Origin of the sequence: Dechloromonas denitrificans, assembly GCF_020510665.1 — a bacterium.
GTDB classification, from domain to species: domain Bacteria; phylum Pseudomonadota; class Gammaproteobacteria; order Burkholderiales; family Rhodocyclaceae; genus Azonexus; species Azonexus denitrificans_B.
This window is the reverse complement of record NZ_CP075187.1, coordinates 1,452,230-1,509,900: the sequence shown is the minus strand read 5'-3', so window position 1 is coordinate 1,509,900 and position 57,671 is coordinate 1,452,230. Positions and strand designations below refer to the sequence as shown.

Annotated in this window: 46 protein-coding genes, 2 tRNA genes and 1 pseudogene (1 of these 49 cut by a window edge); 26 read left to right on the top strand and 23 right to left on the bottom strand. The window is 58.4% G+C overall.

Annotated elements, in window-relative coordinates; genetic code table 11:
• Nucleotides 1-47 precede the first annotated feature (47 nt).
• Nucleotides 48-2,207 carry a P-loop NTPase fold protein gene (locus KI614_RS06960; RefSeq protein WP_226408820.1) on the top strand — a complete coding sequence of 720 codons (2,160 nt, stop codon included), beginning with the start codon at nucleotides 48-50 and terminating at the stop codon, nucleotides 2,205-2,207.
• A 430-nt stretch (nucleotides 2,208-2,637) separates the two neighbouring features.
• Here the strand turns inward: KI614_RS06960 and KI614_RS06955 are convergent, their stop codons facing one another.
• A complete protein-coding gene (locus KI614_RS06955) occupies nucleotides 2,638-3,486 on the bottom strand; it encodes a D-hexose-6-phosphate mutarotase (RefSeq protein WP_226408818.1) in 849 nt (282 codons plus the stop codon).
• Complete coding sequence (locus KI614_RS06950) at nucleotides 3,470-3,844, bottom strand: DUF3301 domain-containing protein (protein ID WP_226408816.1); 375 nt, start codon at nucleotides 3,842-3,844, stop codon at nucleotides 3,470-3,472. The genes KI614_RS06955 and KI614_RS06950 overlap by 17 nt, the downstream gene beginning before the upstream one ends.
• Between KI614_RS06950 and KI614_RS06945 the strand changes: the two genes are divergently transcribed.
• The gene (locus tag KI614_RS06945) at nucleotides 3,843-4,688 is read left to right on the top strand and encodes a 23S rRNA (adenine(2030)-N(6))-methyltransferase RlmJ (protein ID WP_203466310.1); all 846 of its coding nucleotides are present in this window, start codon (nucleotides 3,843-3,845) and stop codon (nucleotides 4,686-4,688) included. The two genes, KI614_RS06950 and KI614_RS06945, sit on opposite strands and share 2 nt — an antisense overlap.
• Before the next feature lie 62 nt (nucleotides 4,689-4,750).
• Here KI614_RS06945 and KI614_RS06940 read toward each other — a convergent pair whose 3' ends face one another.
• Together KI614_RS06940 and KI614_RS06935 are read right to left on the bottom strand one after the other, a co-directional pair.
• On the bottom strand, nucleotides 4,751-6,484 hold the full coding sequence (locus KI614_RS06940) for a cation:proton antiporter (RefSeq protein WP_226408814.1): 1,734 nt from the start codon (nucleotides 6,482-6,484) through the stop codon (nucleotides 4,751-4,753).
• Between the two features lie 61 nt (nucleotides 6,485-6,545).
• On the bottom strand, nucleotides 6,546-6,902 hold the full coding sequence (locus tag KI614_RS06935) for a nucleotide pyrophosphohydrolase (RefSeq protein WP_226408812.1): 357 nt from the start codon (nucleotides 6,900-6,902) through the stop codon (nucleotides 6,546-6,548).
• 102 nt (nucleotides 6,903-7,004) lie between these two features.
• Between KI614_RS06935 and KI614_RS06930 the strand changes: the two genes are divergently transcribed.
• Nucleotides 7,005-8,252: a dicarboxylate/amino acid:cation symporter gene (locus KI614_RS06930; RefSeq protein WP_226408810.1), complete on the top strand. Its 1,248-nt coding sequence runs from the start codon at nucleotides 7,005-7,007 to the stop codon at nucleotides 8,250-8,252.
• Here KI614_RS06930 and KI614_RS06925 read toward each other — a convergent pair.
• A complete protein-coding gene (locus tag KI614_RS06925; protein ID WP_226408808.1) occupies nucleotides 8,249-8,617 on the bottom strand; it encodes a hypothetical protein in 369 nt (122 codons plus the stop codon). The two genes, KI614_RS06930 and KI614_RS06925, sit on opposite strands and share 4 nt — an antisense overlap.
• A 59-nt stretch (nucleotides 8,618-8,676) precedes the next feature.
• Here KI614_RS06925 and dapC point away from each other — a divergent pair, with 59 nt between their 5' ends.
• Genes dapC through KI614_RS06895 form a run of 6 tightly spaced genes read left to right on the top strand, consistent with a single transcriptional unit; the run spans nucleotide 8,677 to nucleotide 14,819 of the window.
• A complete protein-coding gene (dapC, locus tag KI614_RS06920; protein WP_226408806.1) occupies nucleotides 8,677-9,867 on the top strand; it encodes a succinyldiaminopimelate transaminase in 1,191 nt (396 codons plus the stop codon).
• Nucleotides 9,868-9,881: 14 nt separating this feature from the next.
• The gene (dapD, locus tag KI614_RS06915) at nucleotides 9,882-10,700 is read left to right on the top strand and encodes a 2,3,4,5-tetrahydropyridine-2,6-dicarboxylate N-succinyltransferase (protein WP_226408804.1); all 819 of its coding nucleotides are present in this window, start codon (nucleotides 9,882-9,884) and stop codon (nucleotides 10,698-10,700) included.
• Nucleotides 10,701-10,731: 31 nt separating this feature from the next.
• The gene (locus KI614_RS06910; RefSeq protein WP_203466303.1) at nucleotides 10,732-11,901 is read left to right on the top strand and encodes a PilT/PilU family type 4a pilus ATPase; all 1,170 of its coding nucleotides are present in this window, start codon (nucleotides 10,732-10,734) and stop codon (nucleotides 11,899-11,901) included.
• A 9-nt stretch (nucleotides 11,902-11,910) separates the two neighbouring features.
• Nucleotides 11,911-13,044 (top strand): succinyl-diaminopimelate desuccinylase, encoded by a 1,134-nt coding sequence (gene dapE / locus KI614_RS06905; protein ID WP_226408801.1) that lies wholly within the window; start codon nucleotides 11,911-11,913, stop codon nucleotides 13,042-13,044.
• Nucleotides 13,041-13,940, top strand: coding sequence for a 50S ribosomal protein L3 N(5)-glutamine methyltransferase (gene prmB / locus KI614_RS06900; protein ID WP_226408799.1), 900 nt, complete (start codon nucleotides 13,041-13,043; stop codon nucleotides 13,938-13,940). Before dapE ends, prmB begins: the two co-directional genes overlap by 4 nt.
• Nucleotides 13,941-13,949: 9 nt before the next feature.
• Nucleotides 13,950-14,819: a spermidine synthase-like protein gene (locus KI614_RS06895; protein WP_226408797.1), complete on the top strand. Its 870-nt coding sequence runs from the start codon at nucleotides 13,950-13,952 to the stop codon at nucleotides 14,817-14,819.
• On the opposite strand, the gene KI614_RS06890 is transcribed toward KI614_RS06895, so the two are convergent.
• Nucleotides 14,816-16,297, bottom strand: a complete 1,482-nt coding sequence (locus tag KI614_RS06890; RefSeq protein ID WP_226408795.1) for an aminoacyl-histidine dipeptidase — start codon at nucleotides 16,295-16,297, stop codon at nucleotides 14,816-14,818. The genes KI614_RS06895 and KI614_RS06890 overlap by 4 nt on opposite strands.
• A gap of 168 nt (nucleotides 16,298-16,465) precedes the next feature.
• On the opposite strand from KI614_RS06890, the gene KI614_RS06885 reads away from it, so the two are divergent.
• On the top strand, nucleotides 16,466-17,113 hold the full coding sequence (locus KI614_RS06885; RefSeq protein WP_226408793.1) for a hypothetical protein: 648 nt from the start codon (nucleotides 16,466-16,468) through the stop codon (nucleotides 17,111-17,113).
• Between the two features lie 76 nt (nucleotides 17,114-17,189).
• On the opposite strand, the gene KI614_RS06880 is transcribed toward KI614_RS06885, so the two are convergent.
• Nucleotides 17,190-17,265 (bottom strand) — tRNA-His (locus tag KI614_RS06880).
• Between the two features lie 165 nt (nucleotides 17,266-17,430).
• Between KI614_RS06880 and tig the strand changes: the two genes are divergently transcribed.
• The 6 genes from tig to KI614_RS06850 all read left to right on the top strand — a co-directional run bounded on the left by tig (nucleotide 17,431) and on the right by KI614_RS06850 (nucleotide 24,640).
• Entirely contained in the window at nucleotides 17,431-18,735 is a 1,305-nt protein-coding gene (tig, locus tag KI614_RS06875; protein ID WP_203466297.1) for a trigger factor, read from the top strand.
• A 72-nt stretch (nucleotides 18,736-18,807) separates the two neighbouring features.
• Entirely contained in the window at nucleotides 18,808-19,437 is a 630-nt protein-coding gene (clpP, locus tag KI614_RS06870) for an ATP-dependent Clp endopeptidase proteolytic subunit ClpP (RefSeq protein WP_203466296.1), read from the top strand.
• A 15-nt stretch (nucleotides 19,438-19,452) separates the two neighbouring features.
• Nucleotides 19,453-20,715 carry an ATP-dependent Clp protease ATP-binding subunit ClpX gene (clpX, locus tag KI614_RS06865; RefSeq protein ID WP_203466295.1) on the top strand — a complete coding sequence of 421 codons (1,263 nt, stop codon included), beginning with the start codon at nucleotides 19,453-19,455 and terminating at the stop codon, nucleotides 20,713-20,715.
• 67 nt (nucleotides 20,716-20,782) lie between these two features.
• Complete coding sequence (gene lon, locus KI614_RS06860; RefSeq protein WP_226408791.1) at nucleotides 20,783-23,197, top strand: endopeptidase La; 2,415 nt, start codon at nucleotides 20,783-20,785, stop codon at nucleotides 23,195-23,197.
• A gap of 164 nt (nucleotides 23,198-23,361) precedes the next feature.
• On the top strand, nucleotides 23,362-23,634 hold the full coding sequence (locus KI614_RS06855) for an HU family DNA-binding protein (RefSeq protein WP_203466293.1): 273 nt from the start codon (nucleotides 23,362-23,364) through the stop codon (nucleotides 23,632-23,634).
• Between the two features lie 127 nt (nucleotides 23,635-23,761).
• Nucleotides 23,762-24,640 carry an HDOD domain-containing protein gene (locus KI614_RS06850; RefSeq protein ID WP_226408789.1) on the top strand — a complete coding sequence of 293 codons (879 nt, stop codon included), beginning with the start codon at nucleotides 23,762-23,764 and terminating at the stop codon, nucleotides 24,638-24,640.
• 5 nt (nucleotides 24,641-24,645) lie between these two features.
• Here the strand turns inward: KI614_RS06850 and KI614_RS06845 are convergent, their stop codons facing one another.
• Nucleotides 24,646-25,407, bottom strand: a complete 762-nt coding sequence (locus tag KI614_RS06845) for an RNA methyltransferase (protein ID WP_226408787.1) — start codon at nucleotides 25,405-25,407, stop codon at nucleotides 24,646-24,648.
• A gap of 66 nt (nucleotides 25,408-25,473) precedes the next feature.
• Here KI614_RS06845 and KI614_RS06840 point away from each other — a divergent pair, with 66 nt between their 5' ends.
• Complete coding sequence (locus KI614_RS06840; RefSeq protein WP_226408785.1) at nucleotides 25,474-26,286, top strand: inositol monophosphatase family protein; 813 nt, start codon at nucleotides 25,474-25,476, stop codon at nucleotides 26,284-26,286.
• Nucleotides 26,287-26,342: 56 nt separating this feature from the next.
• On the opposite strand, the pseudogene KI614_RS06835 reads toward KI614_RS06840, so the two are convergent.
• The 3 genes and pseudogenes from KI614_RS06835 to KI614_RS06825 all read right to left on the bottom strand — a co-directional run bounded on the left by KI614_RS06835 (nucleotide 26,343) and on the right by KI614_RS06825 (nucleotide 29,562).
• A pseudogene (locus tag KI614_RS06835) lies at nucleotides 26,343-27,572 on the bottom strand (IS3 family transposase).
• Between the two features lie 94 nt (nucleotides 27,573-27,666).
• On the bottom strand, nucleotides 27,667-28,986 hold the full coding sequence (locus tag KI614_RS06830) for an IS4 family transposase (protein ID WP_226405073.1): 1,320 nt from the start codon (nucleotides 28,984-28,986) through the stop codon (nucleotides 27,667-27,669).
• A 129-nt stretch (nucleotides 28,987-29,115) separates the two neighbouring features.
• Nucleotides 29,116-29,562 (bottom strand): c-type cytochrome, encoded by a 447-nt coding sequence (locus KI614_RS06825; protein WP_226408783.1) that lies wholly within the window; start codon nucleotides 29,560-29,562, stop codon nucleotides 29,116-29,118.
• 178 nt (nucleotides 29,563-29,740) lie between these two features.
• Between KI614_RS06825 and KI614_RS06820 the strand changes: the two genes are divergently transcribed.
• Nucleotides 29,741-30,691 carry a diguanylate cyclase domain-containing protein gene (locus KI614_RS06820; protein WP_226408781.1) on the top strand — a complete coding sequence of 317 codons (951 nt, stop codon included), beginning with the start codon at nucleotides 29,741-29,743 and terminating at the stop codon, nucleotides 30,689-30,691.
• A gap of 45 nt (nucleotides 30,692-30,736) precedes the next feature.
• Here KI614_RS06820 and KI614_RS06815 read toward each other — a convergent pair.
• From KI614_RS06815 to acs, 11 genes are all read right to left on the bottom strand, one after another.
• Nucleotides 30,737-30,827: transfer RNA gene (locus KI614_RS06815), tRNA-Ser, on the bottom strand.
• Nucleotides 30,828-31,130: 303 nt separating this feature from the next.
• Nucleotides 31,131-31,382: a DUF4212 domain-containing protein gene (locus KI614_RS06810; RefSeq protein WP_226408779.1), complete on the bottom strand. Its 252-nt coding sequence runs from the start codon at nucleotides 31,380-31,382 to the stop codon at nucleotides 31,131-31,133.
• The gene (locus KI614_RS06805; protein ID WP_226408777.1) at nucleotides 31,379-33,406 is read right to left on the bottom strand and encodes a sodium:solute symporter family protein; all 2,028 of its coding nucleotides are present in this window, start codon (nucleotides 33,404-33,406) and stop codon (nucleotides 31,379-31,381) included. Before KI614_RS06805 ends, KI614_RS06810 begins: the two co-directional genes overlap by 4 nt.
• A 19-nt stretch (nucleotides 33,407-33,425) precedes the next feature.
• Complete coding sequence (locus tag KI614_RS06800) at nucleotides 33,426-34,121, bottom strand: PolC-type DNA polymerase III (protein WP_226408775.1); 696 nt, start codon at nucleotides 34,119-34,121, stop codon at nucleotides 33,426-33,428.
• Nucleotides 34,122-34,123: 2 nt separating this feature from the next.
• Nucleotides 34,124-36,064, bottom strand: coding sequence for a DUF294 nucleotidyltransferase-like domain-containing protein (locus KI614_RS06795; protein WP_413464196.1), 1,941 nt, complete (start codon nucleotides 36,062-36,064; stop codon nucleotides 34,124-34,126).
• Nucleotides 36,065-36,108: 44 nt separating this feature from the next.
• A complete protein-coding gene (locus KI614_RS06790) occupies nucleotides 36,109-37,170 on the bottom strand; it encodes a DUF294 nucleotidyltransferase-like domain-containing protein (protein WP_226408773.1) in 1,062 nt (353 codons plus the stop codon).
• A 1-nt stretch (nucleotide 37,171) separates the two neighbouring features.
• Nucleotides 37,172-39,334, bottom strand: coding sequence for an exonuclease domain-containing protein (locus KI614_RS06785; RefSeq protein WP_226408771.1), 2,163 nt, complete (start codon nucleotides 39,332-39,334; stop codon nucleotides 37,172-37,174).
• 68 nt (nucleotides 39,335-39,402) lie between these two features.
• Nucleotides 39,403-39,774 carry a response regulator transcription factor gene (locus tag KI614_RS06780; RefSeq protein ID WP_203466283.1) on the bottom strand — a complete coding sequence of 124 codons (372 nt, stop codon included), beginning with the start codon at nucleotides 39,772-39,774 and terminating at the stop codon, nucleotides 39,403-39,405.
• A 17-nt stretch (nucleotides 39,775-39,791) separates the two neighbouring features.
• A complete protein-coding gene (locus tag KI614_RS06775; RefSeq protein ID WP_226408769.1) occupies nucleotides 39,792-42,503 on the bottom strand; it encodes a sensor histidine kinase in 2,712 nt (903 codons plus the stop codon).
• A gap of 1 nt (nucleotide 42,504) precedes the next feature.
• Nucleotides 42,505-42,699 (bottom strand): hypothetical protein, encoded by a 195-nt coding sequence (locus tag KI614_RS06770; RefSeq protein WP_226408767.1) that lies wholly within the window; start codon nucleotides 42,697-42,699, stop codon nucleotides 42,505-42,507.
• Nucleotides 42,700-42,870: 171 nt separating this feature from the next.
• Nucleotides 42,871-44,832: an acetate--CoA ligase gene (gene acs, locus KI614_RS06765; protein WP_226408765.1), complete on the bottom strand. Its 1,962-nt coding sequence runs from the start codon at nucleotides 44,830-44,832 to the stop codon at nucleotides 42,871-42,873.
• A gap of 253 nt (nucleotides 44,833-45,085) precedes the next feature.
• Between acs and KI614_RS06760 the strand changes: the two genes are divergently transcribed.
• The 8 genes from KI614_RS06760 to menC all read left to right on the top strand — a co-directional run bounded on the left by KI614_RS06760 (nucleotide 45,086) and on the right by menC (nucleotide 55,624).
• Nucleotides 45,086-45,622 (top strand): TIGR00645 family protein, encoded by a 537-nt coding sequence (locus KI614_RS06760; protein WP_226408763.1) that lies wholly within the window; start codon nucleotides 45,086-45,088, stop codon nucleotides 45,620-45,622.
• Between the two features lie 13 nt (nucleotides 45,623-45,635).
• Complete coding sequence (locus KI614_RS06755) at nucleotides 45,636-47,168, top strand: fumarate hydratase (protein ID WP_226408760.1); 1,533 nt, start codon at nucleotides 45,636-45,638, stop codon at nucleotides 47,166-47,168.
• A gap of 97 nt (nucleotides 47,169-47,265) precedes the next feature.
• Nucleotides 47,266-48,738, top strand: a complete 1,473-nt coding sequence (locus tag KI614_RS06750; protein ID WP_226408758.1) for an IS1182 family transposase — start codon at nucleotides 47,266-47,268, stop codon at nucleotides 48,736-48,738.
• Nucleotides 48,739-48,957: 219 nt separating this feature from the next.
• Nucleotides 48,958-51,465, top strand: a complete 2,508-nt coding sequence (locus KI614_RS06745; protein WP_226408756.1) for a diguanylate cyclase domain-containing protein — start codon at nucleotides 48,958-48,960, stop codon at nucleotides 51,463-51,465.
• 307 nt (nucleotides 51,466-51,772) lie between these two features.
• On the top strand, nucleotides 51,773-53,443 hold the full coding sequence (ilvB, locus tag KI614_RS06740; RefSeq protein ID WP_226408753.1) for an acetolactate synthase large subunit: 1,671 nt from the start codon (nucleotides 51,773-51,775) through the stop codon (nucleotides 53,441-53,443).
• A 1-nt stretch (nucleotide 53,444) separates the two neighbouring features.
• Nucleotides 53,445-53,756 carry an acetolactate synthase small subunit gene (gene ilvN / locus KI614_RS06735; protein ID WP_226408751.1) on the top strand — a complete coding sequence of 104 codons (312 nt, stop codon included), beginning with the start codon at nucleotides 53,445-53,447 and terminating at the stop codon, nucleotides 53,754-53,756.
• A gap of 75 nt (nucleotides 53,757-53,831) precedes the next feature.
• Nucleotides 53,832-54,659 (top strand): 1,4-dihydroxy-2-naphthoyl-CoA synthase, encoded by an 828-nt coding sequence (gene menB / locus KI614_RS06730; RefSeq protein WP_226408749.1) that lies wholly within the window; start codon nucleotides 53,832-53,834, stop codon nucleotides 54,657-54,659.
• Nucleotides 54,656-55,624: an o-succinylbenzoate synthase gene (gene menC, locus KI614_RS06725; protein WP_226408746.1), complete on the top strand. Its 969-nt coding sequence runs from the start codon at nucleotides 54,656-54,658 to the stop codon at nucleotides 55,622-55,624. Before menB ends, menC begins: the two co-directional genes overlap by 4 nt.
• A 56-nt stretch (nucleotides 55,625-55,680) precedes the next feature.
• On the opposite strand, the gene KI614_RS06720 is transcribed toward menC, so the two are convergent.
• A protein-coding gene (locus tag KI614_RS06720) for an EAL domain-containing protein (protein ID WP_319002843.1) crosses the window boundary here: on the bottom strand, nucleotides 55,681-57,671 show its 3' portion. 127 nt of this gene lie beyond the right edge of the window; the window shows 1,991 of its 2,118 coding nt (coding positions 128-2,118); the start codon falls outside the window, past its right edge — the gene reads right to left on this strand; it ends in the stop codon at nucleotides 55,681-55,683.

Genomic DNA, 57,671 nt, shown 5'->3' with positions numbered 1-57,671 from the left:
GACAATGGAATACAGTAGACCTATTAACAGGTATAGGGGCTGAAGCGATGACACAAGAAAAAAATACTGCGGACCTCCGGCTGGATCGACCTCTACGAACAGGCGAGGCGTTAGTGGGGGACCTGTTGGATCGAGGCGGTTTTGTAGCCCAAGTCTCTCAAGTTTTGCGGCGTATTTCGCCCAAAGCAGGGCTTGTGGTCTCCATTGAGGGAGCGTGGGGAAGTGGCAAAACCTCTTTGCTAGCGATGCTTGAAGAGTTGTTGAACGCTGAGCCGGGAAAACAGCGGGCGGTGGTTGTTCATTTCAATCCGTGGCTGGTTGGCGATCGCGATGCCTTGTTGCGACAGTTCTTGGCAAGTATTGCCAAAGCTGTCAAATTGACCGATCACGCAAAAGCGGGAAAGCAAGTCGCCAAAGAACTCAATACTTATTCAAAGGCGTTCGACGTCCTGAAGTTAATTCCCGGTGCAGAGCCGTGGGCCAGCATCATCAAATCGGTGGTGGAGTCTGTTGGTAATGCCAGCGAGGCGGTCTTCGAATATAAGACCCCAGACATTGAAGCGAGGAAGGTGGCTTTGGAAAACGCTCTGCGAAAGTTTCCTCAGCGCATCGTCGTTCTGCTCGACGACCTCGATCGTTTGTACCCAGCCGAGGCCTTTGAGATGGTTCGCATCATCAAGGCAGTAGGAGATTTGCCGAACGTGGGCTATGTACTCGCCTGGGATGAGAAGTACGTTAGTGCCGCGTTGGATAAGTTGAGCGTGCCGTTTGCTGCAACTTACCTAGACAAAGTGGTACAGGTGAGGTTGCCTGTGCCACCGCTGTCTTTTCCTCAACGCGTCGCCCTAATGAACAAAGCCTTGGGGCGACTGGCAAAGGAGGCACAAGATTCCCACTTTCCAGGGGATGACGAGCGCCTTGGGGCGCTATTCCATAATGGATTGAGTGAACTGATTGAGCAGCCACGGGATATCGTTAGGTTGTTCGATGTTGTTTGCTCAATTGAGCCTGGTTTACGTGGCGAAATTCATCTAGCCGATATTTTGGGTTTGGCAACCTTGATGATCAAGGCACCCGCAGTCTTCGAACTACTTAACCGAACCCCGCAGGCGTTTGTCGGAAGACGGCCAGGATCTCGAATGGAGTTCCGCGATGTCAAAGAAGTTGTTCAGGTTCATGCGGCAGAACGTGATGCAGCCATCGACAGGTATCCACATGCAAAAGCCATTCGGGATGTCGTGCACTGGCTATTTCCGCAGACAGCCAAAGCCGACGAGGCTTTCACCTTCGGGCGGATTGAGTTTGGCGAAGGGCATTTAGCTTCCCCTGATCGCTTGCTTGTGGCTTTACACCTTAGTACCCGACCGAATGACCTTAGTCTTGTGCGCATCAGGCAGTACCTCTTCAACCCTACCAAGCGCGCCGAAATTGCCGCTTCGCTTCAGCCAGATAATTGCATTGATTTCGTTGCCCAATTGGGCAACATGGCAGAGGGGCTGGGTAATGATCTGGCCATTGATGCTGAGAGTCTGGCGATAGATATTGCTCGACTTGTTGAAGGCGAGGCATTCGTTCGTCGGGCAAGGGAGCGCATCGATGTCTTTTCGATGAGAGCTGAGCGTGTTGCGGTGCAAGCGATCGGACAACTGGCCAAACGCTTGCCCGAACAGGCTTCCATGAGCTTGGCTGAACGCATTTTGAGCGACGAAATGGCTGTGTCGGTGGCAGCAAGAATCGCAATCATGAATTTTATTTCCGATGACCGCGATCAATTGGATTACCTCAACGTTGAGGCAGAGCATCGTGAATCAGCCTTGGATGCCTTTGCCAATAATGTAGAACGCGAGGCTCAGGACGGCAATCTGTTTGCTAGGGCCACACCTGACCTCATTTTGTGGGTTCTGACGCGATTAAGACCTGAACGCTGCAAACTTGCGTTTGAAGCAATTCAGCAAACCGACCCAACGTTGGACAATTTCGTCGAGGCCATGTTGAAGGGATCATTCGACAGTCACAAAGGGCAGAGCTATAGATTGCCGAAAGACCTCCAAGAGCTTGGGAATTTTGTCGCCATCGACCTATTGAAGCTGCTCGCGGCGGAACGACTGAAAGATGAGACGTTGGATTATCCCGTCAAGGCAGCTTGGCGTGCATTGCTTGAAGAGAAAAGTATTTATGGGAAGGACGGATCAGAAAGCCGCGACTAACTTCCGATGCCAAAATTCTGATGTTTTGCATCGCCGTTGCTGTTGCTCGCAATACTGCGGTACGGATGTTTACCACCATATGCCAGCCGTTGGCGCCAAGGCGCGAGAGTGACCGCCTTGGCCGAAATGCGCGTGTTGGCTTTCAGGCAAGCTTTCCAAGCGAAGCAGCCAGTCAAATAACTACTAGCAGAAAAGGCGACCATCCGCAGTTAGCCGAACACCGCCCTGCCCTTCAAACAGACATCCAATCCACTCCATCCCTCAGGCAAGGCACGCCGAGAGTTTGCGATGACAACTTCTGCCCGAAAAAACTGAGGGATACCCAGTATCTCTGGTGGGAAGAGCTACCATCCTCGGCGATCCGCCGCTACGGGTTAGACATTCCTGTCTCGCCCGTAACGGTGAAGACACAGCCGTTCAGGTCACCAGGTCAAACCACGACCAGCGTCTGGCGGCCGTACCATTCTTCGCCGGCCGGCAGGCTGACCGGCTTGCGGGCAATCGCCGCTTCGACGCAGAGCATGTGGCGCCAGCCATCCGGCGCCATGTCCTTGAGCTTGGCGCACTGATCGACCCACGGGTTCCAGACCACCACATCCGGATAGCCCTGGCTCTGGATGGCCAGACTGAGGTTGGCCGCCTGGAGCAGTTGCGGGCGCTTGACGTTGTGGTAAACGCGGTCGGTTTCGCGGTCGACGCGCAATTCCGTGCCGGTTTCACGAATCACGACGTCGCCATTTGCCGCATCGCGATAGTCATGGCCATAGAGGCCTTCGAGCGCAACGTCTTCAACCTGGGTCATGCGCAGGTAGGTGTGCAGTGCGCCGGTGAACTCGAATGCCTCGCCGCCGGTGTTTTCGACACAGAATTCCAGATCGATACGATCGGCCTCGAGCATGATGGTGATCTCGGCGCGGAAGGGGTGCGGCCAGAGGGCGCGGGTTTCTTCGTCGTCGGAAATCTCCAGCGTGACCAGCGCGAAATCGTCGGCATGACGCTGATCGTTCAGTTTCCAGGCCTTGGTGCGTAGAAAGCCATGCTTGGGCAAGTCACCCAGATTGGAAAACTGCGGGAAGCAGACAGGAATGCCGCCGCGAATCGCCACGCTGCCGTCAAACACGGCACGCTCGGAGAGAAAGATGCGCTCGCGGCCATCCTGCGTCACCCACGACAGCACCTGGCCGCCAAGCAGGCTGACCGTCACGGTAGTGCCTTGCGGGCCGTTCAGGCGAACGGCGTCGATGCCGTGGAACTGGATGGTTTCAATGGAAGTTTTCATGCGTCTCCGGTGCCTTGGGCACAACGTAAAGGTTGGGGCGAACATGCAGGATTTCGACATCGTGGCCGAGCAGCGTAACGCTACCCGAACGCCGGTTGTCACCCGTGTCGCTGTATTCAAAAAGGTAGACGCGGCGCAGCCTGAGCTGGCCGGCATCATCGCGGGCCAGGCTGGCGCGCTGGCCGACGACGGTTTCATCGAGGAATTGCAGGCCCTCTTCGGCACAAGCGCGCTGGGCCGCCTGAATGCCGATCTCGCGGGCTTTCAGGGTATCCAGCCAGAGCCAGATGCCGGATCCGGCGAGCAACAGGAAAATGGTTTCGTAAATAGGCATGGCGGCGAAGTATACTGCGCCCATGCTCAGTTACCGCCACGCCTTTCACGCCGGCAACCACGCCGACGTACTCAAACACCTGATCCTGCTGCAGATCGCCGAATACATGGGCGAGAAACCAGCACCTTTCTGGATTATCGACACCCACGCCGGCGCCGGCCGCTACACGCTGGAGTCGGCCCACGCCACCAAGCTCGCCGAATTCCGCGACGGCGTCGGCCGCCTGTGGGATAAAAAGGGATTGCCGCCTGCTGCGGTCGACTACCTAGAATTCGTCAAAATGCTCAATCCGGACGGCCAGTTGCGCCACTACCCGGGTTCGCCCTGGCTGGCCAGCCAGATGCTGCGCGAAAGCGACCGCCTGCGCCTGTTCGAACTGCACAGCACCGATATCAAGCTGCTTCAGGAATGCTTCAAGACCGGTGGCCGCAAGATCAGCGTCACGGCCGGCGACGGCTTTGCCGGCCTCAAGGCCCAGTTGCCGCCACCCTCACGTCGCGCCCTGGTCCTGATCGACCCGTCCTACGAAACCCGCGAAGACTACCAGGCCGTGGTCAAGGCCATGCAGGACAGCCTGAAACGCTTCCCGACCGGGACCTACGCCATCTGGTATCCGATGCTTTCCAAGCTCGATGCGCGCCAGTTACCGGGCAAGCTGAAGAACCTCGGTGCCAAGAACTGGCTGCACGCCACGCTCGAAGTCAAAGCTGCCGCCCGCGACGGTTTCGGCATGAACGGCAGCGGCATGTTCATCATCAACCCGCCGTGGACGCTGGAACGCAAGCTGCACGAAACCCTGCCCAAACTGACCGAACTGATGGCTCAGGGCGAAGGTGCGAAATACACGCTGGAAAGCCAGACCGACTAAGCCAGCCACTGCCCGGCACCCACCCGACTCCCTGCCCGCCTGGCGCGCAGGGAGTTTTCAATTCAGGGCTTCCCCTGCTCGGCCGAAGCATCGTAAAAACGACGCAGCGAGGCATAGCGTTCAGCGCGCACAGAGCGTACCCGACGCATCGCCTGCTCGACAGGCACCCCCAACTGAACAAGTACCTCGGCGGCAATCATCAAGCTGCCTTCGAGCACTTCGGGCACCACTTCGGTCGCCCCTGCCGACTTCAGCCGCGCCACCGCACCTTCGTCGGCCACCCGAACGACAATCGGCAGCGCCGGGAAATCCTGGCGAATCAGGCGAACGACGCGCTCGGCAGAATGCACGTCATGATAGGCGACCACGACACCACGCGAGCGCGACAAGCCAGCCGCCTTGAGCACTTCGGGGCGATCGGCACTACCAAACAGCAGTACGCCATGCGGTGGCGCTGCCTGCTTGACCGTGGCGGGATTGAGATCAAGCGCCACAAACGAGATTTCCTCGGCAGAGAGAAAGCGCGCCACGCGCTCGCCTGTTTTGCCGTAACCGCAAATAATCACGTGCTGATCCATCGAAAAGGCACCCACCGCAATATCGTGGATCGCTTTGGCCTTGTGCGCCCAGTCGCCCTTGGCCAACTGTCCGGAAAGACGCGTCGCCCATTCGATCAGGAAGGGAGCGACGAACATCGAAATCAACATGGCCGATAACGTCACCTGGAAAACGTCGTCACCGATCAGTTTGAGTTCAAAACCCAGCTGGATCAGGACCAGGCCAAATTCGCCAGCCTGCGATAACTGCGCCGCAGTCCGCAAGCAAACATCCAGCGAACTGCCGGTCGACCGCGACAACAGTAGGACCACGGCTGCCTTGCCGCCGATCAGCAGAAAAACAGCGAGTAACAGCAAGGGGATGTGCGACAGGACATACGACAGATCAAGCATCATCCCGACGGTGACAAAAAACAAACCGAGCAGGATGTCGCGAAATGGCCGGATATCGGCCTCAACCTGATGCCGATACATCGTCTCGGAAATCAGCATGCCGCCGATAAACGCGCCCAGCGCCAGCGAAAGTCCGGCCGCATGCGTTGCATAACCGAGGGCCAGAACGATCCACAAGGTCGTCAGGACAAACAACTCTTCCGAGCGACGATGCGCCACCAGATCGAGCAGCATTCTCAGCGGGCGTTTGCCAAGTCCGATCAGCACGGCCAGAACCACAATGGTTTGAGCGGCGGCAATCAGGATGGCCTGTCCCAGATCATCCTGCGGACGCGCCAGCGCCGGAAAAAGAATCAGACAGGGAACCACGGCAATGTCCTGGAACAGCAACACGCCCATGGTTTGGCGTCCGGAGCGGGAATGCAACTCGAACCGCTCGGAAAGCATGCGGGCGACAATGGCAGTCGAAGACATGGCGACGGCCATGCCGACCACCAGCCCGGATTCCCAGCGCTGGCCATAACCGAACAAGGCCACGGCCGTCGTTGCTGCCGCGGTCAGCAAAACCTGCCCACCGCCAAAACCGAGCACCATGGATTGCATGGCGCGCAATTTGCCAATGCTGAATTCCAGCCCGATCGAGAACATCAGGAAGGCCACGCCAAACTCGGCCAGCGTTTCGACCTCGGCAGTTTCCGACAACAGCTTCAGACCGTGCGGCCCCAGTGCGATCCCTATGGCCAGATAAGCCAGCAAGGAGGGAAGACGACACTTGCGGGCGACAAAGACAACCACCAGTGCTGCGCTGAGCAGCATGAGAACGACCAGGACAGTATTCGATTGCATGAGCCGAAGTATCGCATCCAGCGGCCATTCCGGCCACGCCCGCGCCGGACAGGCCGGCGAATCAGCCTAGGCGGGTATATTTTTCGCGTGAGCCGAAGGCTTTGTCGACCGGGTACTTCGCGGCGTTTTTGAGCAGCTTGGCCTGCGCCGCCTCAATGAGGTCGATGCCGCTTTTGTCGGCAATCAGCAGCAAGTAGAGAAGCACGTCGGCGCACTCATCGCTCAGTGCTTCGCGGCTGGCCGGGTCATCCGGCAAGGCATCGATTTCGACATCGCTTTTCCATTGGGTCAATTCGAGTAACTCACTCGCCTCAAGGTTGAGCGACAAAATCAGGTTGCGCAACGTATGGAACTGCCGCCAGTCGCGGGCATCGCGAAAGGCCAGCAATGCTGCGGTCAACGCATTCAAATCACTCATTTTGCAATTCCGTCGGTTCAATTGATGCCGATGATGCCAGCCTGCGCAGCCGCCGGCAATGCCGCTAAAATGCGGCGACTCCATCGTTTCGAGAACTGCACCATGCCCCGAATTTCGCTCAATGCTCAAATCCTGACCGGCTGCCTGTGCGGCATCGCCTGGGGATTGTGGCTAACGACGCAAGGCCAGGCGCCGCTCGTCGGGCAAACCTTGTATGGCGCCAAAATGGTCGGCAATCTGTTTCTCGATCTGCTGCGCATGGTGCTGGTGCCGCTGGTGTTTTCGTCGATTGTTGTCGGGGTGGCCAATTTGCGTGCCCACCAGCAAATGCATCGCGTATGGACGACGACTCTGGGCTTTTTTGCGCTGTCGATGGCGCTGGCCATCGTCCTTGGCCTGGCTGCCGCCGAAATTTTTCGCCCTGGCGAAGGCCTGCAACTGGCCATGTTCGCCGACGCAACGCGGGATTACCAGGCGCGCCAGATGCCCCTGCCCGACTACATCGCCCAGTTTCTCCGCGGCCTGTTCCAGAATCCGTTCAAGGCACTGGCCCAGGGCGACATTCTGGCGGTCGTGATCATCGCGCTGTTTCTCGGCATCGCATTGGTCATCGGCGGCGAGCGCTACAAAAACATTCGCCTCGTCATCCAGGAACTGCAGGAACTTTGCCTGTTGATCGTCGGCTGGATCATGCGCCTGGCGCCGCTCGGCATCGCTGCACTACTGCTCCAACTGGTCGCGACGCAGAACAGCGCCTTGCTCGGCAGCCTGATCCATTTCATCAGCGTGGTGATCGGCACCACGCTGTTTCACGGGATTGTCGTGCTGCCGCTGCTTCTCTGGCTGGTCACCCGGATGTCGCCGCTGCGTTTCTGGCACGGCTCGCGAGATGCCCTGGTGACCGCCTTTGCAACCAGTTCGAGCGCCGCCACACTGCCGATCACGCTGCGCTGCACCGAGCAGCACCTGCATGTCAAAAAAGACATCGCCAATTTTGTCGTTCCACTCGGTGCCACGGTCAACATGGATGGCACGGCACTTTACGAAGCCGCCGCCGCGCTTTTCGTTGCCCGGCTGGCCGGCATCGAACTCGACCTGGCGCACCAGCTGATCATCTTTTTCGTCGCCATGCTGGGCGCCATCGGGGCGCCGGGCATTCCCAGCGTCGGCATGCTGAGCATGGTGCTGGTGCTCGAATCAGTCGGCCTGCCAACCGCCGCCATCGCCATCCTGCTGCCGATCGACCGCATCCTCGATACCGTACGCACGGCGGTCAATGTCGAAGGCGACATGGTCGGCAGCCTGATCGTGCAAAAACTGACGGACAAGCCGACAACCGTAAACGCCTAGCGTCGGCCGAACTGGAATTCGAAGCGGTTGCCTCGGGCATCCGTGCCCCGGCCTTCAAACGAGCGGCAGGTACGCGCCTGCCATTCGAAGGAAATTTCCCGCCCGTCCGTGCAACGTAAAACGCCATCGCCCGATTCGCCTTCGCAACTGCCGGGCTGGGGCGATTGCCTGGGGGGATGAGCAGTCCCGTCACAGCTCAGTCCATTGCTGCCGGCCAGTACGAAACGACCGCCACCCAACGAGCCTGGATAAGCCTTGCCACGCAACGACCCGGACACGTCGCTCAAGCTGCCCTGCGCAAAATAGCCAAAGGCACAAGCCTGCAGGCTCAAGGCAGAGAACAGCAAAAGGAAGGTTTTGTTCACGAGGCAGATCCGGCTTTTTCAGGGATAATCGATATTTTTACACCCTTTCGACGCCGCCCGTGAATCCGCATCTCGCCCAACTCCAGCCCTACCCTTTCGAAAAGCTGCGCGCGCTGTTCGCCGGCGTGACCCCGAACCCGCAATACAAGGAGATCAAACTCTCCATCGGCGAACCGCAACACCTGACGCCGCCTTTCATCATGGAAGCCCTGGCCAAGGGCCTGAACGGTCTGGCCAACTACCCGACGACGCAAGGCATCCCGGCGCTGCGCCAGGCCATTGCCGCGTGGTGCGATCGCCGCTACGGATTGACGCTGAACGCCGAGACCGAGATTCTCCCGGTCAACGGCTCGCGCGAGGCACTTTTCTCCTTCGCCCAGACGGTGATCGATCCGAGCCGTGGCCACGTTCCGCTGGTCGTCAGCCCGAACCCGTTCTACCAGATCTACGAAGGTGCCGCCTACCTGTCCGGCGCTGAACCCCGTTTCCTGAACAACCTGCCGGACAATGATTTCGCTTTTGACTACAGCGAACTGTCCGAAGAAGAATGGGCCCGCGTCCAGTTGTTCTACGTCTGCTCGCCGGGTAACCCGACCGGCAAGGTACTGTCGCTGGAAGACTGGAAGACGCTGTTCGCCCTGTCCGACAAATACGGCTTCATCATCGCCTCCGACGAGTGCTACTCGGAAATCTATTTCGACGAAGCCAATCCGCCGATCGGTGGCCTGCAGGCTGCCAAGCTGCTCGGCCGCAGCAACGAACGGCTGGTCATGTTCTCCAGCCTGTCGAAGCGCTCCAACGTGCCGGGCATGCGTTCCGGTTTCGTCGCCGGTGACGAAAAAATTATCAAGAAATTCCTGCTCTATCGCACCTACCACGGCTGCGCCATGGCCCCTCCGGTGCAGACCGCTTCGGTCGCCGCCTGGAACGACGAGGCGCACGTGCTCGACAACCGCAATCAGTACCGCGAAAAATTCGCTGCCTGCACGCCGCTGATCGGCGAAGTGCTCGGCACTGCGATGCCGGATGCCAGCTTCTACCTGTGGGCAAAAACGCCGATCGCCGATACCGAGTTCGCCCGGGGTCTGCTCGAACACTATAATGTCGTGGTTCTGCCCGGCAGCTTCCTTGCCCGTGAAATCCGGGGCGTCAATCCCGGTGCCAATTTCGTTCGCATTGCGCTGGTCGCTTCACTCGATGAGTGTCTTGAAGCCGCCGGCCGTATTCGTCAATTCGCCCAACAACTGTAATCAGAGAGAAAAACATGAGCCATCCGCTGCAAAACACCATTGATGAACTCTGGGAACGCCGCACCGAGCTGTCCCCGCAATCCGATGCCGCCACCGTGGGTGCCATCGAGTCGGTCATTGCCGACCTCGACGCCGGCAAGCTGCGCGTTGCCGAAAAAATCGGCGGCGACTGGGTGACCCATCAGTGGATCAAGAAAGCCGTGCTGCTTTCTTTCCGCATCCGCGACAACCGCGTTCAGGATGGCGGCGATGTTCGCTTCTACGACAAGGTGGATACCAAGTTCCAGGGCTGGACCGAAGAGCAGTTCCGTCAGGGCGGCTTCCGCGTCGTACCGGGCACCATCGTGCGCAAGGGTTCCTACGTCGCCAAGAATGCCGTGCTGATGCCGTCCTTCGTCAACATCGGCGCCTACGTCGATGAAGCCACCATGGTCGACACCTGGGTGACCGTCGGTTCCTGCGCCCAGATCGGCAAGAACGTTCACCTCTCCGGCGGCGTCGGCATCGGTGGCGTACTTGAACCGCTACAGGCCAACCCGACTATCATCGAAGACAACTGCTTCATCGGCGCCCGTTCGGAAGTCGTCGAAGGCGTCATCATCGGTGAAAACTCGGTACTGTCGATGGGCGTGTACATCGGCCAGAGCACCCCGATTTACGATCGCGAAACCGGCGAAGTGACCTACGGCCGCGTGCCGCCGGGTTCCGTTGTGATCAGCGGCACCTTGCCGAAGGCCAATGGCGCCTACAGCCTGTACGCTGCGATCATCGTCAAGAAGGTTGATGCCCAGACGCGCTCCAAGACCAGCATCAACGAACTGCTGCGCCCGTAAGCGTTAAGCCCAGGCCCCCGGAGGTCCAGAGATGATTCTCGACAAGCTGTTTCAGCTGATGTCGGAAAAGCAGGCGTCGGATATTTTCATATCCGCCGGCACGCCGATCCACATCAAGATTCAAGGCAATACGATGCCGATCAATCAACAGGTGATGCTGCCTGACATGATTGAGAAGATCGCCTACGAGTTGATGTCGCAGGATCAGATCAAGACCTTCGAGGCAACGATGGAGATGAATCTCTCCTTCGGCGTTCCCCAGGTTGGCAATTTCCGGGTCAATGTTTTCCGCCAGCGCGGCTCGGTCAGCATTGTTGTCCGCTTCATTCTCGGCAACATTCCTGAACTGGCTTCGCTCGGCATGCCCGGCGTACTGACCGAACTGATCATGGAAAAGCGTGGCCTGATCCTGATCGTCGGTGCGACCGGTTCGGGCAAGTCAACGACCATCGCCTCGATGCTCGATTACCGCAATGCCAACCGCAACGGCCATATCCTGACCGTCGAAGATCCGATCGAATACCTGTTCAAACACAAGAAATCGATCGTCAATCAGCGTGAAATCGGCATGGATACGATGGATTGGCACACGGCGCTGAAAAACGCCATGCGTCAGGCGCCGGACTGCATCCTGATCGGCGAAATCCGCGACAAGGACACCATGCAGGCGGCCATTTCCTATGCGCAAACCGGCCACCTCTGCCTCGCCACGCTACACGCCAACAATAGCTACCACGCACTCAACCGGATCATCAGCTTCTTCCCGGCCGAGAATCGTCCGGCGCTTTTCCTCGACCTCTCGGTCGCGCTGCGTGCCATCGTTTCGCAGCGCCTGGTCAAGAAACCGGATGGCCAGCGCGTGCCGAGTGCCGAGGTGATGCTCAACACCCGCCACATCAGCGAACTGATCGAGCGCGGCGAAGTCCAGGGCATCAAGGACGCCATGGAGCAAACGCTGGCACCGGGATCGCAGACCTTCGAGCAGGATTTGTTCCGCCTTTATCACGAAGGTGTCATCACCCTCGACGAAGCTTTGGCCAATGCCGATTCGCCGACCAATCTGTCGTGGCTGATCAACAACTCCGAGATCACTTCGACCACCATCGACCAGACGATCGACACCACGCTGGAATTCGACAGCACGACGCCGAGCGGCGCTTCCTTCAAGGATTTTGCGCTCAGCCTTTCCGACTCCGACTAAAAAGACCCGATGTCCGACTCCACCCTTGAACTGCTCAAGCAGATCATGGCCTGCCCGTCCGTTACCCCGGATGACGCCGGCTGCATGACCATCATCGAAGCGCGCCTGAAGCCGCTCGGTTTTGTCATCGAATACATCAACCGCAACGGCGTGACCAATCTGTGGGCGCGACGCGGCACGAGCAAACCGCTCTTCGTCTTCGCTGGCCATACCGATGTCGTGCCGACCGGCCCGCTGGAAAAATGGACCTCGCCACCGTTCGCCCCGGAAATCCGCGACGGCATGCTCTACGGCCGTGGCGCCGCCGACATGAAATCGGCCCTGGCGGCGATGTTGACCGCGACAGAGGCATTTGTCGCGGTCCACCCGGACCACCCCGGCTCGATCGCCTTCCTGCTCACCTCCGACGAGGAAGGCGATGCCAATGACGGCACCATCGCCGTCATCGAAGCGCTCAAGGCTCGCGGCGAAACGCTCGACTACTGCATCATCGGCGAACCAACTTCGGTCGACACGCTCGGCGACATGATCAAGAACGGCCGGCGCGGCTCGCTTTCCGGCAAGCTGACGGTCAAGGGCATCCAGTGCCACATCGCCTACCCGCACCTCGGCAAGAACCCGATCCACCTCGCCGCCCCGGCCATCGCCGAACTGGCCGCGACCGAGTGGGACCAGGGCAACGAATATTTCCCGCCGACCACCTGGCAAATTTCGAATATTCACGGCGGCACCGGTGCCACCAACGTCGTGCCGGGCAGCGTCGAGGTCAAGTTCAATTTCCGCTTCGCCACGGCGAGCACGGTTGAAAGCCTGCAACAGCGCCTGACCGGGATTCTCGACAAACACGGCCTGGAATACGACATCGACTGGACGCTCGGCGCCCGCCCCTTCCTGACCGGCCGCGGCCCGCTGGCCGAGGCAGCCATCGCTGCAATTCGCCAGACCTGCGGTATCGAGACCGAACTCTCGACCACCGGCGGCACCTCGGATGGCCGTTTCATTGCCGAGATCTGCGCCCAGCTGCTCGAAATCGGCCCGGTCAATGCGACCAGCCACAAGATCGACGAATCGGTCGACATCCGCGCCCTGCCGCAACTGTCCGCCATCTACACCCACATCCTCGAACAGATTCTCGCCCAATGACCGATCCCGCCGCCCGCAGCGAACTCATCACCGTTCGCGACTACATCCGCTACGCGGTCAGCCGCTTTAATGGCGCCGGCCTGTTCTTCGGCCACGGCAGCGACAACGCCTGGGACGAAGCGGCCTATCTGACGCTGCACACACTCAACCTGCCGCTCGACCGCCTTGAACCTTTTCTCGATGCGCGCCTGCTGAGCAGCGAACGCGATGCCCTGCTCGACATTTATCGCCGCCGCTGCGAAGACCGCTTGCCGGCTGCCTACCTGACCAACGAAGCCTGGCTCGGCGAGCACCGTTTCTATGTTGACGACCGCGTCATCGTGCCGCGCTCCTTCATCGCCGAACTGCTGCTCGAACAACTGACACCATGGATCGAAGACCCGTGGGCCATCCACTCGGCACTCGATTTGTGCACCGGCTCCGGCTGCTTGGCGATCCTGACTGCCCTCGCCTTCCCTGAAGCTGAGGTTGACGCGGTCGACCTGTCGGAAGATGCCCTTTCCGTGGCTGAACGCAATGTCGCCGACTACCAGTTGCAGGGCCGGCTCAACCTGATCCACTCCGACGCCTTCAGCCAACTGGCCGGCAAGCGTTACGACCTGATCATCTCGAATCCACCCTACGTCAATGCCGAATCGGTCGACGCACTGCCACCGGAATATTTGCATGAACCAGAAATGGCGCTCGGCTCCGGCGAGGATGGCCTCGATTTCACGCACATCATCCTGCGCGAAGCGAAAAAGCACCTGACGCCGGACGGCATTCTGGTCGTCGAAATCGGCCACAACCGCGACGCCCTCGAAGCCGCCTACCCGAACCTGCCCTTCATCTGGCTCGATACCGAGGCCGGCGACGAATACGTCTTCCTGCTGCGTGCCGAAGACCTGCCGAACTAAGCTGCCGGCTTGAGCAAGCTCTATGAAATGCCCAGCCCGTTCGAAATCGAAACGGGCACGGTACTGATGCTGGAACCCAACTGGGCGCGCGCCGGCGAGTTGCGCGCCCAGTTGCTCGACGAAAGCTATCCCAAGCCCTTCGTTGTCGATAACGGCAAGTCGCGTTTCCTGTACTTCAACGTCCGCCTGATGCAGAGTGAAATGTCGCTCAAGGCGCCGAACGACCTGGCGTTGCGGTACACCCAGAAAATGATGGCATTTCTGCTTTTCCACCCACGCCCGAAACGCATCGTGCTGATCGGTCTGGGCGGTGGTTCGCTGATCAAATTCTGCTACCACCGCATGCCGGGCACGCAACTGACGGCCGTCGAACTGAACCCTGACGTGATCGCGCTGCGCGACGCCTTTTCGGTCCCGCCGGACGACGCGCGGCTGCAGATTCTTGAAGCCGATGGCGCAGAATTTATCGAAACGACGGAAAAAGGCATCGACGTGTTGCTAGTCGACGCTTTCGATAAGACCGGTTTCGCGCCCAGCCTGGCCAATCGTCAGTTTTTCGAAAATGCCTACGAGAAACTCGCCGGCAACGGCGTTCTGGTAATCAATCTGGCCGGCGAGAAGGAAACCTATGCCGGCCTGATCGGTGAGGCGATGCATGTCTTCGATGATCAGGTGATCGTCATTTCAGTACCGGAAGACGGCAACCACATGCTCTACGCCTTCAAGGAATACTGCTTCGAGCCGCGCTGGCGCTGGCTGCACAATTACGCCAAGGAACTGCGCGCCAAATTCGGCCTCGACTTCCCCGCCTTCGTCCAGAAAATGGAGCGTTCGACCAAACTCGGTCTGGCACGCCGGGAAGCGATTCACGGTCGCTAGACAGAAGGCTGCGTCGCCAGTTCGCTCAAAATCGCCTGCAGCAAATGCCAGCAACGGTCGACGGACTCAATCTCGACCGCCTCACCCGGCGCATGCGCTCCACGGATAGTCGGGCCGAAGGAAACGATATCCAGCCCCGGATACTTGGCGCCGACAATGCCGCATTCCAGTCCGGCGTGAATCACCTGAACACTTGATTCTGCCTTGTACTCGCGACGATAAACTGCCTGGCAGACAGCCAGCAGCGGCGATGCCGGATTGGGTGTCCAGCCGGGGTAATAACCGCTTTTTTCGGTCGATGTCGCGGTCAACGCAAACAAACTGGCAATTTCGTCGGCCAAGGCCAGGCTGGCCGTGTCGACCAGCGAACGAACCATGAAATTGCACTCGCCGCCCTCGGCACTCAGCGCCACCATCCCCAGATTGTTCGACGTTTCGACCACTCCCGGCACCTGCTGGCTCATCCTGCGTACACCATGCGGCGCCGCGTGCAGCGAACCCAGCCAGACAGCCTGCTCGGCCACAGGCATCACGACATCGAAACGAGCTGCCTGACGGGTCAGCGACAAGCCCGCTTCAACCCCCGACAGTTCTTCCCCCAGAACCTCTTGCAGACGAGCCAGGATGTCATCCAGGGCCATCTGCGCTTCCCGCGGCACGGCGATTAGTGCAAACGCTTCTCGCGGCAAGGCATTGCGCGCATTACCGCCCTGCAAGCCAGCCAGACGGAAAGGAATCTTGCCGGCGAGTTCGCACAATACGCGAACCAGCAACTTGATCGCATTACCGCGTTCTTCATGGATATTGACCCCGGAATGCCCACCGCGCAGGCCCCGCAAATCAATCCGGCAAGGCTCGTATCCTGCAGGCAAAGCTTCGGCCATGGCACGCCGTTCGACATTGACATCCAGGCCACCGGCACACCCCAGATAAAACTCGCCCCACACCTCGGTATCAAGATTGAGCATCAGGCTGCCCTGCAACAATTCGCTCGCCAAACCCCAGGCACCGCCCATGCCGGCTTCTTCATCGACCGTCAACAAAGCCTCGATCGGGCCATGCACCAGATCATCAGCCGCCAGAACGCCAAGAATGAGCGCCACGCCGATCCCATTGTCGGCCCCCAGGGTTGTCCCCTCCGCCTGCAACCAGCCGTCACGAATGACGGGAAGAATCGGATCACGGGAGAAATCGTGCGGCTTGTCCGCATTGTTCTGGCAAACCATATCAAGATGGGCCTGCAAGACCACGCCAGGCACCGCTTCACACCCTGCACTGGCCGCTTTGCGGATAATCAGGTTGCCAGCCTCGTCGACCGTGGCAACCAGTCCAAGGCTATTCGCCCACTGCTGAAGATACTCGCGCAACACGGCTTCATGCTTGGAGGCCCGGGGAATGGCACACAAGGTGGCAAAGTGGGACCAGACAGCAATCGGTTGCAAGCCGGAAAACACGGCAGCAGGGCTAAACGGGGACATGCAGTACTCCAAAGAAAAAACTCCCTGGCGTTTTTGGACGTTCGGGGAAATCAGGAAAAAAACGGCGGCAACGCTGACCTGCTGCACCCAATAAACAGAAAACGGTGCATTGCAGGGGATATGAAAATCAACTAACCTCCGACGACAAATGAATAAGGGAGCAAAACAATGAAACGGGCTTTGCTTACTGCAACAGCTATTACCATGTTCACAACAGGCTGCGCGACTGTAATTTCAGGCTCGACACAGACAGTCCAGATCAAGGCACCGGAAGGGGCGAAAATCGCAGTCCTTGACAACAATGGCCGGCCTGCAGCGTCAGGCGTCACTGAACTCACCGCTGATTTGCCAAGAGGTACGGGATATTGGCGGGCAGCCGGCTATCAGGTCAAGGTTTCTCAGCCGGGGTACAAAGCCAAGTCGGTCGACATCCTCCCCGCCTTCAATCCCTGGTACCTGCTGACTTTGACACCATACATCGGCATCATCGGGGGACTGATCGTCGACCCGCTGTCAGGTGCTTTTTACACCTTCGACAAAGATCGACTGGATATCACGCTTGATCCGGTCAGTAACAACGTTGAGCTTGCCAACCGGATATACGAAGCCGAACAGCAAGCCAAAACGTACCCGGTTTCACGCCATGACTACACCGCCAGGCAAGCAGCAAAGGCCGCAGGATGCCTCCCATTGGCGTCCCCGAAGGTCGACAACTACAACACCGCTTCTGAAAGACTTACGTTCCAGTGCATCGATGGCAAGAATCTAGCACTGACCTGCTCCGGCTATACCGGCTGTGTGACCGCCAGCCACTAGCGAACCGCAGCCCAAGGCTGCCAAACCGGAGGCAGAAATGAAAATGGCCCTCATTGCTGAGGGCCATTTGAATTCTTGGGGCGACTGATGGGGCTCGAACCCACGACAACCGGAATCACAATCCGGGACTCTACCAACTGAGCTACAGCCGCCGCTGCAGGAAGGCGCGCATTTTACGAAGGATTGGCGATCCTGTCTACACCTTATTTCGAATATTCTTCTATCAGCCTCAATCTGCATGCGCCTGATCGCACTTTGATCCACCGTGATAGAATTGACAGCTTTATTTTTCGGCTCTGTAGTCACAAGGAATTCTCATGGAAGCAACCACTGCACAAGCTAACGAACTCGAACGCCGCGTCGACCTCTCCATCGCTATCGCCGATGTCGAGAAAGAAATGGAACAGCGCATCAAGCGCATGAGCAAGAACATGAAGGTTCCCGGCTTCCGTCCGGGCAAGGTGCCGTTCAGCATCGCCAAGCAGCAGTACGGCGACCAGGCTCGCCACGAAATTCTTTCCGAGCACCTGGATCGCGTTTTCGGTGAAACCGTAACCGCCCAGAAAATGCGCGTTGCCGGTTACCCGCGCATCGAGCCGAAGGCTACCGAAAGCACCACCGCTCTCGAATTCACCGCCATTTTCGAGGTTTATCCGGAATTCACCCCGGGCGACCTGTCGACCGCGGAAATCGAACGTCCGGTTCTCGAAGTCGGCGCCACCGAAATCGAGCAGACGCTGGACATCCTGCGCAAGCAGCGCGTCACCTACGTTGATGCCGACCGCGCCGCCGCCAAGGAAGACCGCGTCGTGATCGATTTCCTCGGCAAGAAGGACGGTGAGCCGTTCCAGGGCGGCCAGGCAACCGACTATCCGTTCGTTCTGGGCCAGGGCCAGATGCTGCCGGACTTCGAGAACGCCGTTGAAGGCACCAAGGTTGGCGAAACCAAGACGTTCGATCTGGCTTTCCCGGAAGATTATTTTGCCAAGGACCTGGCCGGCCAGACCGTTCAGTTCGAAATCACTGTCAAGCAGGTTCAGGCGCCGACGCTGCCGGAACTCGATGCCGAGTTCGCAACCGGCATGGGCATTGCCGACGGCGATGTGGCCAAGATGAAGGCTGAAATCGAAGCCAACCTGAAGCGTGAAGTGAAGCGCCGCATCGAAGCCAAGACCAAGGATCAGGTCATGGAAGCCCTGCTCACGGCCAACCCGATCACCGTACCGACCTCCCTGGTCGACATGGAAATCCAGCGCCTGATGCAAGCAGCCCGCCAGGACATGGAACAACGCGGCATGAAGAACAAGGATTTCCCGATCCAGCCGGAATGGTTTGCTGACCAGGCCAAGCGCCGCGTCACGCTCGGCCTGATCCTGGCTGAAGTGGTCAAGTCCGAAAAGCTGCAGGCCACCCCGGAACAGGTTCGCGCCATGGTCGAAGAAACCGCCCAGAGCTACGAGCATCCGGAAGAAGTCATCCGCTGGTACTACGCCCAACCGCAGCGTCTCGGCGATGTCGAAGGCGTAGCCATCGAAAACAACGTTGTCGCCTGGGTTCTGGAAAAAGCCAAGGTTACCGACAAGGCTGCCGTTTTTGATGAACTGATGGGTCAGAAGCAGTAATCTGACTGCCTGCCGCTCCGGCGGCAGGCATCTCCCATGCACAACGCAACAAAGCAACGAACAAGGGCTGACATGAATATCGACAACGCAAGCAACTGGGATCCGCAGGCACTCGGCCTCGTCCCGATGGTGGTTGAACAGAGCGGACGCGGCGAACGTGCGTACGACATCTATTCGCGCCTGCTGAAGGAGCGCGTGATTTTCCTGGTTGGTCCGGTCAACGATGCCAGCGCCAATCTGGTTGTCGCCCAATTGCTGTTCCTTGAAGCCGAAAATCCGGACAAGGACATTTATTTCTACATCAACTCACCGGGCGGCTCGGTTACTGCCGGCATGTCGATCTACGACACCATGCAGTTCATCAAACCGGACGTCTCAACCCTGTGCATCGGCCAGGCATGTTCGATGGGCGCCTTCCTGCTCAACGCTGGCGCCAAGGGCAAGCGCTTCGCGCTCCCCAACTCGCGCGTGATGATCCATCAGCCACTCGGTGGCTTCCAGGGCCAGGCCTCGGACATTGCCATCCACGCCAAGGAAATTCTTTCCATCCGCGACCGTTTGAACCGGATCATGGCCGAACACAGCGGTCAACCGCTCGAACGGATCGAAAAGGATACCGACCGCGACAATTTCCTTTCTGCCGAAGACGCTGCAGAATATGGATTGATCGACAAAGTTTTGACCCGCCGCGAAGCGGCTTAATGATTAGAGGTTCAGATGTCTAAAGGCGGCCAGGAAAAACTGCTCTACTGCTCCTTCTGCGGCAAAAGCCAGCACGAAGTCAAAAAGCTCATCGCCGGCCCGTCGGTGTTCATCTGTGACGAGTGCATTGCACTCTGCAACGATATCATCCGTGACGAGTTGCCCGAAGAAGCCGCCAAGGCAGGTCGTTCAGACCTGCCGACGCCGCGTGAAATCTGCTCGATTCTCGACCAGTATGTGATCGGCCAGGAAGTTGCCAAGCGCATTCTTGCTGTGGCTGTATACAACCATTACAAACGCCTTCGCCACACGGCAGCCCATGCCGGCGAAGTCGAACTCTCGAAGAGCAACATCCTGCTCGTCGGCCCGACCGGCTCCGGCAAGACATTGCTCGCCCAGACACTCGCACGCCTGCTCAACGTTCCTTTCGTGATGGCCGACGCTACCACACTGACCGAAGCAGGCTACGTTGGCGAAGACGTCGAAAACATTATCCAGAAGCTGCTGCAAAAGTGCGATTACGACATCGAAAAAGCACAGCAAGGCATCGTGTACATCGACGAAATCGACAAGATTTCCCGCAAGTCCGACAACCCATCAATCACCCGCGACGTTTCGGGCGAAGGCGTTCAACAGGCGCTGCTCAAGCTGATTGAAGGCACTGTTGCCTCGATTCCGCCACAAGGTGGTCGCAAGCATCCGAACCAGGATTTCGTTCAGGTCGACACAACCAACATCCTGTTCATTTGCGGTGGCGCATTTGCCGGCCTCGAAAAAATCATTCTCAACCGCTCTGAACGCGGCGGCATCGGTTTCGGTGCCGAAGTAAAAAGCAAGGATGACAAGAAGGCTGTCGGCCAGGTTTTGCTTGATGCCGAACCGGAAGACTTGATCAAGTTCGGTCTCATCCCCGAACTGATCGGCCGCCTGCCCGTCGTCGCCACACTGCAGGAACTCGAAGAGCCGGCACTGATCCAGATTCTCACCGAACCCAAGAACGCACTGGTCAAGCAATACCAGAAGCTGTTCGGCATGGAAGACGTGGAACTCGAAATCCGCCCGGGCGCCCTTTCTGCCATCGCCAAGAAGGCGCTGCAAAGAAAGACTGGCGCACGCGGCCTGCGTTCGATCATCGAACACGCCCTGCTTGATACCATGTACGAACTTCCCGGCATGGAGAATGTCGAAAAGGTCGTCATCGATGAGAACATGATCTCCGGCGACACCCCGCCGCTGCTCATTTACGCCGATCAGCCAAAGGTTTCCGGCTCTAACTGAGCCGGGACTTGAATTGCGGTTTCCCGCCCCCACGTAGGGGGCACATACCTATTTCAAAGGCATCGTAATGTCGAACCCCAACTCGCTCACGGAAACCGTCGAACTGCCGCTGCTGCCACTGCGCGATGTCGTCGTTTTTCCGCATATGGTCATCCCTCTTTTCGTCGGCCGCCCCAAGTCGATCAAGGCCCTCGAAATGGCCATGGAAAGCGGCAAGAACATCCTGCTGGTAGCCCAGAAATCTGCCGCCAAGGATGAACCCGAACCCGAAGACCTGTACCGCATTGGCTGCTTGGCCAACATCCTGCAGATGCTCAAACTGCCGGACGGCACCGTCAAGGTGCTGGTCGAAGGCACGCAGCGCGCCCGCGTCGAAGCCATCGAAGTGCAATCTTCGGTCTTCATCGCAACGGCCGCCCCGCTGCCCCAACCCGGCGTCGAAGACCACGAAATCGAGGCGATGCGCCGCGCCGTGGTTGCCCAGTTTGACCAGTTCGTCAAACTGAACAAGAAAATCCCACCGGAAGTGTTGTCTTCCATCGCCGGGATCGAGGATGCCGGCCGCCTGGCCGACACCATCGCCGCCCACCTGCCGCTCAAGCTCGAGCAAAAGCAGGAAGTACTGGAAATGGACAGCATTCGCGAGCGCATCGACCGCCTGCTGTCGCAACTCGAATCCGAAATCGACATCCTGCAGGTTGAAAAGCGTATCCGTGGCCGCGTCAAGCGCCAGATGGAGAAGAGCCAGCGCGAGTACTACCTGAACGAACAGGTCAAGGCAATCCAGAAGGAACTCGGCGAAGGCGAAGAAGGTGCCGACCTCGAAGAACTGGACAAAAAGATCAAGGCTGCCGGCATGAGCAAGGAAGGCCTGGCCAAGGCACAGGGCGAGCTGAAAAAGCTGCGCCTGATGTCGCCAATGTCGGCCGAGGCTACCGTTGTCCGCAACTTTATCGAAACCCTGATCGGCTTGCCGTGGCGCAAGAAAACGCGCATCAGCAAGGATTTGCGCGAAGCCGAGAAGGTGCTTGATGCCGACCATTTTGGTCTGGACAAGGTCAAGGAACGCATTCTCGAATACCTCGCAGTGCAGCAGCGCGTTGACAAGGTCAAGGCCCCCATCCTCTGCCTCGTCGGCCCTCCCGGCGTCGGCAAGACCTCGCTGGGTCAGTCGATTGCCAAGGCAACGAACCGCAAGTTCGTTCGCATGGCACTCGGTGGCGTACGTGATGAGGCCGAGATTCGCGGCCACCGGCGTACCTATATCGGTTCGATGCCGGGCAAGATTCTGCAAAGCCTGACCAAGGTTGGCGTACGCAATCCGCTCTTCCTGCTCGATGAAGTGGACAAGCTCGGCCAGGATTTCCGTGGCGACCCCTCCTCCGCCCTGCTCGAAGTGCTCGACCCGGAACAGAACAACACCTTCCAGGATCATTACGTCGAGGTCGATTTTGATCTCTCCGACGTCATGTTCGTGGCAACCGCCAATACGATGAATATTCCGGCTCCGCTGCTCGACCGGATGGAAGTCATTCGCCTCTCCGGCTACACGGAAGACGAGAAGGTCAATATCGCCATGCGCTATCTGCTGCCCAAGCAGATGAAGAACAATGGTGTGAAGGTTTCTGAGTTGACCGTGGCAGACACGGCTGTCCGCGACATCGTCCGTTACTACACCCGCGAAGCCGGCGTGCGTGCCCTTGAGCGTGAAATCTCAAAGATTTGCCGCAAAGTGGTCAAGACCTTGCTGCTCAAGAAGCGGGACAGCAAAATGGTCGTGAATGCGAAGAATCTCGACAAATTTCTCGGGGTGCATCGCTACTCCTTCGGCATGGCCGAGAAGGAAAACCAGGTTGGCCAGGTTACCGGCCTGGCCTGGACCGAGGTTGGCGGCGAACTGCTCACCATCGAATGCGCCAACATGCCCGGCAAGGGCAACATCCTGCGTACCGGTTCGCTCGGCGACGTGATGAAGGAATCGGTCGAAGCAGCCCGCTCCGTCGTTCGCGCCCGCGCCCGTCGGCTGGGTATCAAGGATGAAACTTTCGAAAAGACGGATATCCATATTCACGTCCCCGAAGGCGCCACCCCGAAGGATGGCCCTTCAGCCGGCATTGCAATGACTACGGCGCTGGTCTCTTCTTACACGGGCATTCCGGTTCGCTGCGATGTTTGCATGACGGGTGAAATCACTTTGCGTGGCGAAGTACTGGCCATTGGCGGCTTGAAAGAAAAGCTTCTTGCAGCGATTCGTGGCGGCGTCAAAGTTGCCCTGATTCCGGAAGAGAACGCCAAAGATCTCACCGAGATGCCTGAAAACATCAAGAACAAGATCGAAATCATTCCTGTCAAATGGATCGATCAAGTACTTGAACGGGCGCTGGAACGGATGCCGGACGCACTCCCCGAACCGTCGGCCGAAGATGCCGCAGTGAAGGCTGCAAGCGAACCTGCCGCAGCAAAGGCTCTCCTTACTCATTGATTTACAAGGAATGCATGCTGTCACAATGGCGACAGCATGCTGCCAGCCTACATACCGAGCCGGAAATCCGGCGAAAATCCGCTTGACACAAGGATTTCGCCAGAGATATAAATCCGTCCTCACTAAAATTCTGCTGTTTAAATTCATCCACCTAGGGGACCTAAATGAACAAGACTGAACTGATCGATCAAATCGCTGCATCCGCTGACATTTCCAAGGCTGCTGCCGGCCGCGCTCTCGACGCCACCGTCGAAGCCGTCAAGGCTGCCCTGAAGGCCGGCGACACCGTCAGCCTGATTGGCTTCGGTACGTTCTACGTCGGCGAACGCGCCGCCCGCACCGGTCGCAACCCGCGCACCGGCAAGACCCTTGAAATCAAGGCCGCCAAGTCGCCGAAATTCCGCGCTGGCAAGGGCCTGAAAGACGCCATCAACTAATATGTTGATGAGCGTGACGCTCATACACTAGTGCGCAGCCCTTACGGGTAATGCCGGCATGTATGGCACGCCAGAAATAACATCAACCCCGCTCCCGCAGCGGGGTTTTTGTTGAGACAATAGCAATATGCTCAATATCTCAAACTGTGAAGATCAGGACAAGACGGGTGCAGCACTGAAAGCCCAGCGCTTCCAGATGCTTGAAGATATTGCCGCCGAACTGGGCGGGGAAGTCATCTTTCCAACGCACTTTGATGCAGTACTTCGCTTGCGCAAGGTCCTGCAAGACCCCAACCAGACGATTGGCAGTATCGCCGCCGTTGTCTCCCTGGAACCGCTGATCAGCGCCAAACTTCTGCATTTAGCCAACTCGGTAGCGTTAAATCCGGAAGGTCGGGAAGTATTCGATATCAAGTCAGCCATCGCACGACTTGGCATAAACACAGTCAGAACAGCTGCCATGTCGATCGTCATGCATCAGTTGTTACGGGCCAAGGGTATGGCCGAGTTCACCGAGATTACCCGCCTGCTCTGGGATCACTCGATTCAGACCGCTGCGGCCGCTCGCATCATTGCTCGGCACACGACGAAGCTGAATCCTGACGAGGCCATGTTGGCCGGCCTGATACATGATCTGGGTGCGTTTTACATGCTGTACCGGGCCACTCAATATGAAGAGTTGCGGCATCGCCCGGAAAGCGTCAAATACCTGATCATCCAATGGCATGAAAGCATTGGCGTTTCACTCCTCAATGCTCTTGGCATCCCGCAGGAAATTGTCCTGGCGACAGAAGACCACGATCAGGTTCGCCCCCTCCCCACCCCCATCCGCACACTGACTGACGTACTCTACGTTGCCAATATGCTGGCCGGCGGCCACTTTGAATGGTTGATGCAGGAGCAGGCAGAGGACAGCCCGGAACTCATCCTCCTGCGTGAGACATACGGCCACCTTCAGCCGGAAATTGATGCCCTGGCGGCTGAAATGCGCTCAGGGATAGCCTGATCCGCTTACTCCTTGCGTCCGTAGCCTGTCTTGACCTGAGTCGAAGCCAGCACACCCCGCAAAATATTGACCTCATCCTTTTCAAGACGGACTCGTCCAAACAAGCGACGAATCTTTGGCATCAGCCGCCCGGGCTGCAAAGGATTGTAGAAACCCGTGGTGGTCATGACTGATTCAAGATGGCCAAAAAACCCTTCAACCTCATCATTGGTTGCAACCGGCGAGGCAAAAGGCGTAACACCTTGGGGGACCGCGGGTGGTTTCTCGGCAAAAGCACTCATCCGACACTCATAGCAGAGCACTTGAACGGCAGATCCCAGATTCAGCGAACTAAAATCCGGATTGGTCGGAATTGTCACGGCAGCCTGGCAGTGAAATATTTCATCGTTGGTCAGGCCCATCGTTTCATTGCCAAAGACCAGCGCGACGTCGCCCTCCCCAGCCTCTTGCAGCAAGCGTGCAACTGTTTCACGCGGCGCCCCGATACTCGGCCCCAAATCACGCTGGCGAGCCGAGAGCGCCACGGCAAAGACCGTTCCGACCAGAGCCTCGCTCAGTGTTTCGGTGATTTTGGCTGTCTGCAGGACGTCGACCGCGCCAGTGGCCCGAGTATCTGCCTCTGGGTCAGGAAACTGCTTTGGTGCCACCAGATACAAATTCGAAAGCCCCATTGTTTTCATGGCGCGGGCTGCAGCGCCGATATTGCCAGGATGACTCGGGCGACACAGCACGACTCTGATACGCGAAAGCAGCAGTTCGGGGTTCATAGTGTAAAATTCAGTCTTTCAAATATAAATCGGGTGGCTCTGGCCGCCCGTTAGCTCTTTAAGCCCATGCATCCAGCCCTTAATATTGCCGTCAAGGCCGCGCGTCGCGCCGGCCAGATCATCAACCGCGCTTCCAATGACCTGGATTTACTCAAGGTCACAGCCAAGCAGCCGAACGATTTCGTCACCGAAGTCGACAAGGCTGCGGAAGCTGCGATCATCGAAATCCTGCAGGAAGCCTATCCGAGCTACGGCATTCTAGCAGAGGAGTCCGGCCAGTCTGCCGGCAAGGGCGGCGATGAATCGGAATACCAGTGGATCATCGATCCGCTTGATGGCACAACCAATTTCATCCACGGTTTGCCGCAATATGCAGTTTCGATTGCCCTGGCCAAAGGCAACGTGGTTGAACAAGCCGTTGTTTTCGATCCGAACCGTAATGAACTGTTTACGGCCAGCAAGGGCGCTGGCGCCTTCCTCAATGAGCGCCGGATTCGTGTTTCGAAGCGACTCAAGCTCCAGGATGCACTGATCGGCACAGGTTTCCCCTACCGTTCATTCGAGCACATCGACACCTACATCGCCATCTTCAAGGATCTTTGCCAGAAAACAGCCGGCCAGCGCCGTCCGGGTGCAGCATCGCTCGACCTGGCCAACGTCGCCTGCGGTCGCTACGATGGCTTCTGGGAATTCGGCCTGTCCCCCTGGGACATGGCTGCCGGCGCACTGCTCATCTCCGAAGCAGGTGGCTTGGTCAGCGATCTGCGGGGAGATGCCAACTATCTGGACACTGGCAACCTTATTGCAGGCACACCGAAAGTATTCGCCCCACTGCTTAACCTGATCCAGGAAAAACTACCAGCCTCTGTGCGCGGCTGAGTTTTACCTGACCCGTCCTAATCTAGGTTGACACCTGTTGCGACGGATTGGCCAGCTTAATTGCTGGCCTTCAAAGACGCCCGATGAACCTCATCGGGCGTCTTCAATTGTAGCGAGAAATGCGGTCTCTCCTGGTTGTAGATGGCGATGGATTGACTGACCATGCGGCGTGCCTGATCGAGATCGTCGGGCTGCTGGAGTAGAAACTCCTGCTTGAGAATGCCATTAACCCGCTCTGCCAAGGCGTTCTGATAGCAATCATAGCCGTCCGTCATTGAGCAGATCACCCCGTGTTTCTGATGAATAGCTTGGTACTCATTAGCGCAGTATTGGACTCCACGGTCTGAATGATGGATCAGCAGCCCATTTCCCTGACGCCCCTTTAACGCCATCTTCAAAGCCTGGCTTACCTCAGTCGTGTGCAGGCGGTCATGGACGTGGTAACCCACAATCTTGCGTGAATAGGCATCGGTAATCAGACTCAGATAGGCACAGCGCTCACGGGTAGGCAAATAGGTGATATCGGCAACCCAAACCTGCTCGCTCGCCTCGGCGCTAACCTGATCCGGTCCCGCTTTCAGCAAATTGGGATGGCGCCGGAAATGGTGGTGGCTGTCGGTCGTCTTGTGATACGCCCGCTTGGTTGGCACCAACAGGCGATTCCAACGCAACAGATCGAACAAGGCATCGCCCTTCGGCCGCTAGCGTCGGGCCAAGCAGGTGATGTAGCTTGCGCGTCCCCAGTCTGGGCTGATGCAAGCGCTTGGCCTTTACCAACTCAAGAACCCGTTCGTACTTGACCTCATCGTGCACTCGACGCTGCTGCCACTGGTAATGTGCCTGCCGGCTGATGCCCATATAGCGGCAAGCCCTCGATACACTCAGTCCTTCGACGGACTTTTGCGCGAGGACTTGCCCACAGGCTTTTTTACCACGCGAACTCCATAGTCCTTCTTCAAAACGTCAATGACCGCTTCGAAGAATTGGGATTTCTCTCGGGCTTCCTTGAGTTGGACTTCCAGCTCCTTGATCCGCTGTTCCGGCGTCTGGCCCTGGCTGCTCGCTGATGTTCGGGTTGGCTCACTCATGCGGCCGTATGATGCCATCGGCCCCCAGTTCTGGCGACCATGCTTGCGTAACCAAACCAAGACCGTCGATCTGCCCTGGATACCGTAACGCTGCTGGGCTTGCTTGTAGCTCAGTTCGCCTTTTTCTACCTGCTCAACAACGGCCCGTTTAAAAGCCAGCGTGTAGTCTCGCTGTGTCCTCTTAACCCCTGACTCCATCTGACTGCCCCTTTCGTTCTAGAAAAGGTGTCAACTTCATTCAGGACGGGTCAACCTCCCCAAAAAAGCGTCCCGCGGGACTAATGCAGTTCAGTTAAGGCTCTTTTAGGTGACGAACGGCGTAACGAGCCGGTCTGGCTTTGACGACACGGGGGCATTTTCGCCCCCGTCGTTTTTCCACGATAGCCATCTGCAACTGCAAACGCAGGCGCGCCAGATGGGACGGCAGTTTCCCCGGACTCATTCCCGCCGCCCAGATCAGTTCGTGCTGGATGATGTGCAGTGCGCGCAGGAAGCTCAGATCGGTCGGAGCGACGCGCGCTTCAGTGGCCGCCTTGGCGATTTCAAGTCTGATCAGGTTGTAGGCAATTAAGGCCCCCCAGATTTCCTGATTGACCCCTTCGGGCAAACGCGAGCGCAAGGTCAGCGCTTCGCCCAGCATCGATTGCTTGAGCTCGCGGTAGCTGGTTTCAATTTCCCAGCGCCGGCGATAGCAGTCCGCCAGATCCTGCGCTTTGATGCGGCGGCGATCGAACAATGAGGTCAGCAGTACCCGGCTTTGACCATTGGCCGACTCGACTCGAATGGCACGGGCCTCCCAGGCCTCGGGCAGATCAGGGACCTTGACGCGCGCTTGAGGAGATATACGCAAACGAACCCGACAATCCTCGGGCGTTCCCGACAGGACTTCGTATTGCGTGTTGGACTTGGCGGGGATCAGGTAATGCCGCTCGGTGCCCGCAGCACTCAAGCCCAACAATATTTCCGCAGAAACAAAGCCCTTGTCGAAGACGGTCAGGGAATGGTCCTCGATCCGACCGATCAGCGCCTTGGCGTAAAGCATTTCGTTCTGGCCGTATTGGCCAAACTCGATGGCCGAGACCAGATGGGTGGGCAGTGCCGTCAGGCTGACGGCACGCACCTGAGGATAGGAGGCCACTTTGCCGCTGGCGTAGCGTTGGGCACCAAAGAATTCGCGGTTCTCGGGGCTGTCCGGCACCCGAAAGGTGGTGCCATCGACCGCCCATAGCGAAAGTCCCTTCCACTGATTCGCGACCTTCTCCTGTGCGCACCAGGCTTGGGCCGTTTGCTCGAACAACCATTGCAGCGGGGCTTGGCCAAGGCGAGCCCGCGCCTGCGTGATCGCACTCTTGCAGACCGCCTCGATTCGGGTGTCGGGCAAGGCCAGATCCAGGGTGCTGAGTACTTCTTCCATCGACTGGCGACGAAACAACGCCAGGGCGATCACCAGCCAGACCACTTGCTCCGCCGGCAAACGACGGCGGCGAACACTCGCCACCCCATGCGCGCTGAGCGCCTGCTCAATCCACTCATACGGCAAATGAGCCGCCAGACGATCGAATCCGATCGTCGGCATGACATCTGTCGTAATGGAGAGCTGGCTGGACAACATCGTTCGCCACGTTAACCATTCGGCGAACTGTCCACAAGCCCCAAAATGAAAAATGCCGCTCACCTAAGTGAACGGCATTAGTCCCGCGGGACGCTTTTTTATTACCCACAACAACCATCACCACGCAACTCAGTCCTTGAATGCCTTGTGGCAATCGCGACAGGTTTCGTGCACAGACTCGTAAGCCTGGGTCACCAATTTCACATCTCCGCCATCGGTCGCTTTCAGCAGTCGATCCGAAGCCTCAAAAAAAGCCTGGCGCTTGGTCTCGAACAATGCCGGCTCAGCCCAGACTCGATCCTTCGCATGGCTCGGTGGATAATTGGTATCGGGGCCGAAATGCTGCCATGGCAGATCCCTCACTGCGACCAACTCCTTGGCATGGACAGAAAACTGGGCAGCGTCATATTGACCTTTACGCAACTTGACCCCCATCGGTTCGAAAGCACGCAGCATTTTTGCAAAAGCAGCCCGCCTGCTTGCCACCGGTTTACCGGGACGGTTATCTTCCGGCTCACCGCACGCCGCGACAAACAGCAGAGCCAGCACAAACATCACAATATTTTTATGGCGCATCAGGCTACCCATTCGATCAGAGGGTGCGATTATCAACCAAAAACAGATCGACACTGTTAGCACTTTCACAGGAAACCAAGCCTCGTGCTATGTTACGAGTGCATCAACTCAGTGATCTGCCCCGGAAATGCCAACCAAAAAACAACTCATTGATATCATTAAAATTCAGACCGAAATTGTGAAACTCGGTCTGGATGTCGGCCAGGTCATGTCGCTGGTCGTTGAAAAAACGGCCAAACTGCTCGGCGTTGACGGTGCCGCCGTCGAACTGGTCGATGGCGATGAAATGGTCTATGAAGCCGCAGCGGGCATTGCCACCCCGCAGATAGGCTTGCGCCTGAAACGCAACGCAAGCATCTCAGGGCTCTGTATCGAGAAGCAAAGCCCTCTGATTTGCCACGACTCGGAAACCGACCCCAGAGTCAGCCGCGAAGCCTGCAGGCAAGTGGGCTTACGCTCTTTACTGGTGATGCCGCTGATTCACTGCGGCGAAGCAGTCGGTGTCCTGAAAGCAATGTCCGCCAAGCGCAACAGCTTTTCCGAAGAGGATGTGGTCTTACTCGGATTGTTGGCCGAATTGATTGCCGCATCGATGTACTTTGCTGCCTTGTACGATGAAAACGAGCTATTTCACAAGGCCACGCACGATTCAATGACCGGCCTGGCAAATCGCGGCCTGTTCATCGACCACCTGCGCAACGCCATTGCACGCAGCAGACGTGATGGACACGCCTCCGGTGTTTTGATGATTGACATGAACTCGCTCAAGAAAATCAATGACCAGTACGGCCACCGATCCGGAGATGCCGTTCTGATCGAATTTGCAAAACGCATCCAATCCTGCGCCCGCACTTCCGATACCGTGGCACGACTGGGCGGCGACGAATTTGGCGTCGTCCTGACGTCAGTTGAGTCTGAAGAAAAACTGGATATGGCGATCGGTCGGTTTTATCACGAGATCAGAAAAGAGCCGTTCGAGTTCAATGGGCGGCAATACGACCTGAGTGCCAGCATCGGAGCCGCCTATATCCCCAAGGAAGGAAACGACGCACTGGAACTGCTTGAACTGGCCGACCAACGCATGTACTCGGTAAAACAGAAGCACTATGCAAACTCGTTGAATCGGTAAGCAGCAAATGAAAAACGGCCCAGAAGGGCCGTTTTTCATTTGTCTTGGCGGAGCAGGCGGGATTCGAACCCGCGGTGGGCTATTAACCCACACACGCTTTCCAGGCGTGCGACTTAAACCACTCATCCACCGCTCCAAGAGGCGCGCATTGTAGCAGGAGTTTGGATTTGGTCAAATGAATTTTCGCAAAATGGCCAAGCCAAGCCAGATTGCGAATAAAACCAGGAAGCAGAAAGCAGCGACCAGGGGCTCACTCAGCGCCCGGGGCAGGAATATCCGGGCCACTTTTCTGGGTGCTGCAGTCAACAGCGAAAATAGTCGGTAAATTGGATTCCCCCCTCGCTGATGCCCCAGCAACGCATACATGGCAGCCTGTGCCAGCAAGCACAGGCCCAGCATCTCGCTAATGGCCCTGGCGGCCGAGAGCAGGAAAAGCAGGCTACTCGTCATCAATCCCGAATTCGCGCTCCAGGCGACGCATCTGGCGGTTGTAGAACCAGATGATCAGGAGGTAGATGAAAATCACCCCTTGCGCCCCCATATAGAAGCCCAGAGGAAAACCGAACAGTGAAAACTCGTTGAGCTCCCGGGCAAACCAGCTGGCGCCGAACGTAACGACAATCCAGACGAACAGCAAAGCGAATGTCAGGCGTCGTGTCTTGAGCCAGTAAGCTCCATCGGGATGCTTCAACGCCCACTCCTCTGTTCGGTTCGCCGAATACCCTTGAGGAACGCGGAAGCGCTATCGCCGGAGGGGGTCAGCAAGCTGACCAGAATGATGGTAATGAATCCGGCGACGACGCCAAAAACACCGGCCGAAGTCGACTGGATATACAGCCACGGCTCCATGTGCAGATTGGAAATCCCCAACCAGGGAATTTCGTTGAACTCAACCCGAACGATGTAATAAAGCGTTAGCAAGGTGCCAAGCACCATCCCGGCCAAGGCACCGATCCGAGTTGCCCCTTTCCAGAAAATACCGAGGACGAGTGCAGGGAAAAATGCAGAACCGGCAATCGAGAAAGCCCAGGCCACCATCGAGACGATCGTTCCTGGCTTTTGTGCTGCAACCGTAGCTGCCAGCACGGCCACGACGAGCAGCAGGGACTTCGAGATGACCAGACGCAGCTGGGTCGATGCATCCGGCCGGACGATGCGGTAATAGACGTCGTGCGACAGTGCGCCGGTAATGGTCAGCAGCAAGCCATCGGCCGTCGACAATGCAGCGGCCAGCGCACCGGCGGCAACCAGGCCCGATACCACGTAAGGCATGCCGGCAATTTCCGGGGTCGCCAGTACGATCACATCGGGATTCATCGACAGTTCGGCCAACTGGAGAATGCCGTCGCCGTTGATATCCTCAATGCTGACCAGGCCGACCTTGCTCCAGGCCGCAACCCAGCCGGGCAATTTGGTCAGCGGAATTTCGGCCAGATGGCTGAACACTTCGAACTTGGCAAAAACGGCGTAAGCCGGGGCGGTAATGTAAAGCAGCAAGATGAAGAGGAGCGACCAGAAAACAGACTCGCGCGCTTGCCGCACGGTCGGTGTCGTGTAATAGCGCATCAGGATATGGGGCAAGGCCGCCGTGCCGATTGTCAGGCAAAAGATGAGAGCCATGAAATTGAGCCGCATGGCCATCTGTTCGGCATCGTTTTCCCCCGGAAAAGCCTCGGCATGATGCGTCGGCATCTTGCTGCGGTCGACGGCCGAAAACATCGCATTTTCCCACTGCGAACGCGCCTGATCCGGATCATGCGGCAAATCACGGCGCAGACGCTCAACCGCGACGATATCCTTCATCTGCGCATCGCTGGCTTTCAGACGATTGATCTCGGCCGAGAACTTCTCCCGTTCAAGCGTCAATGATTGCGGCAATTGCATGATTTTTTGAGCGTAGAGATCGGCCCGTTCGCGATAAAGGTTGCGCACCTCGATTTCCGCCGGCGTATTGAACAGGCGATGCTCAAGGCGGGTAACCTCCTGCAGCACTTGTCCGTAAACCAGTTGCGGCACCGGGTTGCCGGTGACGTTGTAGGAAAGGATGGCTACCGGGGTGATGTAAGCGATGATCAAAATGACGTACTGGGCGACTTGCGTCCAGGTCACCGCCTTCATGCCGCCCAGAAACGAACAAACCAGGATGCCAGCCAGGCCGAGAAAAACCCCGATTTCGAATTGCAGGCTGACAAACCGGCTGGTGATTACCCCGACCCCATAGATCTGCGCCACGACGTACACAAAAGAGGCCAGAATGGCCGCGCCCACGGCGACGAGACGAATTGCATTACCGCCGTAGCGAGCCCCGAGAAAATCGGGAATGGTGTATTCGCCGAAACGTCGCAAATACGGCGCCAGCAACAACGCAACCAGCACGAATCCGCCGGTCCAGCCGATCACGAAGGCCAGCCCCTGGTGCCCCGACAGATAAAGTGTGCCGGCCAGCCCCATGAACGAAGCCGCACTCATCCAGTCGGCACCGGTCGCCATGCCATTGAAAAAAGCCGGCACCCGGCGACCCGCGACGTAATACTCGGAAACATCCGATGTCCGGCTCATGATGCCGATTGCGGCATAGAGAAAGATGGTGAAAAACAGGAAGGCGTAGCCGATCCAGCGCGGTGGCATGCCGTGCTGCTCAAGCACGGCCAGGACACCGATAAACAACAGGAACCCCCCTGTGTAACTCAGGTAGTAACGTTGCAACCGGGTCATCTGGCCGAACATTCGGCGGCTAATGGGTACGACGCAGGAAACTGCTGGCGCGCGACTCTTCGACCAGGCGCAACGCCGTGTCGATATCCTTGTCTGCCGCCCGAACGAGCAGCATCTGGAAGAGACGTGCCAGCATCAGGGTGTTGTCCATCGCATCGCGCCGTCCGACCCCGGAGGCAAAGCCAAAGGCATCGAGCCACTGATCGAGCGGCATGATGCTGTGGCTCTTTTCGGCAAACATCGCCGGCAGCAACCAGGCCATATCGACCCATTGCGGCTGGAAATCGACGCCCAGGCGCTCCTTGAACAACTGCTGGAGGAAGCCACCGACGTAGGAAACATGGTAAGTAACCAGCGGCGCCTTGGCGGCAAATTGCAAAAAAGCCATCAACTGCCGGTCGACCGCAGCGCCCTGCTCCAGCCCCTCATCCGTCGCCGCCTGATGCTGCTCCAGGCTGGCCAGATCGATAAACAAGGAATCCTCAGGCACGATCACCCCCTGCCGCACACAGGTTGCCGCAATGCTCAGGAGCCGGTCGCTTTCCGGCTTGGTGCCGCTGGTCACGATATCGATGACGATATAGCGCGTATGAAAATGCACCTCGTCGAGTTCGGGCGGCTTGCTGGCTCGCCACTTTTCAAGCGAAAGACGAACATCTTCCGGCAAATGTTCGAGCGAACCAGCCTTGAAAAGAAATTTCTTGAGGCTGATCATGCTCAATTCACCTGGTAATCGAGTTTCAAGCGCGTCTGAAGCTTGCGGGCCTGGCGGAAGGATTCCTTGAGGATGCGTCGATCCAGCTCGTTCAAGCTATCCGGATTGATCAGGTTATCACCCTGGGTGCCCGGCTCGCCTTCGAGATACTGGTGCTGCAGGCGCAGCAACTGGATGAAGTCGAGACCTTCCAGCACGGCATTGATCTCATCGTCGCGAATCGACAGGCGCTTGGAAGCCAGGCGCAGACGCTGAATCGAATTGGTGTTGTGCACGCCGGCAGCCAGTGCGTAAATCCGGGCGACATCGACAAAGATCCGCGAACCATATTTCTTCAGATCGATCTTGCCCGGCTGCCCCGGCTCCAGATCGGTCAGGAAATCACGCAGCTTGCCGAGCGGCGGCTCGACATCGAGCGCATTCTTGGCCATGGCGCGCAGGAACATCGGACTGCTTGCCGTCTGGACCAGCAAGTGCACGCGCATCGATTCGGCCAGCGCACTCTGGCCGTAAAGCGGCCGGAAATCGAAAAAGATCGTCGCATTGAGCAAGGCATCCGGATGCGGCATGCGCACCCAGTCGCTGAACTGCCCCTTCCATTCATTGAGCGACAGGCACCACTGCGGGTTGCTGGCCATGATGTTGCCCTTGCACAGCGGGAAACCGCAGCGATCAAGGTCGTTGTTCACATCCCGGGCGAACGCCAGAAAACGCTGTTTCAGCGCGTCGACCGCGTCAGCATCGGGCGGATCGAAAACGATGCCGTTATCCTGGTCGGTGCTGAAAGTTTGCTCGTCACGCCCTTCGGAACCAAACGCCAGCCAGGCCCATTCGATACCATCGAAATTATGGTTACCAAGATTGAGCTGGATGACGCGACGGGTCAGCGCATCGTTGAGCGCCGAAATAAATTGGGTCAATTGCTCGGCCCCCACCCCCTGCGCCAGCATGTTGAAGGCCAACTGACGCACATCGGCGGCCGATTGCTGCAAGCTTGTAACATCGGGCGCGCCATCGATCGACTGGCGAATCTGGCGCAGGCCGACGCGCTGCAGCGCAAAGAGATCGCGCTCGGAAACAACGCCGGTCAGCTTGCCTTCGGCATCCGTCACCAGCACATGGCGAATCCCGTGCGTTGCCATGGCCAGCATCGCATCGTAGGCCGTGGCATGTTCTTCAAGCATGAATGGCGTGACCGACATGACCTGGCTGATCGGTGCTTCGAGCGGCACATTGGCCAGCACGACACGATCCAGCAAATCTGTGCGGGTAAACACACCAACCGGTTTGCTGTCCGCATCGGCAATCACCAACGAACCGATACCCGCCTGCGACATCGTCTCCAGCGCAGTACGCAAGGCCGTGTCGGGCGGTACGGTAATCGGGGAACGCGAACCAATGCCGGCCAGCGGCGAGTTGAGCGTTTGTTGCTCGTTGGCCCGCTGGGCAAATTGCAGTTGCAACTGCTGGCGCGACTGATCGAGCAAGCTGGCGATATAACGCGTACAGAACAGGTTGAACTCGGGGCTGGTCTGCATCAGCTGCATGAAAAACTCGGCCGGCAACTGGTAGCAGAAAGTATCTTCCAGCGCCGTATAGGTATTGGTCGACGGGCGCCCTGCCGTCACCGCGCCGATCGGAAAACTTTCCCCGGCTTGCAGGCTGAGAATGGAATATTCCGTGACGGTCACCTCGCCGGCCTGGCGCGCCTGCACTTGACCGGACTCGATCAGGTAAAAGTAACGGACATTGCCGGCATCCGGGCCGACAATCTCGCTGCCCGCCGGATAAAACGCCAGTTGCGCCTGATCGGCAAACAATTGCAGCGCGGCACTGCCCATTTTGCTGAATGGCGCATGATTCTTGAGGAAGGCCAGGGTATTCCCGGCGACGCGACGGCGTCCTTCCTGACGCAAATTGGCTTCAACCTGGCCAACGGCCACTTGTTCGTCTGCTTGCTGCGTTCTCACGGCAACCTCAATTCTTATTAGAGTGCATAGTTTAACTTGAGACGCTGCTGCAGGCGGCGCGCCAGCTTGAGCGACTCACGCAGGATGGCCCGGTCCATTTCATGCAGGCTTGCCGGCTTCAGGCCATAACCGACAACCTTGCCGCCTGCCGCATCGGCTGCTTGCTGCTGCAAGCGCAGGCGTAAAACATGCGAAAAAGCGGCGTCGACCGCAGCAATCTCGTCTTCGAGCAAACCGGCGGCCGGCCCTGCCCGACGCAGGCGCTCCGCACTATTCACCGAGCGTTCGCCGCAAGCCAGCGCAAAAATTCGCGCGGCATCGACAAAAATCCGGCTGCCGAATTTTTTCAAATCAACCTCGCCGTGTTCCTCAAGCGCCACTTCACCGCGAAAATTGAGCGGCACTTCGGCATGCAAGGCATTGGCCGCCATCAGGTGAAGAAACGCCGGCGTATCGACAGTCAGCGAGAGTAATAACGTCCGCAACGATTCACCCAGCTCAAGCGTGCCGCAGAGCGGTCGCAAGTCGAAGAAGATACTGGCGTTGAGCAAGGCGGCCGGATCGGGGCGGCGTACCCAGTCGATGAACTTCTCGCGCCATTCATCCAGCGACAGACACCAGGCCGGATTGCCGGCCATGATTCTCCCGGGACAAAGCAGAAAGCCGCATTCGGCCAGCCGCTGATTGACTGCCTCGGCGAACGGCAGGAAAAGCTCGCGCAAGGCATCTGCCTCTTGCTGGCTGGTGGCATTGAAGATCAGACCGTTGTCCTGATCGGTCAGGAAAGTCTGCTCCTGTCGCCCCTCCGAACCGAGCGCCAGCCAGCACCACTCGACCGGCGGCAAACGGTGCCGGCCGGCGGTCAAGGCAACAACTTTCGCGGTCAACCGGTCATTCAGGCACGAAATGATGCGCGTCAGTTGCGTGCCGCCGGCACTGCTTGCCGCCAGGGCCGAGGACAGCCGTCGCACCTCGCCGGCCAGCCCAGCCGCCTTGGAAATATCGTCGAGCAGGGCCAGATCACGATCAAGGCGCGTCAATTGCTGGCAAGGCAACCACTGTTCGAAAACGTCTTTCACCTCAGTATTTGATCCGGGCAAAGTAGGTTTTCTCGGAGGCTTCGAGCGCCTGGCGCACCGTCACGATACCTTTCTGTTCCAGCAGCGGCACCAGCTTGAGGAAGACCTGCCCGGTTGCCAGCGCATCTTCGAGTGCGTTGTGACGCGTCTCGATGTGAATGCCGAGACGTTCAAGAATCACATCCAGCTTGTGCGATTCCTGATTCGGATGCACGACGGCTGAAAGCAGCAGCGTATCCAGCACCGGTTGCGAGAAACGCAGGCCGGTACGTTCCTCCTTGAGTTGCAGGAAGCGCATGTCGAAGGCGGCATTGTGGGCAATCAGCACGGTATCTTCGCAAAACTCGTGGAAGGCCGGCAGTACACCATCAATAGTCGGCTTGCCGCGCACCATGTCCTCGGTGATGCCGTGAATCGGAATTCCTTCCGGACGCAGCGGGCGCTCCGGATCAATGATCTGGTCGAAATTCTCCTGGCGCAGCAGACGATTATTGACGATCCGCGCCGCACCGATCTGAATGATTTCATCGCCATTCGACGGTTCCAGCCCGGTCGTTTCGGTATCGAAAACGGTATAGGTCAGCTCGCTCAGCTTGCGGTCGAGATCGACCGTCTTGTCCTGAAAGTTGAACAGATCGAAATCGTAATATTCAGGCCGCCCAGAACCGCGCTTGCGCTCATCCTCTTCAAGCCCGGCCTCAGGAATGGCAACCGGCAGCACGAAACGGAAGAAAGCCCGATGTGCGGCCTTTTCCCGCTGATACCAGATTTCCCCGCCATGCCGGTCGATCATGTCGCGCAGCGACAACGGCGAGGTCTCGTCACCCACCTGCATCGACTCCATTTCCCAGGTATAGAAAGTCTCGGACGACATGGCCGGGCCGGCCCAGATCAGGTCGAGGTAAGCCAGTTTTCCCTCGGATGAAAGGCGGAAGCGCAGTTCGCGCGGCTCGTAGTGATCCTGCAACTTGGAGGCCAGCGAAAGCAGTGCGAAAACCAGCGAAAAACTGTCGGCCTTGATCCAGAGCGCATCATCAAGCTCTTCCGTCTTGATCGGCAATTTGAGTTTGTCTTCGATCCGTCGCTGAGCTGCGGCAATGATGTCGATACCGAGAATATCTTCGAGCGGCCAGCGGGTTTTCATCGAATCGGAGAACTCGGCCATGGTCAGATCAAGCCGCTGACTCATCTTGGCCGCCTCATCGTCGACGACCCGGACAAAGCGTTCGCGCAACTCGGTTTCCATGTCAGGATAGTCGATCATATTGGTCACCGCGGCACGAATGCTGCCAAGCGCCGAACGACTGCCTTCGGTCAGCGAATGCAGGGCCTGATCGCGCCGTGCTTCCTGCTCCATGCTGCGGGTAATGTTCTCGACCGTCAGCACGTAACCGGACATACCGGGTTCGCCCTCGCTTGCCGATGCGGCAAGCACGGGAACCATCTGGACGCGCAGCAACTGGCCGCCGCGCGTTGTGGTGATGAAATTGGCCATCGCCGTCTTGCCGCCGTGCAAGCGCTGGCTGATGACTTCCTGGGCATGTTCGACCTGGTTCTTTTCGAGAATCGAGAAAATCGAGCGACCGAGACCGATCAACGCACCGCCGGCAACCGATGTCGGCCCTTGGGCCAGTGCCTTGAATTGCAGGCGAGCCCGGTTGTTGTAGAGCAGGATGCGACCATCGAGATTGCACACAACGACGGCTTGCGCCAGTTCGGACATCAAGGCGGCGAGACGGTTTTTCTCCTCCTCGACCGAAGCTTTGGCACGCGAAATCTGGGCGTCGACGTCATCCATCAATTCGTCGCGCTGCTGCGCCAGGTCATTGGCGGCGTGAGCCAACTGCTGGACTTCCGGCGGCCCCTCCGGCGTGACGCGAAAATTGCGATTCGCGCCGAGCATCAGGCGCAGCGTTTCGGCCATGCGCAACAGACCCTCGACGTATTGCTTGAACAGCCTGTGCAGGACCAGCACGCCCAGCACGAATCCGAAGAGCGTCATCACGGTACCAACCGGCAGGCGGGAAAGCAGCAGGTTGGTCAGCAACTCCCGCTCGGCATCTTTCATGTCGAGCCAGACCAGCAAGGAAGTGACGACAAACGGCCCGGTCATCAACAACCCGAGCACGACGACAGCAGCGATAAAACGGTGTTTAGCCTTCATGACAGCCAATCCGGAAAATATTCGTCGGAATTTCGGCCTGTTCCGGTGGTCGACCGGCGCAGGGCAACTCAGGCGGTGCCGAGCATGCTCTTGACGCGCGCCACCAGATCCTTGGTCGAAAATGGTTTGGTGACATAGGCATCGGCGCCGATGGCCAGCCCCTTGGCGACTTCGGTGTCACGCCCCTTGGCCGTCAACATGACAATTTGCAGGGCGGCGTGGGCCGGGTCGGCGCGCAAGGCCTCGCACACTTCGAACCCGGATTTTTTCGGCATCATGACATCGAGCAAAATCAGATCCGGCGCAAAACTGGCTACCTTGCCCAGCGCTTCATCGCCATCACCGGCGACCGCTACCTCGAAACCTTCCTTTTTCATCAGGAATTCGAGCGAAATGACAATATTGGGTTCGTCGTCAACGATAAGGATTTTTTTAGGCATGCGTTTTGTCTCCCTTGTTATTCCTCCGATGCCGGCAAGGGCACCGTGAAAATGAAATTCGCACCGTCTCCGGGTCGGCTTTCAACCCAGAGATTACCACCAAAAAATTCAACGATCTGCCGGCTGATCGGCAGACCCAGCCCGGTCCCCTGCGGCTTGTCGGTCAGTGTATTCCCACCCTGACGGAATTTTTCAAAAATGACATTGCATTCGTCAGCCGTCAAGCCGGGGCCATTGTCTGAAACCTCGACTCGAACCTGCCCAGTATCTGCCGTCACCCTGACACGAACCTGTCCACGTTGACCGGGAACGAATTTCACCGCGTTCGACAACAGGTTGATCATCACCTGTGTAAGGCGATCCCGATCCGCCAGCACCCTGGGAATATCGGGAGCAATCTCGCTGTCGAGGCGAACGCCCTTGTCGCGGAAAAGCTGGCCCAAGGACTCGACGGCTTCACGCACGACTTCACCGACATCGACCTCGCTGCTGGTCCATTCGGCATGCCCCGACTCCATCTTGGCCATGTCCAGAATCTGGTTGATCAGCCGTGTCAGGCGCTCGGCTTCACCAACGATGATGCCGAGAAAGCGTCGCCGCTCCACCAGTTCGAGCTTGGGATCTTCATGCAGCATTTCGGACAAGGCGCGAATCGACGTCAGCGGCGTGCGCAGTTCGTGGGTTACCGTTGAAATGAAATCGTCTTTCATGCGGTCGACCTCGCGCAAACGCTCATTTGCCTCGCGCAACTCCTGAGTCGCCGCTTCCAGCTCCTGCTGCTTGATTTCCAGATCGCGGCTATAAGCCCGCACCTGCGATGCTTCATCGAGAATATCGAGTACTTCGTCCAGGCCGAGATCTTCTTCCTGGGCCACCGAAGCTACCATCACCCGGGCGCTGGCCGAGCCGATCGCCCCGGCCAGCTCGGCCTCGGCAAAGCGGACGAAATCAGCATCGGCTGGCAGTTTGCGCCAGACATGCACGCCGCGCGATGCAGCATAAAGATCCAGTTGTTGATGCGCGCGTTGCGGCCCGAGAAAGCGCTCCAGCAATCCGACCAGCCCTTCAACCGAAACCTGGCCACGCCACAAACGCGCTTCGGCCAGCGGAGATGAATGACGAAAGACATCGACAAAGCGTTCAGCCTGCCGGGCCTCGACGGCGCTCGGACGCGAGCTGAGCGAAACGGCAACATACAGCCCGGCATTGACCAGCAAGCTCCACCACAGGCTGTGCGATATTTCGTCCATGCCGGCCAGTCCGAACAAAGCCTGGGCCTTCAATGCAGATATCCCGAACAAGCCGTGTTGGACAAAATCCGGCGCAATCCAGCCCGATTTGGCAAATGAGGGAAGCAGCAGGGTATAAGCCCAAACCGCAAAGCCGCCGAGCAAACCGGCGATGGCCCCTGAGCGCGTCCCCTGTTTCCAGTACATGCCGCCGAACATGGCTGGCGCAAATTGGGCAACGGCAGCAAATGAAATCAAACCAATGCCGACCAGCGCATAGGCTTCACCGGCAGCCCGAAAATAGATGTAGCCCAGCAACAAGATCAGGGCAATCGCAATTCGCCGAATGGCGATCAGCAAGCCGGACAGGTCCTGGCGTTTTTCCCCTTTCAACAAGGTCGACCGCAGCAACCATGGCATGACCAGATCGTTGCAGATCATGGTCGACAATGCGATGGTTTCAACAATCACCATCCCCGTGGCGGCCGACAAACCACCGACGAAAACCAGCAGGGCCAGCGCTTCGGCGCCATGCACCATGGGCAGCGTCAACACAAAGGTATCGGGATTGACCGTCTGTCCCTGAAAGTGCAGCAAGCCGCCCAGCGCCAGCGGCAGGACAAAAATATTGATCAGCAGCAAATAGAGCGGAAACAGCCAGACGGCCCGTTTGAGATGTGCTTCGTCGACGTTTTCAACCACAATGATCTGGAACTGGCGCGGAAGAAAAATGATCGCCAGCCCGGAAACCAGGATCAGCGCGGTCCACGTGCCCGAACGGGCCGAATCGTGTTGCAGCAAGCGCGCCAACTCAGGAGAAGCCGCCGCCTGGCGGAAAACGTCGGAAAAACCGTCGAACAGGCTGTAGGTAACAAAAACACCAACGGCCATGAAAGCGAGCAATTTAACGACCGATTCGAAAGCAACGGCAGCCACCATGCCCTCATGGCGTTCGGTAGCATCCAGATGTCGTGTCCCGAAAAGAATGGCAAAAAGAGCCAGTACGGCAGCCACCACAAAGGTCGAATCCAGCCACCACGGCAAGAGCCCGGCATCCGAATTCACAAACAGCACAGCAAGACTGGCCGAAACGGCCTTCAACTGGAGGGCGATGTAAGGCACGACCCCGATGACGGCAATCACCGTGACCAGCCCGGCCAGCAACTGGCTCTTGCCGTAGCGTGAAGCAATGAAATCGGCAATCGACGTAATCCGCTGCGTTTTGCTGATGCGGATCATCTTGATGATCACCCCGACACACAGCAACATCAGCGTCGGCCCGATATAGATGGTCAGGAATGAAAGGCCGCCAGTACTGGCCCGGCCAACGCTGCCGTAAAAAGTCCATGAAGTGCAATACACGGCCAGCGACAAGGCGTAGACATTGGCCGAAATAATCGACTTGCCGGCATCCGCCCGGGCATCCCCAAAGCGAGCGACGGCAAACAAAATGGCAACGTACACCGTGGCAACAAGCGCAATGAACCAACCCGAAAGCATCTCAGCTGCCTCGCCTTTCGGCCAGCCAGGCAGCCAACAGAATCAGACCGCCCCATCCCCCGAAAAGGTATAGATAAGAGGCAGGCATACCCAAGCAATCGCCAGATGGAAGACCGACCAGCGGGAAATTGAGCCCGGCGAAGCCCAGCATGCCAAGCGCAGCCAGGCGCTGCCGAACGGGGTTGATGCGTTTCAAGCACTGGCTCCAAAAAAGGAAACGGCTGGCACGCCAAGCGTGCCAGCCGTTAAGGCGTAGCCTGTATCGACTACTTGTGGGGGCTGCCTGATGGCGCCCATTGACTCCTCCTCGCCTTTAATCGGCAGGAGAGCACGGCAAGCCGCACTCTCCACCCCGACCTTTCGCCGATCAGCCCTTGAGCTGTTCGAGAATGGCCGGATTTTCCAGCGTAGACGTGTCTTGCGTCAGTTCCTCGCCCTTGGCCAGACCACGCAGCAGACGACGCATGATCTTGCCCGAACGGGTCTTCGGCAGGTTGTCACCGAAACGGATGTCCTTCGGCTTGGCGATCGGCCCGATTTCCTTGCCCACCCAGTCAGACAGTTCCTTGATGATGCGCTTGGCGTCGTCACCGGTCGGGCGAGCACCCTTCAGAACGACGAAGGCAACAATCGCCTCACCGGTCAGGTCGTCCGGACGGCCGACCACGGCAGCTTCGGCCACCAGCGGATTGGCAACCAGCGCCGACTCGATTTCCATCGTGCCCATGCGGTGACCGGAAACGTTCAGCACGTCGTCGATACGGCCGGTGATGGTGAAGTAGCCAGTGTCCTTGTCGCGGATCGCGCCGTCGCCAGCCAGGTAGTACTTGCCCTGGAAGTCAGCCGGGTAGTAGGACTTGACGAAGCGCTCGTCGTCGTTCCAGATCGTGCGGATCATCGACGGCCACGGCTTCTTGCAAACCAGGATACCGCCCTGGCCCCACGGCAGATCGGCACCGGTCTCATCGACCACGGCGAACTGGATGCCCGGGAACGGCAGGGTGCAGGAACCCGGCACCAGCGGGGTTGCGCCCGGCAGCGGGGTGATCATGTGGCCACCGGTTTCGGTCTGCCAGAAGGTATCGACGATCGGGCAACGGCCGCCGCCAACGTTTTCGTAGTACCACGTCCAGGCCGCCGGGTTGATTGGCTCGCCAACCGAACCGAGGATGCGCAGCGAAGACAGGTCGTAGCTCTTCGGATGGACAGCCGGGTTGGTATCGGAAGACTTGATCAGCGAACGGATGGCGGTCGGTGCAGTGTAGAAAATCGTGGCCTTGTGATCCTGGATCATCTTCCAGAAACGACCGGCATCCGGGTAGGTCGGAACGCCTTCAAAAACGATTTCGGTCGCGCCGCAAGCCAGCGGGCCGTAGGTGATGTAGGTGTGACCGGTGACCCAGCCGATGTCGGCCGTACACCAGAAGACGTCCGACGGCTTGATGTCGAAGGTCCACTTCATGGTCATGATGGCGTGCAGCAGGTAGCCGCCGGTGGAGTGCTGGACACCCTTCGGCTTGCCGGTGGAGCCAGACGTGTAGAGCAGGAACAGCGGGTGTTCGGCTTCGACCCATTCCGGTTCGCAAACGTCGGACTGGTTGGCAACAGCGTCGTGCAACCAGGTATCACGACCGGCAACCATGTTGACTTCGGCGCCGGTGCGCTTGAAGACGATGACGTTCTTGACGGACTCGCAACCACCCATGGCGAAGGCTTCGTCAGCAATCGGCTTGAGCGGGATGGCCTTGCCACCGCGGAACTGGCCGTCGGAGGTAATCAGGGCAACAGCGCCGGCATCGTGGATACGATCGCGCAGGGACTGGGCGGAGAAACCGCCGAAAACGATGGAATGGATGGCGCCGAGGCGGGCACAAGCCTGCATGGCGCAGATGCCTTCGACGGTCATCGGCATGTAGATGACGACGCGATCGCCCTTCTTGACACCCATGCCGCGCAGAGCATTGGCAAACTTGGCAACCTTGGAGAGCAGCTCCTTGTACGTAACCTTGGTCACTTCGCCGTTGTCGGCTTCGAAAATCAGGGCGACCTTGTCACCCAGACCGGCTTCGACGTTACGGTCGAGACAGTTGTAGGAAACATTCAGCTTGCCGTCGGCAAACCATTTGAAAAACGGGGCATTGGATTCATCAAGCGACTGGGTAAAAGGCTGCTTCCAGGTGATGAATTCGCGGGCGCGCTTGGCCCAGAATTCCGGGTAGTCGGCATCCGCTTCCGCGCACAGTGCGCGGTAGGCATCCATCCCTGAAACTGCCGCATTCTTGACCATTTCTTCTGATGGATAAATAAGCTGCACGGACTCATTCGACATATTCTTCTCCTCTGCGGTACTTCGCAATTTATGTTGAAACAACCGATCATATTCAGCAGCAAATGCTGAATGGTTAAAGCCGCGCAAGCTGGAGAACAAACCCACTCCCCTCGCCAGCGTTGAGGCGGCATTAGACGTCGATAATCTTACAAAGCGCTTACGAAAGCACGCTGCGCCGCAGCAATTTGGCATATCCCGGCATTCTGCCGGCTGCGTGCTAAACTTTCGCCCCCAATTCCAAAAGCTTTCCGTGATGCGTTCACCGATCAAATTCCTCGAGTCATTCATTTTTGCCAGCCGCTGGATACAGGCCCCTCTTTACATTGGCCTGATCGTCGCCCAGATCGTTTATTGCTGGCTGTTCATGGTTGAGTTGAGCCACCTGGTACACAACGCATTCGATACCGCCCACTTCAGCGAAACCGAAGTCATGCTGGTCGTACTCGGTCTGATCGATGTCGTGATGATCGCCAACCTGCTGGTCATGGTCATCGTCGGTGGCTACGAAACCTTCGTTTCACGCCTCGATCTCGAAGACCACCCGGATCAGCCGGAATGGCTGTCGCACGTCAACGCCGGCGTCCTGAAAATCAAGCTGTCGACCGCGATCATCGGCATTTCCTCGATCCACCTGCTGAAAAGCTTCATCAATGCCGCCAACCTGAGCGAGCACACCCTGATGTGGCAGGTGATCATCCACGTCGTATTCCTTTTCTCCGCCCTGGCCATGGCGCTTGTCGACAAGACCATGACCCAGACCCTCGCCCTTCAACACCAAAAACACCACTGACCCGGAGTTGCGCATGACCGCTATCAAACAGGAAGACCTGATCCAGTCCGTCGCCGATGCTTTTCAGTACATCAGCTACTACCACCCGCTGGATTACATCAAGGCACTCGGTGAGGCCTACGACCGCGAAGAATCCCCGGCTGCGAAGGATGCGATTGCCCAGATCCTGACCAATTCGCGCATGTCCGCCGAAGGCCACCGCCCGATCTGCCAGGACACCGGCATCGGCATGGTCTTCATCAAGGTCGGCATGCAGGTCACCTGGCCGGATGCCACGATGAGCATCCAGGAAATGATCAATGAAGGCGTGCGTCGTGCCTACGGCAACCCGGACAATCCGCTGCGCGCCTCGGTACTGGCCGACCCGGCCGGTGCCCGCAAGAACACCAAGGACAACACCCCGGCCGTCGTGCATTTCGAGATCGTCGAAGGTCACCACGTTGAAGTGATCTGTGCGGCCAAGGGCGGCGGCTCGGAAGCCAAGTCCAAGTTCGCCATGCTCAACCCGTCCGACGACCTGGTCGACTGGATTCTGAAAAAGATCCCGGAAATGGGCGCCGGCTGGTGTCCGCCCGGCATCATCGGCATCGGCATCGGCGGCACGCCGGAAAAGGCCATGCTGCTGGCCAAGGAATCGATCATGGCCCCGGTCGATATCCATGAACTGAAAGCCAAGGCTGCTACCGGCGCTCAACTGACCCGTCCGGAACAACTGCGCCTCGAACTGATGGAAAAGATCAACGCCCTCGGCGTTGGCGCCCAGGGTCTCGGCGGCCTGACCACCGTGCTCGACGTCAAGGTACTGGATTACCCCTGTCACGCGGCCAACCTGCCGGTCGCACTGGTCCCGAACTGCGCCGCAACCCGTCACTGCCACTTCCATCTCGATGGCTCCGGCCCGGCCAAGCTCGACCCGCCGAAGCTGGAAGACTGGCCGGCCGTCACCTGGACGCCCGACCTCAAGGCGGCCACTGCTGTTGACCTGAACACCCTGACCAAGGAACAGGTTGCGGCCTGGAAGCCGGGCCAGAAACTGCTTCTCAACGGCAAGATGCTGACCGGCCGCGACGCCGCCCACAAGCGCATCGCCGACATGCTGGCCAAGGGTGAAAAACTGCCGGTCGACTTCACTAACCGCGTCATTTACTACGTCGGCCCGGTTGACCCGGTACGTGACGAAGTTGTCGGACCGGCCGGACCGACCACCGGCACCCGGATGGACAAATTCACCCGCATGATGCTGGAACAGACCGGCCTGATCTCGATGATCGGCAAGTCCGAGCGCGGTCCGGTTGCCATCGAGGCGATCAAGGACAACAAGTCGGCCTACCTGATGGCGGTCGGCGGCGCGGCCTATCTGGTGGCAAAGGCCATCAAGTCGGCCAAGGTTGTCGGCTTTGCCGATCTGGGCATGGAAGCGATCTATGAGTTCGATGTCCAGAACATGCCGGTGACTGTTGCGGTCGACTCCTCCGGAACCTCGGTTCACACCACTGGCCCTCAGGAATGGCAAATCAAGATCGCCAAGAAACAGGCTTCTGCCTGAACCTCGGCAACATCAAATCAAGCCCGGCACAAGCCGGGCTTCAGACTGCTGACAAAGCCTCCAAGCGATTGGGGGCTTTATTTTTTATAATGCAGGTATGCTCAAGCCTGTCTACCCTGCCCAAACGGAACTGGAGATGGTGACGTTGGAGCAATTGGTCCCGAAAGACCACTTGCTCCGGCTGCTCGACCAGCACATCCGGTTTGATTTCATTCGTGAAGCGACCCAGCACCTGTATTGCGAGAACAATGGCCGACCCGCGATTGATCCGGTGGTGTTGTTCAAGATGTTGTTCATTGGCTACCTGTTCGGGATTCGCTCCGAGCGACGGCTGGTGAAGGAAATCGAGGTCAATGTGGCTTACCGCTGGTTTCTCGGCTTTCGACTGACGGACAAAGTGCCGGATGCCTCGACGCTGTCGCAGAATCGGCGTCGCCGCTTTGTCGGGACGGACATTGAGCAACGCATCTTCGACGGGATTGTCGAGCAAGCCATTGAGCATAAGCTGATTGGCGGGCGGGTGCTTTACACGGACAGCACGCATCTGAAGGCGAATGCCAACAAACGGCATTTTGAGGTGCATCAGGTCGAGCAAACCCCTGCGGCCTACCTGGCCGAACTGGATGCAGCCATCGAAACGGACCGAGCCGCCGCGTGCAAGAAGCCGCTCAAGCGTGATGACGATGATTCGACACCGCCGATGAAGGAGGTCAAGGTCAGCACGGTCGATCCCGACGCAGGTTTCATGGCCCGCGACAACAAGCCGACCGGCTTCTTCTATCTGGATCACCGGACTGTCGATGGCGTGCATGCTTTGATCGTCGATACCCATGTCACGCCGGGCAATGTCCATGACAGCCAGCCCTACCTTGCCCGCCTGGATCGGGTCATGGAGCGCTTTGATCTGGCCGTGGGCGCCGTCGGGCTGGATGCCGGGTATTTCACCCCGCAAGTCTGCAAGGGCATTCTCGAGCGGGCACTGTTCGGGGTGATGGGCTACAAGCGACCCACACACCGCGATGGCTATTTCTACAAACGGGACTATCTCTACGATGCGGTCCAGGACTGCTACCGCTGCCCGGCCGGGGAGGTTCTACCGTACCGGACGACCAACCGGCTGGGTTATCGCGAATACGCCTCGAACCCGGCGCGGTGTGCCGATTGCGGCGTGCGCGGGCAATGCACGCAGAGCCGGAACCATCAGAAGCTCGTGACCCGGCATCTCTGGGAAGGTTTCAAGGAAGCGATCAACGCCAATCGCCTGAGCGACCTGGGCAAACGGCTGTACGCCCGGCGCAAGGAAACGGTGGAGCGCAGTTTTGCCGATGCCAAGGAGTTGCACGGCCACCGTTACGCCCGTTTCCGTGGCTTGGCCAAGGTGCAAGCGCAGTGCCTGCTCTCGGCGGCCTGTCAGAACATGAAGAAGATGGCCCTGTTGCTGGCCCGCAAGGCGGCAGCCTTATTGGCCAAAATCCTCGCACGAACCCGTTTTGCCGCCCCATTCGCCCGCCATCTTTGGCAGATCGGGGTTCCTAACCTGAATTTCAGAATCCGCCTCGCTTCGGCTTGAAGCCAGGAGTCTCCCTGATTTCCAACCAGAAAAACAAAACCCCCGAAAAATCGGGGGTTCGTCAGCAGTCTGAGCCCGGCACAAGCCGGGCTTTTTTATTGGCCAAACATGATCCAGATCACGAACCTGGCTTGACGAAAAGACAGTGGAAGGCGCTGAATAGAGTTAAACAAGAAATAGCCGAAACATCGTTCCAGACTGCAAAAAGCACCTCAGGCCATGAAACTCAACCTGCCCGGAAACAGCATCCACAACCGGATCTGGATCATCGTCGTGCTCTTCCTGATCAGTACGGTTGCCGCCTACCTTGCCGACACTTCGATGTTGCGGACATCGTTGCTGCGCGAGAAAACCATTCAAACCCGGCAGGTCGTCGAAACAGCGCACGCCGTGCTGGCCCACTACAGCAACCAGGAACAATCCGGCAAGCTGAGCAAAGCCGAAGCACAGCACAATGCCAGCGAAGCCATTCGCGCCATGCGTTATGGCGACAACAACTATTTCTGGATCAATGATCTTGGCGCGCCCTTCCCCCAGATGATCATGCACCCGGTCCAGCCGGAACTGGAGGGCTTGTTGCTGGATGGTGCAACGTTTAATTCGGCACTCCAGATCAGTTATGGCGACAGCAATGAATTCATTGACGTCACCGGCTCGAGAAACATTTTCCATGCCTTCCAGGAGGTCGCCAATCATTCCGACCAGGGGCTGGTTCGCTACCTGTGGCACAAGCAATTGCCCGACGGAAAAATATCGGCCGAAAAATCCCCGAAGCTTTCATTCGTCAAAAAATTCGCTGCATGGGGCTGGGTCATCGGCTCGGGAATATACATTGACGATATCGATCGAATCATTGCCGAACAAACCCGGCAGGTACTCATGCGTGCAACATTTGCCAGCCTGTTGCTGCTGATGGTTGCCAGCGCGATTGCCTACGGTATCCGCCAGATCGAGTTCGAGCTCAAAAACGCCAAAATCAGGATGCAGACGCTGATCGATGCAACCTCCGAATCGGTTCTTCTGCTCGGCAAAAGCGGTGAAATCCAGGCAATCAACTTCTTTGGCGCCCAGCGTTTCAACAAAACCCCGGAAGAACTGCTCGGCATCGATTTTTTTGCCAATCTCCCGCCATTGCTGGCTCAATCTCGCCGCGAAGCCTCCGAACAGGTTCTCGCTACCGGTGAACCGCTGGTGCTTCGCGACGACCGCAACGGCACACATTTTGAAAACACGATTTATCCGGTTTTCAACCAGAAAGGCGAAACAACCAGCGTCGCCGTTTATGCCAAGGATGTCACCGAGGCACACCAGACCAAGGCCATTGATGAGATTTTTCGCCATCTGGATAGCGTGCTGCTCAAATGGCAGATGGACTCCACCATTGTTGCCCAGATTTTTTGCGACAATATCCTGCCGGTGTTCAACCTGGCCGGTGCCTGGATAGGCAAGGCAGAGTGCGACGGCAGAATCACCGTCGTTGCCAAGGCAGAAATGCCCGCCCAGCACTTCCTGGAAACAGCTGATCTGCCGCAACACTGGCACAACCATGAATCAAGCTGGCCCCCCGTCTCGGCCGTCATGCGCAGCGGCTACCGGCAGATCAGCAACATTGATCCAGGTATTGCCGTGCAGCACGCCCAGGCTGCACTGGCGGCCGGCGTCCAGTCAGCCATTACGCTTCCTTTGCTGCTTGAGAAAAAAACCTGGGGAACGCTGACGCTCTACAGCAAGAATGCCCCCTTGCTGGCCAATAGCCAGCAGCGTCTGGCCGGCATTGCCAGCCGCCTCTCCGTTTCGCTGGAATCAGCTTTGCAGCAGGAATGGCTTTCACTGTTCAACACTGCGCTGACCGGCATCGAACAAGCCGTTTTCATCAGCGATGCCGAGCACCGCATTATCTGGACCAATCCGGCGTTCACCCGGATTTGTGGCTACAGCCAGCAGGATGTCCTGGAGCAGACGCCTGCCCTTTTCCAGGGCGACATGAAAAATGCGGCACAGCTTTCTGAAATCAAGGAAATGACCGCAGGGGGAAATGCATTTGATGGAGAACTGATGTTCCTGCATCAGGACGGCCACGTCTTCCCGGTACACGCCATCGTCACGCCGCTGGTCGACAACGACAACAAGATCAGTCACTACATCAGCATTGTTGAAGACATTTCCAGACGCCGCACCATGGAAATGCAAGTACGCCACATGGCCCATTACGATGTGCTGACCGACTTGCCGAACCGTGCGCTCTTTCATGACCGACTCCAACAGGCGATCATCTCTGCACGACGCAATGAAACGTTTGGTGCCCTGCTCTTTATCGACCTTGATCGCTTCAAGGCGATCAACGACCAATACGGGCACGCGATGGGGGATATTGTCTTGATCGAAGTCAGCCATCGGCTGCGAGGGCTGGTCCGTGAAAGCGATACCGTTGCCCGGCTGGGTGGAGATGAATTCACGGTCATCCTGCAAAACCTGAACAGCAAGAAAGATGCGCTGCACATAGCCGAAAAGATGAACGCCGCACTGGCGGCACCGATCGAACTGGCCACGACGACCGCCACCATAGGCAGCAGCATCGGGATCGCCTTCTTTCCGGAAAACAACAGCGACCCCGAAGCCCTGCTCAGTGCGGCAGACAATGCTATGTATCAGGCCAAACAGGCCGGACGCAACGCCATTCGCTGCGTGAACGAGCCTCTTGCTACGGTCGACGGATCAAACACCTGAGTTTGACTCCCAGGACATTGCACTCGGCAAAGAGCTTGATTTTCTCTCCAGCCTCGGCGATAGTCTGGCCTCGCTTTTATTTTCATACCTGAGATCCCATGCCAACTTCCCGTACCCTCCGTTCAGCTGCTGCGCACGCAGTCGCACCGGTCGTCGTACGTGTAGTCGTCAGCGTCGTCATTGCGCACGCGCCGTCGCGGGTCGGGTAAGAGAAAGAGCACAGAATCCCCAACCCCCGCCGGCGCAAACCGGCGGGGGTTTTGTTTTGGAGCCCGCCGGTTGAGCCAACAACCCAAAGGAAATCTCCATGACAGAAACTCTCAGCGGCGCCCAGATCACCATACGCCTGCTCGAACGCCAGGGCATCCGCATCGTCACCGGCTACCCGGGCGGTGCAATCCTGCCGATATACGATGCGCTCAGCCAGTCGACCGCAATCCGCCATGTACTCGCCCGCCATGAGCAGGGTGCTGGCTTCATCGCTCAAGGCATGGCCCGTGCCACCGGCGAAGTCGCCGTCTGCATGGCCTCCTCCGGGCCGGGCGCGACCAATCTGCTGACGGCCATCGCCGATGCCAAGCTCGACTCCATTCCACTGGTTGCGATCACCGGTCAGGTACCGCGCGCAATGATCGGCACCGATGCCTTTCAGGAAGTCGATACCTACGGCCTGAGCCTGCCGATCACCAAACACAACTTCCTTGTTTCCTCGGTCGAGGAGCTGCTCGACGTCGTGCCGCGCGCCTTCGAACTGGCTGCCTCCGGCCGCCCCGGCCCGGTGCTGATCGACATTCCCAAGGATGTCCAGACCCAGGCGATCGAGATTGGCCAATGGCCGGCACCAGGTCGTGCCGAGCCCTGCGCCCCGGCCGATGCCGAAGCCATCGCCACGGCCGCCGCGATGATCAACGCGGCCGAACGGCCCATCCTTTACCTCGGTGGCGGCGTGGTTCACTCGGGTGCGGCGGCTGTCGCGGTCGACCTGGCTGAAAAGGCCAATTTACCCACCGTGATGACGTTGATGGCGCTCGGCACCATGCCGGTCGATCACCCGCTCTCGCTCAGCATGCTCGGCATGCACGCCGCCCGCTACACCAATCTGGCACTCGACGAATGCGATCTGCTGATCGCCGTCGGCGCCCGCTTCGACGACCGCGCCACCGGCAAAGTCGCCGCCTTCTGCCGCAACGCAAAAATCATCCACATCGATATCGATCCGGCCGAACTCGACAAGATCAAGACAGCGCATATCGGGATCACCGCCGATGTCGGTGAAGCACTCAACCGCCTGCTGCCGGCCGTCAATCAAAATGAACGTAAAACCTGGGTCGACCGCATCAACACGCTGAAAGCCGATTTTCCGCTGAACATGCCGGAAGCCGACAATCCACGCTCGCATTTCGGCCTGATCAAGGCTGTTGCCGCCTGCCTCGACGACCAGGCCACCGTCGCCACCGATGTCGGTCAACACCAGATGTGGGTTGCCCAAGGCTATCCGCTGCGCCGTCCGCGCCAATGGCTGACGTCCGGCGGCCTCGGCACGATGGGCTTCGGGGTGCCGGCCGCGATTGGTGCGGCCCTGGCCGAACCGCAGCGCACCGTGGTCTGCTTTACCGGCGATGGTTCGATCTTGATGAATATCCAGGAACTGGTCACGGCGGCAGAAGAAAACGTCAATCTGAAAATTGTCGTGATGAACAACGCCGTTCTCGGCTTGGTGCACCAGCAGCAGACTTTGTTCTACGGCGAACGCCTGTTTGCGTCGAAATTCAAGGGCATGCCGGACTTCATCAAGGTAGCCGAAGGGTTCGGCATGGCTGCGGTCGACCTCGATCTGGCCAGCAATCCGGCGGCTGCGCTGAAAGACGCGATATCCCGCCCCGGTCCCTGCCTGATCCACGCCAGCATCGACGCCGAACAGAAGGTCTACCCGATGGTCCCGCCGGGTGCCGCCAACCACGACATGATTGGAAACTGAGATGAACGCCATCAACCGCAACGAACAACAAGCCATTGCCCGCGCCGTGCTGGAAATCGACGTCAATAATCATTCCGGCGTGATGTCCCACGTCGTCGGCCTGTTTTCGCGCCGCGCCTACAACGTCGAAGGCATTCTCTGCATGCCGGTCGGCAACGGCGAACGCAGCCGCATCTGGCTGCTGGTCAACGAAGATTCCCGGCTGCCGCAAATGATCAAGCAAGCCGAGAAACTGGTCGATGTCATCGCGGTCCATCGTCATGCCGGCGAACACCCGGTCTTTGCTCAACTGGAGCCGTTCTTCCAGGCTTGAGACTGCTCAGTATCAAAGCCCGTGGACTGGCGGCGAGGCTATACTTGCCGCTTGTCCCATCCCTTTCGACAAACCATGCCGAACCGCACTCCCGACTGGCAAAGCGCCCAGACTTATTCCGACATCCTCTACGACACTGCCGAAGGTATCGCCCGGATCACGATCAATCGCCCGGAGAAACGTAATGCCTTCCGTCCCGAAACGGTCAGCCAGCTGATCGATGCCTTTCACCGGGCCCATCACGACAACAGCATCGGTGCCATCATCCTGACCGGCGCTGGCGGCGAAGCCTTCTGTTCGGGCGGCGACCAGAAGGTACGCGGCGATGAAGGCTATATCGACGAAGGCGGTACGCCGCACCTCAACGTGCTCGACCTGCAGATGCAAATTCGCCGCTGCCCGAAACCGGTGGTTGCGATGGTTGCCGGCTTCGCCATTGGCGGCGGCCATGTCCTGCACCTCGTCTGCGACCTGTCGATTGCCGCCGAGAACGCCCGTTTCGGACAGACCGGCCCGCGCGTCGGCAGTTTCGACGCCGGCCTCGGCGCCGGGCTGATGGCGCGGACCATCGGCTTGAAACGCGCCAAGGAAATCTGGCTGCTCTGCCGTCAATACGATGCCGCCACGGCACTCGACTGGGGGCTGGTCAACGCCGTCGTACCGCTCGACCGGCTCGAAGCCGAAACGGTGGACTGGTGCCGCCAGATGCTGCAACTTTCACCAATGGCGCTGCGCATGATCAAGGCCGGCTTCAACGCCGACACCGACGGTCTGGCCGGCATCCAGGAATTGGCCGGCAATGCCACCGGATTGTTCTACATGAGCGAGGAAGGCCAGGAAGGCCGCAATGCCTGGCTTGAGCGTCGCCCGCCCGATTTCGGCAAATTCCGCAAACGCCCGTGAGACCGCCTGCGGCCGACTGGCTGCCGTACAGCCTGCCGCTCAAGCAGCCCTGGCACACCAGCCGGGGCGTTTTCCAGCACCGCGACGGACGCCTGTTGCGTATAAAGACGGCAGATGGCCGAACCGGCTGGGGCGATTGTGCACCGTGGCCTGAGTTCGGCATTACAGCGCAAGCCGCCAGCGACTTTGCCGAAGAATGCGCCCAGCTCGATATCGCCGCCCAGCGTGCCGGCCTGGCGCTGAACGCCTGGTTGAGTGGCCGGCCGGCTATCCGGCAAGTTGCGGTCAACGCGGTACTTGGCGCAACTTTGAATATCCCGCCAGCCGCGCTGAAGGATGCCGCCGATGCCGGCTTCCGGGTCATCAAGATCAAAGTCGGCAACGCGCCTCTCGCTGACGAGATCGCGGCCCTGCAACAATGCTGCAAAGAGTTGCCGGATGGCCTGAAGTTGCGCCTGGATGCCAACGGCGCCTGGTCGATGGCCGAGGCGCGGCACTTCATGACCGTCTGCGCCGAATTGCCGATCGAAGGTCTGGAAGAACCCCTGCACACGCCGACACTGGCGATGCTGGGCGAACTTCAGGCGACCAGTCGTTTCCCGATCGCCATCGACGAATCCTTCCATCTGATTGACCGGCAGTTCATGGCCGCCCCCGCCGTACAGCGCCTGATCATCAAGCCTCCCCGCCACGGCGGCCTGCTGGCCTGTATCGAAACGGTACTGCAGGCTCGCGCTGCGGGGGTCGAATGTATTTTCACAAGCAGCCTGGAAAGTGCCTGCGGCTTGCTGGCGGTGGCCCATCTGGCAGCGGCACTGGCACCGGATTCGATCCATGGCCTGGCCACCGCCGACTGGTTTGCTTGCAACACCGGCGTCGGTCCGGCAATTCATCGCGGCAAGCTCGACTTACCGACAGTCGATGGTCTGGGATTCCAGCCCGCACCAAGCTGGCCGGGACGCTAGATTTTGCGGTATTGCCGCGGTCGACCGCGGCAATGTTCGATATTTCAAATCAGCGCTCAGCCAAGCCCCTGGCGGGCCTCGACAAAGGCCGGAAAATCACCGGCAGGCATGGGGCGGGCAAACAGGAAACCCTGGAAAATATCGCAGCCCATCTGCCGCAGCAAGCTCGCCTGCGCCTCGGTTTCGACACCTTCAGCGACGACCTCCAGCCCGAGCGCATGGCCCAGGCTGATAATCGCCTGAACCAGCGCCTGCGCCGTCCGATCAGCCTCCAGATCGAGGACGAAGGATCGGTCGATCTTGATTTCATCGATATCGAAACGATTCAAATAACCCAACGAGGAAAAACCGGTCCCGAAATCGTCCAGCGAAATCCGGATGCCTCGCTGGCGCAAGCTGGCAATGACGCGATTGGCTGCGTCGGTGTCTTGCATCAGCACGGTTTCAGTCAATTCGACAATCAGTTGCGAAGGTGCCACGCCGGTTCGATGCAGCACTTCATCGACAAACTGAACCAGGGTGCGATCAAAGAAGCTGTTCGCTGAAAGGTTGATGCTGATGCAACCCAGATTCGGATTTTTTTGCTGCCAGCGGGCCAGCATTTCGCAGACATGACTGATCAGCCATTCGCTGATCGGGTGGATAAGGCCGGTTTCCTCGGCCAGTGGAATGAACTGTGCCGGAGAGATCAGCCCTTTGAGCGGATGTTGCCAGCGCAGCAGGACTTCCGCCCCCAGCACCTCGCCGGTCCGGGCCGATATCTTGGGCTGCAGGAATGGCAACAGTTCGTTGCCCTGCTCCAGCGCGACACGCAAACTGCGCTCCATGACCATGCGCTGCATCGCCTCGCGGTCATGTTCCGGATCGAAGAAATTAACCGTGGCACCTTCCGAGCGCGCGGCCCGCAAGGCGACCAGCGTCGCACGCCGCATCAGTTCCTGCGAATCTGTCGCATCTTCCGGATAGCACGAAATCCCGATGAATGGCTTGCTCAAGAATTCTTCCGCACCGAGGAACACCGGGCGCGCCAGCGTCTCGCAGATGGCCTCGGCCAGACGGCGGATCACCTCGTGATCCTGCTGGCCGGGCAAGGCGACAATCAACGACTGCTCGTCGTAACGTGCCAGCGCCGCAGCTCCGAGCATCGCTTTGCCGGGATCTTCAGTTGATGCATCGAGCAGGCTGCTCAGCCGGCTGGCCTGCACTTTGATGACGGTATCTGCGATCTCCTGCCCGGCCACCATGGCAATCTGGCGCAGGTGATCGAAATGGATGAACAGCAGGGCCAGCACATACGGCGTCTCGGCATTGTTCAGGTCACGATCAAGCAACTCAAGCAGACGATTGCGGTTGTACAGGCCGGTCAGGCTGTCATGCCAGGCCAGCTGACGGATTTTCTCTTCCTGTTCGACGCGCTGGGTAATGTCCTGGATGAAACCGCTGGCGCCGAGATATTCACCGACATCGCCAAAGCGCGGAAACCCCATTTCATGCACATGAAACCAGGTACTTTCATCGTGTAGACCGCGCAAACGGTAATCCAGCCGATAGGAACGGCCGGATCTCAGCTCCGTCCGGCCACGGACCAGCGCCGCCCGGTCTTCGCGATGGACACGGGCGAGCAGGCGCTCCTTCGGGACAGGCAGCATGCTCGCACCGATGATGTCGAGATACTGGCGCGAGGCATTCACGACCGCGCCATGCTCGTCCATCATCCAGTTGCCCAGATGGGCGATTTGCTGGGTATTGATCAGGTTTTCCTGACTATCCATCAACTCCTTGAATGCCTGGGCCGAACGCAGCAGATAGCGCACGCGGTGAGGCAGCAAGGGCATGTTCAGGGGTTTGGTGATGAAATCGGTGGCACCGCAGCGATAAGCCTCGTCAATCGAGGCCTGATCGTCGAGTGCGGTCAGCATGATGATCGGCAAATGCTCGAGATGATGCTGGCGGCGCAGGGTTCGGCAGGCATCGAAGCCGTTCATGCCCGGCATCAGCACGTCAAGCAGCAGCAAATCCGGCAACTCTCCCCGGCCGATCAGCTCGA

What these genes read in the sequence shown, in the direction of transcription:
- KI614_RS06960 (WP_226408820.1), top strand. Translation starts at nt 48, where the DNA reads ATGACACAAGAAAAAAATACTGCGGACCTCCGGCTGGATCGACCTCTA.
- KI614_RS06955 (WP_226408818.1), bottom strand. Translation starts at nt 3,486, where the DNA reads ATGAAAACTTCCATTGAAACCATCCAGTTCCACGGCATCGACGCCGTT.
- KI614_RS06945 (WP_203466310.1), top strand. Translation starts at nt 3,843, where the DNA reads ATGCTCAGTTACCGCCACGCCTTTCACGCCGGCAACCACGCCGACGTA.
- KI614_RS06950 (WP_226408816.1), bottom strand. Translation starts at nt 3,844, where the DNA reads ATGGGCGCAGTATACTTCGCCGCCATGCCTATTTACGAAACCATTTTC.
- KI614_RS06940 (WP_226408814.1), bottom strand. Translation starts at nt 6,484, where the DNA reads ATGCAATCGAATACTGTCCTGGTCGTTCTCATGCTGCTCAGCGCAGCA.
- KI614_RS06935 (WP_226408812.1), bottom strand. Translation starts at nt 6,902, where the DNA reads ATGAGTGATTTGAATGCGTTGACCGCAGCATTGCTGGCCTTTCGCGAT.
- KI614_RS06930 (WP_226408810.1), top strand. Translation starts at nt 7,005, where the DNA reads ATGCCCCGAATTTCGCTCAATGCTCAAATCCTGACCGGCTGCCTGTGC.
- dapD (WP_226408804.1), top strand. Translation starts at nt 9,882, where the DNA reads ATGAGCCATCCGCTGCAAAACACCATTGATGAACTCTGGGAACGCCGC.
- KI614_RS06910 (WP_203466303.1), top strand. Translation starts at nt 10,732, where the DNA reads ATGATTCTCGACAAGCTGTTTCAGCTGATGTCGGAAAAGCAGGCGTCG.
- dapE (WP_226408801.1), top strand. Translation starts at nt 11,911, where the DNA reads ATGTCCGACTCCACCCTTGAACTGCTCAAGCAGATCATGGCCTGCCCG.
- prmB (WP_226408799.1), top strand. Translation starts at nt 13,041, where the DNA reads ATGACCGATCCCGCCGCCCGCAGCGAACTCATCACCGTTCGCGACTAC.
- KI614_RS06890 (WP_226408795.1), bottom strand. Translation starts at nt 16,297, where the DNA reads ATGTCCCCGTTTAGCCCTGCTGCCGTGTTTTCCGGCTTGCAACCGATT.
- KI614_RS06885 (WP_226408793.1), top strand. Translation starts at nt 16,466, where the DNA reads ATGAAACGGGCTTTGCTTACTGCAACAGCTATTACCATGTTCACAACA.
- tig (WP_203466297.1), top strand. Translation starts at nt 17,431, where the DNA reads ATGGAAGCAACCACTGCACAAGCTAACGAACTCGAACGCCGCGTCGAC.
- clpP (WP_203466296.1), top strand. Translation starts at nt 18,808, where the DNA reads ATGAATATCGACAACGCAAGCAACTGGGATCCGCAGGCACTCGGCCTC.
- clpX (WP_203466295.1), top strand. Translation starts at nt 19,453, where the DNA reads ATGTCTAAAGGCGGCCAGGAAAAACTGCTCTACTGCTCCTTCTGCGGC.
- lon (WP_226408791.1), top strand. Translation starts at nt 20,783, where the DNA reads ATGTCGAACCCCAACTCGCTCACGGAAACCGTCGAACTGCCGCTGCTG.
- KI614_RS06855 (WP_203466293.1), top strand. Translation starts at nt 23,362, where the DNA reads ATGAACAAGACTGAACTGATCGATCAAATCGCTGCATCCGCTGACATT.
- KI614_RS06850 (WP_226408789.1), top strand. Translation starts at nt 23,762, where the DNA reads ATGCTCAATATCTCAAACTGTGAAGATCAGGACAAGACGGGTGCAGCA.
- KI614_RS06845 (WP_226408787.1), bottom strand. Translation starts at nt 25,407, where the DNA reads ATGAACCCCGAACTGCTGCTTTCGCGTATCAGAGTCGTGCTGTGTCGC.
- KI614_RS06840 (WP_226408785.1), top strand. Translation starts at nt 25,474, where the DNA reads ATGCATCCAGCCCTTAATATTGCCGTCAAGGCCGCGCGTCGCGCCGGC.
- KI614_RS06830 (WP_226405073.1), bottom strand. Translation starts at nt 28,986, where the DNA reads ATGTTGTCCAGCCAGCTCTCCATTACGACAGATGTCATGCCGACGATC.
- KI614_RS06825 (WP_226408783.1), bottom strand. Translation starts at nt 29,562, where the DNA reads ATGCGCCATAAAAATATTGTGATGTTTGTGCTGGCTCTGCTGTTTGTC.
- KI614_RS06805 (WP_226408777.1), bottom strand. Translation starts at nt 33,406, where the DNA reads ATGACCCGGTTGCAACGTTACTACCTGAGTTACACAGGGGGGTTCCTG.
- KI614_RS06800 (WP_226408775.1), bottom strand. Translation starts at nt 34,121, where the DNA reads ATGATCAGCCTCAAGAAATTTCTTTTCAAGGCTGGTTCGCTCGAACAT.
- KI614_RS06785 (WP_226408771.1), bottom strand. Translation starts at nt 39,334, where the DNA reads ATGAAGGCTAAACACCGTTTTATCGCTGCTGTCGTCGTGCTCGGGTTG.
- KI614_RS06780 (WP_203466283.1), bottom strand. Translation starts at nt 39,774, where the DNA reads ATGCCTAAAAAAATCCTTATCGTTGACGACGAACCCAATATTGTCATT.
- KI614_RS06775 (WP_226408769.1), bottom strand. Translation starts at nt 42,503, where the DNA reads ATGCTTTCGGGTTGGTTCATTGCGCTTGTTGCCACGGTGTACGTTGCC.
- acs (WP_226408765.1), bottom strand. Translation starts at nt 44,832, where the DNA reads ATGTCGAATGAGTCCGTGCAGCTTATTTATCCATCAGAAGAAATGGTC.
- KI614_RS06760 (WP_226408763.1), top strand. Translation starts at nt 45,086, where the DNA reads ATGCGTTCACCGATCAAATTCCTCGAGTCATTCATTTTTGCCAGCCGC.
- KI614_RS06755 (WP_226408760.1), top strand. Translation starts at nt 45,636, where the DNA reads ATGACCGCTATCAAACAGGAAGACCTGATCCAGTCCGTCGCCGATGCT.
- KI614_RS06750 (WP_226408758.1), top strand. Translation starts at nt 47,266, where the DNA reads ATGCTCAAGCCTGTCTACCCTGCCCAAACGGAACTGGAGATGGTGACG.
- KI614_RS06745 (WP_226408756.1), top strand. Translation starts at nt 48,958, where the DNA reads ATGAAACTCAACCTGCCCGGAAACAGCATCCACAACCGGATCTGGATC.
- ilvB (WP_226408753.1), top strand. Translation starts at nt 51,773, where the DNA reads ATGACAGAAACTCTCAGCGGCGCCCAGATCACCATACGCCTGCTCGAA.
- ilvN (WP_226408751.1), top strand. Translation starts at nt 53,445, where the DNA reads ATGAACGCCATCAACCGCAACGAACAACAAGCCATTGCCCGCGCCGTG.
- menB (WP_226408749.1), top strand. Translation starts at nt 53,832, where the DNA reads ATGCCGAACCGCACTCCCGACTGGCAAAGCGCCCAGACTTATTCCGAC.